General features: G+C 67.0%; 54 protein-coding genes, 3 tRNA genes and 1 pseudogene (1 of these 58 running past the window's edge). 18 read left to right on the plus strand and 40 right to left on the minus strand.

The window, feature by feature from the left end:
• The 4 genes and pseudogenes from AC3WRI_RS18845 to AC3WRI_RS18860 all read left to right on the plus strand — a co-directional run.
• Positions 1 to 183 (plus strand): annotated as a pseudogene (locus AC3WRI_RS18845) (allantoinase); the annotation flags it as partial.
• Entirely contained in the window at positions 180 to 698 is a 519-nt protein-coding gene (gene uraD, locus AC3WRI_RS18850; RefSeq protein ID WP_010809176.1) for a 2-oxo-4-hydroxy-4-carboxy-5-ureidoimidazoline decarboxylase, read from the plus strand. The pseudogene AC3WRI_RS18845 and the gene uraD, both read left to right, overlap by 4 nt.
• Positions 699 to 878: 180 nt before the next feature.
• A complete protein-coding gene (locus AC3WRI_RS18855) occupies positions 879 to 1,946 on the plus strand; it encodes a porin (protein ID WP_492293777.1) in 1,068 nt (355 codons plus the stop codon).
• A gap of 240 nt (positions 1,947 to 2,186) precedes the next feature.
• Complete coding sequence (locus tag AC3WRI_RS18860) at positions 2,187 to 2,432, plus strand: hypothetical protein (protein WP_010809178.1); 246 nt, start codon at positions 2,187 to 2,189, stop codon at positions 2,430 to 2,432.
• Positions 2,433 to 2,538: 106 nt separating this feature from the next.
• On the opposite strand, the gene AC3WRI_RS18865 is transcribed toward AC3WRI_RS18860, so the two are convergent.
• Positions 2,539 to 4,860, minus strand: a complete 2,322-nt coding sequence (locus AC3WRI_RS18865; RefSeq protein ID WP_010809179.1) for an NADP-dependent malic enzyme — start codon at positions 4,858 to 4,860, stop codon at positions 2,539 to 2,541.
• Between the two features lie 342 nt (positions 4,861 to 5,202).
• Complete coding sequence (locus AC3WRI_RS18870) at positions 5,203 to 5,826, minus strand: DUF4136 domain-containing protein (protein WP_010809180.1); 624 nt, start codon at positions 5,824 to 5,826, stop codon at positions 5,203 to 5,205.
• Positions 5,827 to 6,108: 282 nt separating this feature from the next.
• On the opposite strand from AC3WRI_RS18870, the gene pepN reads away from it, so the two are divergent.
• The 3 genes from pepN (at position 6,109) to AC3WRI_RS18885 (ending at position 10,144) form a co-directional block, all read left to right on the plus strand.
• Positions 6,109 to 8,805, plus strand: coding sequence for an aminopeptidase N (gene pepN / locus AC3WRI_RS18875; RefSeq protein ID WP_492293778.1), 2,697 nt, complete (start codon positions 6,109 to 6,111; stop codon positions 8,803 to 8,805).
• A gap of 97 nt (positions 8,806 to 8,902) precedes the next feature.
• A complete protein-coding gene (locus tag AC3WRI_RS18880) occupies positions 8,903 to 9,919 on the plus strand; it encodes a class 1 fructose-bisphosphatase (RefSeq protein ID WP_011614834.1) in 1,017 nt (338 codons plus the stop codon).
• Positions 9,920 to 10,068: 149 nt separating this feature from the next.
• Positions 10,069 to 10,144, plus strand: a tRNA-Thr gene (locus tag AC3WRI_RS18885).
• Between the two features lie 341 nt (positions 10,145 to 10,485).
• On the opposite strand, the gene ppk2 is transcribed toward AC3WRI_RS18885, so the two are convergent.
• Positions 10,486 to 11,403 carry a polyphosphate kinase 2 gene (gene ppk2 / locus AC3WRI_RS18890; RefSeq protein ID WP_492293779.1) on the minus strand — a complete coding sequence of 306 codons (918 nt, stop codon included), beginning with the start codon at positions 11,401 to 11,403 and terminating at the stop codon, positions 10,486 to 10,488.
• 130 nt (positions 11,404 to 11,533) lie between these two features.
• Positions 11,534 to 12,922: an FAD-binding oxidoreductase gene (locus tag AC3WRI_RS18895; protein ID WP_492293781.1), complete on the minus strand. Its 1,389-nt coding sequence runs from the start codon at positions 12,920 to 12,922 to the stop codon at positions 11,534 to 11,536.
• 245 nt (positions 12,923 to 13,167) lie between these two features.
• On the opposite strand from AC3WRI_RS18895, the gene AC3WRI_RS18900 reads away from it, so the two are divergent.
• Positions 13,168 to 14,280 (plus strand): CapA family protein, encoded by a 1,113-nt coding sequence (locus AC3WRI_RS18900; RefSeq protein ID WP_167686574.1) that lies wholly within the window; start codon positions 13,168 to 13,170, stop codon positions 14,278 to 14,280.
• Positions 14,281 to 14,341: 61 nt separating this feature from the next.
• Here the strand turns inward: AC3WRI_RS18900 and AC3WRI_RS18905 are convergent, their stop codons facing one another.
• From AC3WRI_RS18905 to AC3WRI_RS18995, 19 genes are all read right to left on the minus strand, one after another.
• Positions 14,342 to 14,497: a hypothetical protein gene (locus tag AC3WRI_RS18905; RefSeq protein WP_010809186.1), complete on the minus strand. Its 156-nt coding sequence runs from the start codon at positions 14,495 to 14,497 to the stop codon at positions 14,342 to 14,344.
• Positions 14,498 to 14,752: 255 nt separating this feature from the next.
• Complete coding sequence (locus tag AC3WRI_RS18910) at positions 14,753 to 16,366, minus strand: flagellar assembly protein A (protein WP_010809187.1); 1,614 nt, start codon at positions 16,364 to 16,366, stop codon at positions 14,753 to 14,755.
• Between the two features lie 174 nt (positions 16,367 to 16,540).
• Positions 16,541 to 17,347, minus strand: coding sequence for a hypothetical protein (locus AC3WRI_RS18915; RefSeq protein ID WP_010809188.1), 807 nt, complete (start codon positions 17,345 to 17,347; stop codon positions 16,541 to 16,543).
• A 41-nt stretch (positions 17,348 to 17,388) separates the two neighbouring features.
• Entirely contained in the window at positions 17,389 to 17,730 is a 342-nt protein-coding gene (locus tag AC3WRI_RS18920; protein WP_010809189.1) for a hypothetical protein, read from the minus strand.
• A gap of 16 nt (positions 17,731 to 17,746) precedes the next feature.
• A complete protein-coding gene (locus AC3WRI_RS18925) occupies positions 17,747 to 18,490 on the minus strand; it encodes a lytic transglycosylase domain-containing protein (RefSeq protein WP_010809190.1) in 744 nt (247 codons plus the stop codon).
• The gene (locus tag AC3WRI_RS18930) at positions 18,490 to 19,860 is read right to left on the minus strand and encodes an OmpA family protein (protein ID WP_010809191.1); all 1,371 of its coding nucleotides are present in this window, start codon (positions 19,858 to 19,860) and stop codon (positions 18,490 to 18,492) included. The genes AC3WRI_RS18925 and AC3WRI_RS18930 overlap by 1 nt, the downstream gene beginning before the upstream one ends.
• Positions 19,861 to 19,918: 58 nt before the next feature.
• Positions 19,919 to 20,311: a hypothetical protein gene (locus tag AC3WRI_RS18935; protein WP_010809192.1), complete on the minus strand. Its 393-nt coding sequence runs from the start codon at positions 20,309 to 20,311 to the stop codon at positions 19,919 to 19,921.
• 168 nt (positions 20,312 to 20,479) lie between these two features.
• Positions 20,480 to 21,190: a TadE family protein gene (locus tag AC3WRI_RS18940; protein ID WP_010809193.1), complete on the minus strand. Its 711-nt coding sequence runs from the start codon at positions 21,188 to 21,190 to the stop codon at positions 20,480 to 20,482.
• Positions 21,187 to 21,552: a DUF192 domain-containing protein gene (locus AC3WRI_RS18945; protein WP_010809194.1), complete on the minus strand. Its 366-nt coding sequence runs from the start codon at positions 21,550 to 21,552 to the stop codon at positions 21,187 to 21,189. Before AC3WRI_RS18945 ends, AC3WRI_RS18940 begins: the two co-directional genes overlap by 4 nt.
• Positions 21,549 to 22,430: a type II secretion system F family protein gene (locus AC3WRI_RS18950; RefSeq protein WP_010809195.1), complete on the minus strand. Its 882-nt coding sequence runs from the start codon at positions 22,428 to 22,430 to the stop codon at positions 21,549 to 21,551. The genes AC3WRI_RS18945 and AC3WRI_RS18950 overlap by 4 nt, the downstream gene beginning before the upstream one ends.
• A 12-nt stretch (positions 22,431 to 22,442) precedes the next feature.
• Positions 22,443 to 23,291, minus strand: a complete 849-nt coding sequence (locus tag AC3WRI_RS18955; RefSeq protein ID WP_492293783.1) for a type II secretion system F family protein — start codon at positions 23,289 to 23,291, stop codon at positions 22,443 to 22,445.
• Positions 23,292 to 23,300: 9 nt separating this feature from the next.
• A complete protein-coding gene (locus AC3WRI_RS18960) occupies positions 23,301 to 25,160 on the minus strand; it encodes a TadA family conjugal transfer-associated ATPase (RefSeq protein WP_010809197.1) in 1,860 nt (619 codons plus the stop codon).
• 7 nt (positions 25,161 to 25,167) lie between these two features.
• Positions 25,168 to 26,709 carry a type II and III secretion system protein family protein gene (locus AC3WRI_RS18965; protein WP_231881392.1) on the minus strand — a complete coding sequence of 514 codons (1,542 nt, stop codon included), beginning with the start codon at positions 26,707 to 26,709 and terminating at the stop codon, positions 25,168 to 25,170.
• 54 nt (positions 26,710 to 26,763) lie between these two features.
• Positions 26,764 to 27,795 carry a Flp pilus assembly protein CpaB gene (gene cpaB / locus AC3WRI_RS18970; protein ID WP_011614823.1) on the minus strand — a complete coding sequence of 344 codons (1,032 nt, stop codon included), beginning with the start codon at positions 27,793 to 27,795 and terminating at the stop codon, positions 26,764 to 26,766.
• Positions 27,796 to 27,837: 42 nt separating this feature from the next.
• Positions 27,838 to 28,011: a hypothetical protein gene (locus AC3WRI_RS18975; protein ID WP_492293784.1), complete on the minus strand. Its 174-nt coding sequence runs from the start codon at positions 28,009 to 28,011 to the stop codon at positions 27,838 to 27,840.
• 4 nt (positions 28,012 to 28,015) lie between these two features.
• Positions 28,016 to 28,741 (minus strand): hypothetical protein, encoded by a 726-nt coding sequence (locus tag AC3WRI_RS18980; protein WP_011614822.1) that lies wholly within the window; start codon positions 28,739 to 28,741, stop codon positions 28,016 to 28,018.
• A gap of 1 nt (position 28,742) precedes the next feature.
• A complete protein-coding gene (locus tag AC3WRI_RS18985) occupies positions 28,743 to 29,504 on the minus strand; it encodes a hypothetical protein (RefSeq protein WP_010809202.1) in 762 nt (253 codons plus the stop codon).
• Between the two features lie 58 nt (positions 29,505 to 29,562).
• Positions 29,563 to 31,092, minus strand: coding sequence for a pilus assembly protein TadG-related protein (locus tag AC3WRI_RS18990; protein WP_011614820.1), 1,530 nt, complete (start codon positions 31,090 to 31,092; stop codon positions 29,563 to 29,565).
• A gap of 52 nt (positions 31,093 to 31,144) precedes the next feature.
• Positions 31,145 to 31,438 carry a Flp family type IVb pilin gene (locus AC3WRI_RS18995; protein WP_010809204.1) on the minus strand — a complete coding sequence of 98 codons (294 nt, stop codon included), beginning with the start codon at positions 31,436 to 31,438 and terminating at the stop codon, positions 31,145 to 31,147.
• Positions 31,439 to 31,869: 431 nt separating this feature from the next.
• Between AC3WRI_RS18995 and AC3WRI_RS19000 the strand changes: the two genes are divergently transcribed.
• Both AC3WRI_RS19000 and AC3WRI_RS19005 read left to right on the plus strand, forming a co-directional pair.
• Positions 31,870 to 32,166: an ArsR/SmtB family transcription factor gene (locus AC3WRI_RS19000; RefSeq protein ID WP_010809205.1), complete on the plus strand. Its 297-nt coding sequence runs from the start codon at positions 31,870 to 31,872 to the stop codon at positions 32,164 to 32,166.
• A 514-nt stretch (positions 32,167 to 32,680) separates the two neighbouring features.
• Positions 32,681 to 33,523, plus strand: a complete 843-nt coding sequence (locus AC3WRI_RS19005; RefSeq protein ID WP_011614818.1) for a class I SAM-dependent methyltransferase — start codon at positions 32,681 to 32,683, stop codon at positions 33,521 to 33,523.
• Here AC3WRI_RS19005 and AC3WRI_RS19010 read toward each other — a convergent pair whose 3' ends face one another.
• Positions 33,524 to 34,099, minus strand: coding sequence for a DUF1415 domain-containing protein (locus AC3WRI_RS19010; RefSeq protein WP_011614817.1), 576 nt, complete (start codon positions 34,097 to 34,099; stop codon positions 33,524 to 33,526).
• Between the two features lie 90 nt (positions 34,100 to 34,189).
• On the opposite strand from AC3WRI_RS19010, the gene AC3WRI_RS19015 reads away from it, so the two are divergent.
• Positions 34,190 to 35,455 carry a TIGR03862 family flavoprotein gene (locus tag AC3WRI_RS19015; protein ID WP_058696950.1) on the plus strand — a complete coding sequence of 422 codons (1,266 nt, stop codon included), beginning with the start codon at positions 34,190 to 34,192 and terminating at the stop codon, positions 35,453 to 35,455.
• Here the strand turns inward: AC3WRI_RS19015 and AC3WRI_RS19020 are convergent.
• Positions 35,452 to 37,077 (minus strand): NAD(P)/FAD-dependent oxidoreductase, encoded by a 1,626-nt coding sequence (locus AC3WRI_RS19020; protein WP_010809209.1) that lies wholly within the window; start codon positions 37,075 to 37,077, stop codon positions 35,452 to 35,454. The two genes, AC3WRI_RS19015 and AC3WRI_RS19020, sit on opposite strands and share 4 nt — an antisense overlap.
• A 67-nt stretch (positions 37,078 to 37,144) precedes the next feature.
• Positions 37,145 to 37,516: a hypothetical protein gene (locus tag AC3WRI_RS19025; RefSeq protein ID WP_492293786.1), complete on the minus strand. Its 372-nt coding sequence runs from the start codon at positions 37,514 to 37,516 to the stop codon at positions 37,145 to 37,147.
• A gap of 176 nt (positions 37,517 to 37,692) precedes the next feature.
• Here AC3WRI_RS19025 and AC3WRI_RS19030 point away from each other — a divergent pair, with 176 nt between their 5' ends.
• Positions 37,693 to 39,129, plus strand: a complete 1,437-nt coding sequence (locus tag AC3WRI_RS19030; protein WP_010809211.1) for an aminotransferase-like domain-containing protein — start codon at positions 37,693 to 37,695, stop codon at positions 39,127 to 39,129.
• A 152-nt stretch (positions 39,130 to 39,281) separates the two neighbouring features.
• Positions 39,282 to 40,787 (plus strand): sensor domain-containing diguanylate cyclase, encoded by a 1,506-nt coding sequence (locus AC3WRI_RS19035; RefSeq protein ID WP_492293788.1) that lies wholly within the window; start codon positions 39,282 to 39,284, stop codon positions 40,785 to 40,787.
• 11 nt (positions 40,788 to 40,798) lie between these two features.
• Here AC3WRI_RS19035 and AC3WRI_RS19040 read toward each other — a convergent pair whose 3' ends face one another.
• The 5 genes from AC3WRI_RS19040 to AC3WRI_RS19060 all read right to left on the minus strand — a co-directional run bounded on the left by AC3WRI_RS19040 (position 40,799) and on the right by AC3WRI_RS19060 (position 44,570).
• On the minus strand, positions 40,799 to 41,053 hold the full coding sequence (locus tag AC3WRI_RS19040) for a putative hemolysin (RefSeq protein WP_041687227.1): 255 nt from the start codon (positions 41,051 to 41,053) through the stop codon (positions 40,799 to 40,801).
• A gap of 90 nt (positions 41,054 to 41,143) precedes the next feature.
• On the minus strand, positions 41,144 to 42,046 hold the full coding sequence (lpxO, locus tag AC3WRI_RS19045) for a lipid A hydroxylase LpxO (protein ID WP_010809214.1): 903 nt from the start codon (positions 42,044 to 42,046) through the stop codon (positions 41,144 to 41,146).
• A gap of 157 nt (positions 42,047 to 42,203) precedes the next feature.
• A complete protein-coding gene (locus AC3WRI_RS19050) occupies positions 42,204 to 42,515 on the minus strand; it encodes a hypothetical protein (RefSeq protein ID WP_010809215.1) in 312 nt (103 codons plus the stop codon).
• Between the two features lie 32 nt (positions 42,516 to 42,547).
• On the minus strand, positions 42,548 to 43,990 hold the full coding sequence (locus AC3WRI_RS19055; RefSeq protein WP_052181627.1) for a DUF2252 domain-containing protein: 1,443 nt from the start codon (positions 43,988 to 43,990) through the stop codon (positions 42,548 to 42,550).
• 136 nt (positions 43,991 to 44,126) lie between these two features.
• Positions 44,127 to 44,570 (minus strand): carboxymuconolactone decarboxylase family protein, encoded by a 444-nt coding sequence (locus tag AC3WRI_RS19060; protein WP_492293789.1) that lies wholly within the window; start codon positions 44,568 to 44,570, stop codon positions 44,127 to 44,129.
• 142 nt (positions 44,571 to 44,712) lie between these two features.
• Between AC3WRI_RS19060 and pdxR the strand changes: the two genes are divergently transcribed.
• Both pdxR and AC3WRI_RS19070 read left to right on the plus strand, forming a co-directional pair.
• Complete coding sequence (pdxR, locus tag AC3WRI_RS19065; protein WP_010809218.1) at positions 44,713 to 46,161, plus strand: MocR-like pyridoxine biosynthesis transcription factor PdxR; 1,449 nt, start codon at positions 44,713 to 44,715, stop codon at positions 46,159 to 46,161.
• Positions 46,162 to 46,319: 158 nt separating this feature from the next.
• Positions 46,320 to 46,628 (plus strand): hypothetical protein, encoded by a 309-nt coding sequence (locus tag AC3WRI_RS19070; protein ID WP_492293791.1) that lies wholly within the window; start codon positions 46,320 to 46,322, stop codon positions 46,626 to 46,628.
• 43 nt (positions 46,629 to 46,671) lie between these two features.
• On the opposite strand, the gene AC3WRI_RS19075 is transcribed toward AC3WRI_RS19070, so the two are convergent.
• Positions 46,672 to 47,355, minus strand: a complete 684-nt coding sequence (locus tag AC3WRI_RS19075; protein WP_492293793.1) for a Fe2+-dependent dioxygenase — start codon at positions 47,353 to 47,355, stop codon at positions 46,672 to 46,674.
• Positions 47,356 to 47,504: 149 nt separating this feature from the next.
• Here AC3WRI_RS19075 and AC3WRI_RS19080 point away from each other — a divergent pair, with 149 nt between their 5' ends.
• Positions 47,505 to 47,786, plus strand: coding sequence for a hypothetical protein (locus AC3WRI_RS19080; RefSeq protein WP_010809220.1), 282 nt, complete (start codon positions 47,505 to 47,507; stop codon positions 47,784 to 47,786).
• Between the two features lie 144 nt (positions 47,787 to 47,930).
• On the opposite strand, the gene AC3WRI_RS19085 is transcribed toward AC3WRI_RS19080, so the two are convergent.
• From AC3WRI_RS19085 to AC3WRI_RS19100, 4 genes are all read right to left on the minus strand, one after another.
• A tRNA-Met gene (locus AC3WRI_RS19085) sits at positions 47,931 to 48,006 on the minus strand.
• 91 nt (positions 48,007 to 48,097) lie between these two features.
• Positions 48,098 to 48,337, minus strand: coding sequence for a hypothetical protein (locus tag AC3WRI_RS19090; protein ID WP_492293794.1), 240 nt, complete (start codon positions 48,335 to 48,337; stop codon positions 48,098 to 48,100).
• A 157-nt stretch (positions 48,338 to 48,494) separates the two neighbouring features.
• The gene (locus AC3WRI_RS19095; protein ID WP_010809222.1) at positions 48,495 to 48,755 is read right to left on the minus strand and encodes a hypothetical protein; all 261 of its coding nucleotides are present in this window, start codon (positions 48,753 to 48,755) and stop codon (positions 48,495 to 48,497) included.
• A 213-nt stretch (positions 48,756 to 48,968) separates the two neighbouring features.
• Positions 48,969 to 49,045, minus strand: a tRNA-Arg gene (locus tag AC3WRI_RS19100).
• Positions 49,046 to 49,201: 156 nt separating this feature from the next.
• Between AC3WRI_RS19100 and greB the strand changes: the two genes are divergently transcribed.
• A complete protein-coding gene (gene greB, locus AC3WRI_RS19105) occupies positions 49,202 to 49,765 on the plus strand; it encodes a transcription elongation factor GreB (protein ID WP_010809223.1) in 564 nt (187 codons plus the stop codon).
• A gap of 111 nt (positions 49,766 to 49,876) precedes the next feature.
• Here greB and AC3WRI_RS19110 read toward each other — a convergent pair whose 3' ends face one another.
• From AC3WRI_RS19110 to AC3WRI_RS19125, 4 genes are all read right to left on the minus strand, one after another.
• On the minus strand, positions 49,877 to 52,288 hold the full coding sequence (locus tag AC3WRI_RS19110; RefSeq protein ID WP_037024397.1) for a RelA/SpoT family protein: 2,412 nt from the start codon (positions 52,286 to 52,288) through the stop codon (positions 49,877 to 49,879).
• A 196-nt stretch (positions 52,289 to 52,484) separates the two neighbouring features.
• Positions 52,485 to 52,688 carry a DNA-directed RNA polymerase subunit omega gene (rpoZ, locus tag AC3WRI_RS19115; RefSeq protein ID WP_006578656.1) on the minus strand — a complete coding sequence of 68 codons (204 nt, stop codon included), beginning with the start codon at positions 52,686 to 52,688 and terminating at the stop codon, positions 52,485 to 52,487.
• Positions 52,689 to 52,793: 105 nt separating this feature from the next.
• Entirely contained in the window at positions 52,794 to 53,456 is a 663-nt protein-coding gene (gene gmk / locus AC3WRI_RS19120) for a guanylate kinase (RefSeq protein ID WP_010809225.1), read from the minus strand.
• Between the two features lie 31 nt (positions 53,457 to 53,487).
• The gene (locus AC3WRI_RS19125; RefSeq protein WP_010809226.1) at positions 53,488 to 54,423 is read right to left on the minus strand and encodes a YicC/YloC family endoribonuclease; all 936 of its coding nucleotides are present in this window, start codon (positions 54,421 to 54,423) and stop codon (positions 53,488 to 53,490) included.
• Positions 54,424 to 54,611: 188 nt separating this feature from the next.
• Here AC3WRI_RS19125 and AC3WRI_RS19130 point away from each other — a divergent pair, with 188 nt between their 5' ends.
• Positions 54,612 to 54,899, plus strand: the 5' end (the start) of a protein-coding gene (locus AC3WRI_RS19130; RefSeq protein ID WP_010809227.1) for a serine/threonine protein kinase. The gene runs 759 nt beyond the window's last position; 288 of the gene's 1,047 nt are visible here — the first part of the coding sequence; it begins with the start codon at positions 54,612 to 54,614; the stop codon falls past the right edge of the window.

Consider the following 54,899-nt stretch of genomic DNA (forward strand, 5'->3'; position numbering starts at 1 on the left):
AGCCCCAAGATGCTGTCGATCGGCATGCACTGCCGCCTGCTCGGCCGCCCGGGCCGCTTCCGCGCGCTGCAGCGCTTCCTCGACTATGTGCAGGGACACGACAAGGTGTGGATCTGCCGCCGTGTCGACATCGCCCGCCACTGGGCCGATACCCACCCCTACACCCCCCGGAACCAAGCATGAGCCAGACCTGCACCATCGCCCAACTCAACACCATGCCTGTCGCGGAGTTCGTGCAGGTGCTGGGCGGCATCTACGAACACTCGCCGTGGTTTGCCGAGACCGCAGCCGCGCAGCGGCCCTTCGCCGACGGCGCAGCGCTGGCGCAGGCACTGCGCAAGGCGGTCGATGAAGCGGGCGAGGCGGCCCAGCTCAAGCTGGTGCGCGCCCACCCGGAGCTGGCCGGCAAGGCCGCCGTGCGCGGCGAGCTGACCGCCGAATCCACGCGCGAACAAAGCGGCGCCGGCCTGAACCTGTGCACGCCCGAGGAGTTCGACCGCCTGCAGTCGCTCAACGCGGCCTACAACCAGAAGTTCGGCTTCCCGTTCATCCTGGCCGTGCGCGGCTACGACCGCCACGGGATCATCGCGGAGTTCGCGCGCCGACTGGAAAACACGCCGCAGCAAGAGTTGCAAACTTGCATCAACCAGATCCATCGCATTGCGCAGTTCCGGCTTGACGACTTAGTATCCGCCTGAGCAAAAAAGCGTCACCTGTATAACAAAAAACGCTGTACCCGATGCCGCCGGCACCCATGCACCACCCCTCACCGAGCCAAGCCAGGCGGCACGAATAAAAGCACCAAGACATTAGAAGAACCCGACAGGGACCCAGTACACAACGTTCCAAGCAGGATCAAAAACCACGGAGGTCTAACAATGCAGAAGCAGTACAAGCCGGCACTAAAGCTGGCGGCAGTAGCGGCTACCCTTTTTTCCGGTGCGGCCATGGCCCAGTCCAGCGTCACGCTGTACGGCCAGGCTGACATGTTCATCGGCGGCGTCAAGAGCCCGGGTTCGGGCGAGCGCGCATGGGTGGCCAACTCGGGCGGTATGCAGACGTCCTACTGGGGCATCAAGGGCACCGAAGACCTGGGCGGCGGCACCAAGGCCATCTTCGACCTGAACGGGTTCTTCCGCACGGACAGCGGCAACAGCGGCCGCTTCACCGGCGACTCGATGTTCAGCCGCAACGCGTACGTCGGCCTGCAGAATGACAAGCTGGGTACGTTGAAGCTGGGCCGCAACACCACCCCGTACTTCATCTCGACCATCCTGTTCAACCCGCTGGTCGACTCGTACGTGTTCTCGCCGACCATCTTCCACACCTACTTCGGTGCGGCCAGCAACGGCGTGGTGGATCCGGGCATCATCGGCGACTCGGGCTGGAGCAACTCGGTGCTGTACTCCACCCCGAACTTCGGCGGCCTGAGCGCGAACCTGATCTACTCGGCAGGCGAGAAGGCAGGTGCCGCGGGCCAGAACAAATGGGGCGGCAACCTGATGTACTTCAACGGGCCGTTCGCCGCGACCGTCGCGTTCCAGCAGGTCCGCTTCAACGCGGTTCCGGACGACCTGTCGGTAGCAGGCCTGAGCCGCCAGGACGCTGTGCTGGGCGGCATCACATACGACTTGAAGGTGGTCAAGCTGTTCGCCCAGGGCCAGTACATCAAGACCAAGGCCAGCACGGCCGCCAGCGGCGACATCAAGCACACCAACGGTCAGGTCGGGGCCTCGGTGCCGGTCGGTGCCGGCAGCGTACTGGCGTCCTACGCCTATGGCAAGACCGAGAACGCGATCGGTGACTTCAAGCGCAACACGTTTGCCGTCGCCTACGACTACAACCTGTCCAAGCGCACCGACGTCTACGCCGCCTACTACTACGACAAGATCACCGGCATCGAGCACGGCGATACCTTCGGCGTGGGCATGCGTCACAAGTTCTGATGACGTAACCGTCTCATCGGCAGTCCTGGAGCCCGCCCTTCCGGCGGGCTTTTTCATTGCCGCGTTGACATCACACTGCGCCGAAATTAGGCGCCAGAATGCTGCGCCGCGCCATCCCATGCCGTCGGGCAGTATGGATCGGAAGCCGGTATTTCATAGGTGGATTCAATTGGAAGCGCTCTTTGACGCTTCCTAGATTGGTGATCCGGACCTCAAAAACGACATTGAGAGAGGTGATTCATGCGGCGATACCCGAAGACCCGTTCCGAACTGATGGCCATCCTGAACCAGTGCCTCGACAACAACCCCGAGTGCGGCGAATGCGAACTGCACGCGGTGCGAATGCACCAGCCTGACCATACCGGATGCAACTGGAGCGCCGAGGTCGATTTCCCGCAAGAATCCGTCGACAACCTGGGCACGCAGCTCGCCGCGGCCAAGTCGATCATTGTCGTGATGCGCGAGCAGTACAACGTGCTGCAATAGCCACCGATCCCGCAACGCGCCGTGCGCGCTTGCCGCGGGGCAGCATCAAAGAAAAAGCCGGGTCACCAGACCCGGCTTTTTGCATTGGCTCACGCCCGTCAGGACATCAGCGCACCGCGTTGCTCTCCGCCACGGCCACGGCCGTCATGTTGACGATGCGGCGCGTAGTGGCTTGCGGGTTCAGGATGTGCACCGGCTTGGCCGCGCCCAGCAGGATCGGGCCCACCGTGACGCCCTGACCGCCCGTGATCTTGAGCAGGTTGAAGGCGATATTGGCGGCGTCCAGCGTCGGCATCACCAGCAGGTTGGCGCTGCCGGCCAGCTTGGTCGACGGCAGGAAGTGGCGGCGCACGTCTTCGTCCAGGGCAGCGTCGCCCTGCATCTCGCCTTCCACTTCCAGGTGCGGAGCCACCTTGGCAAGGATCCCCGCGGCCTCGCGCATCTTGCGCGCCGACGGACGGGTAGAGGAGCCGAACATCGAGTGCGACATCAGCGCGACCTTGGGAACGAGGCCGAAACGCGCGATTTCCTCAGCGGCCAGTTGCGTGATCGCGGCCAGTTCATCGGCGGTGGGATCGTCGTTGACGAAGGTGTCGGTGATGAACAGCGTATGCTTTTCCAGCATCAGCGCGTTCATCGCGGCGAACACCTTGGCGCCCGGCGCCAGGCCGATCACGTCGCGCACGTGCTCGAGGTGTGCCTCGAAGCGGCCCACCGTGCCGCACAGCAGCGCATCGGCATCGCCCATATGCATCAGCATGGCGCCGATCAGCGTGTTGGAGCGGCGCAGTGCCACCTTGGCCATGTCCGGCGTCACGCCGTCGCGGCCGCGCAGCGCGTGGTAGGCCTCGTGGTAGGCGCGATAGCGCGGGTCTTCTTCCGGATTGACCAGATCGAAGTCCACCCCGGCCTTGAGGCGCAGGCCGGCCTTCTCGATGCGCATCTGGATCACGTGCGGGCGGCCGATCAGGGTGGGGCGGGCCAGCCCTTCGTCGACCACGGTCTGCACGGCACGCAGCACGCGCTCTTCCTCGCCCTCGGCGTAGGCAACGCGCTTGGGCGCAGCCTTGGCGGCCGAGAATACCGGCTTCATGATCAGGCCGGTGTGATAGACATAGGTGGACAGCTGCTGGCGATACGCCTCGAGATCCTTGATCGGGCGCGTGGCCACGCCGGATTCTTCCGCGGCCTTGGCCACCGCCGGCGCGATCTTCTCGATCAGGCGCTGGTCGAACGGCGTCGGGATGATGTAGTCCGGGCCGAACTTCAGCTCGCGGCCGCCGTAGGCGGCGGCAACGGCGTCGTTGAGTTCGGCCTCGGCCAGCTCGGCGATGGCCTTGACGCAGGCCAGCTTCATCGCTTCCGTGATCTTGGTCGCGCCGCAATCCAGCGCGCCGCGGAAGATGTACGGGAAGCACAGCACGTTGTTGACCTGATTCGGGTAGTCCGAACGGCCAGTGGCGATGATGCAGTCCGGGCGCGCGGCCTTGGCCACTTCCGGGCGGATTTCCGGCTCGGGGTTGGCCAGCGCCAGGATGATGGGCTTGTCGGCCATGGTCTTGACCATCTCGGCGGTCAGCACGCCGGCGGTCGAGCAACCCAGGAAGACGTCGGCGTCCTTGACGATGTCAGCCAGCGTGCGCGCCGACGTGTCCTGCGCGTAGCGCGCCTTGTTGGCTTCCATGTTGGCGTCGCGGCCAACATAGATCACGCCCTTGGAGTCCACCACCGAGATGTTCTCGCGCTTCACGCCGAGGCTGACCATGGTGTCCAGGCAGGCAATGGCAGCCGCGCCGGCGCCGGACACGGCCAGCTTCACCTTGGCCACGTCCTTGCCGACCACCTTCAGGCCATTGAGCAGCGCCGCGGTAGAAATGATGGCGGTGCCGTGCTGGTCGTCGTGGAAGACGGGGATGTTCATGCGCTCGCGCAGCTTCTGCTCGATGTAGAAGCACTCCGGCGCCTTGATGTCTTCCAGGTTCACGCCGCCCAGCGTGGGCTCGAGCGCGGCAACGATCTCGACGATCTTGTCCGGGTCGCGCGCGTCGAGCTCGATGTCGAACACATCGATGCCGGCGAACTTCTTGAACAGGCAGCCCTTGCCCTCCATCACCGGCTTGCCGGCCAGCGGGCCGATATCGCCCAGGCCCAGCACGGCGGTGCCGTTGGTGACCACGGCCACCAGGTTGGCGCGCGAGGTGTACTCGGCGGCGGTGGCGGGATCCTTGGCGATTTCCTCGCAGGCATAGGCCACGCCCGGCGAATAGGCCAGCGACAGGTCGCGCTGGTTGGACAGCGCCTTGGTCGCGGTTACCTGGATCTTTCCCTTGGTGGGGCTGCGATGGTATTCCAGCGCGGCGAGGCGCAATTGCGCTTCAGGACTGTTCGGGGCATGTTGCGGTGCATCACCGCTATTCTTGCTGCTCATTGGCTCGTCCGGAAAATGGCCCGGAGCGGAAGCGCCCCTCTCCCCGCCAAGATCCGGCTCAGCCCCGATCGAGAAATCTCAGGATACGGGCCGGCAGCGAAGGACAACGCCTGGCAGCGATACTGGCGATCCCGGCAGACAGGCCGGAAAAATCGAGCAACCATTCTAGCCCACGTGTCCGCGCAAAGTACCACCAGAGCCCGCCTGCAGGCCGCTTTTTGGGTGGATTATTCCAGTTAAACAGCTTTTACCATTGCGTATGCAATACAGGTGCAGAGGCATGCCCGTGCATGCATCCGCACGCATCGTCTGGCCGGGACCGCGCGGCCGGCCCCGGCGGCCCTACTTTGCGTTCTTCTCGACCTCGAGCGTCACCCGGCGCGGACGGCCGCTCTCGGCCGGGAAGTCGGTAAAGGCGCTGCGGATCAGGTAGGGCATGACCGCAGGCAGGCTGCCGTTCTCGGTCTGGTTCTGCGCGGTGACCTGGTAGACCCGCTTGCCGCTGGCCGCATCCCTGAAATACACCCGCAGGCTGGAGAACGTCACCGAAATGTCGCGCACCACGGTCTGCGGCGGCCAGTAGCCCGGGCCCCATGGGCCCCACGGACCCCAGGGCCCGTACGGGCGGTAGTAGCCAGGCCCCCAGTACGGGCCCCACGGGCCGTACCACGGGTCCGGGTAGACGGTCTCGGCCACGCGCACGATGCCGGGCGCGGCATCGAAATCCATGCTGACGCGATAGCGCGCCTGTTTCGCCGGCACCTGCTCGAAGCCGATCCCCGCCAGCGCCGTGGCCAGCCACTGCTCATAGGTCTGGCGGTCCAGCTGCGCCGCCTGCTCGGCGCTGCGCTCGAAGCTGTAGGTGCGCGGCGCATCGTTCTGCCAGCCGGGCTGGCGGAACGCCGTGACATCGGTCACCACGGTGCTGGCGCACCCCGACAGCAGCAGCGCCGCCAGCAACGCCATCGCCCCCCACCACCCGCGCGGCCCCGGCCACGCGCCTGCCGCTCCCGCATTGCCGACACCGCCTGCGCGCTGCCACATAGTGCTACCTCGCTTTCCTCTGAATACCCACGTGTCTCTGAGACCACGCCGCCGGCGCGGAATTCCCCGCAGCTTGCCGATGCCGTGCCGCGCCGGGCCGCGCCCCGACCCCTTGGCTACAATGAGGACTTCAGCGCCATGCTTCGCTGCCGCGCGCATGGCCCGCCCCCTTTCCTAACGGTCTTCCGAAGACAGGATCTTTCCATGCTGCGCACCGACACGCCCGTTACCGTCTATCGCAAAGACTATACCCCGCCGCCGTTCGCCATCGACCACGCCGAACTGGTGCTGGACCTCGATCCCCAGCGCACCGTGGTCACCAGCACGCTGCGCTTCGCGCGCCAGGCCGGCGCGCCCGACGCACCGCTGGTGCTGGCCGGCGAGGAACTCGAACTGATCGGCGTCAGCCTGGACGGCAAGCCGGTCGCCGACGCGACCCAGGATGCCGGCACGCTGACCATCCCCGGCCTGCCGGCGCAGGGCACGCTGGAGATCACCACCGCTTGCCAGCCCGCGGCCAATACCACGCTGTCGGGCCTGTATGTGTCCAACGGCAACTTCTTCACCCAGTGCGAAGCCGAGGGCTTCCGCCGCATCACCTACTTCCTGGACCGCCCCGACGTGATGGCGACCTACCGCGTCACGCTGCGCGCCGACCGCGCCGCCTATCCGGTGCTGCTGTCCAACGGCAACCTGGTGGGCCAGCGCGAACTGCCCGACGGCCGCCATGAAGCCGTATGGGAAGACCCGTTCCGCAAGCCGGCCTACCTGTTCGCGCTGGTCGCGGGCAAGCTCGAATGCATCGAGGAACGGATCCAGTCCGCCTCCGGCAAGGACAAGCTGCTGCAGGTCTGGGTCGAGGCGCGCGACCTCGACAAGACCCGCCACGCCATGGATTCGCTGATCCATTCGATCCGCTGGGACGAGCGCCGCTTCGGGCTGGAACTGGACCTGGACCGCTTCATGATCGTCGCCGTGGGCGACTTCAACATGGGCGCGATGGAGAACAAGGGCCTGAACATCTTCAACACCAAGTACGTGCTGGCCAACGCGCAGACCGCCACCGACACCGACTTCGCCAATATCGAGGCGGTAGTCGGCCACGAGTACTTCCACAACTGGACCGGCAACCGCGTGACCTGCCGCGACTGGTTCCAGCTTTCGCTCAAGGAAGGCCTGACGGTGTTCCGCGACCAGGAGTTCTCGGCCGACATGATGGGCTCGGAATCCGGCCGCGCGGTCAAGCGCATCGAGGACGTGCGCGTGCTGCGCCAGGTGCAGTTCCCCGAGGACGCCGGCCCGATGGCGCACCCGGTGCGCCCCGACAGCTACGAAGAGATCAACAACTTCTACACGGTCACCGTGTACGAGAAAGGCGCCGAAGTCGTGCGCATGTACCAGACCCTGCTCGGCCGCGAGGGCTTCCGCAAGGGCATGGACCTGTACTTCCAGCGCCATGACGGCCAGGCTGTCACCTGCGACGACTTTCGCGCGGCCATGGCCGATGCCAACGGCCGCGACCTGACGCAGTTCGGCCTGTGGTACAGCCAGGCCGGCACCCCGGTGGTGACGGCGCGCACGGACTGGAACGGCGACGACGGCAGCCTGACCCTGACGCTGTCGCAGCGCTGCCCCAAGGTCGGCATCGAGACCCGCGCCGGCACGCCCGAGAAGCAGCCCTTCCATATCCCGTTCGCGCTCGGACTGCTTGGCGCAGACGGCAAGGACCTGTCGCTGCAGCTCGAAGGCGAAAGCACGCCCGGCGCGACCACGCGCGTGCTCGACTTCACGCAGGCCGAGCAGAGCTTCCGCTTCATCAACCTGCCGCGCGGCGCCAGTGCCCCGCTGCCCTCGCTGCTGCGCAACTTCTCGGCGCCGGTGATCGTCGATGCCGAGTACACCGACGCGCAGCTGACCTTCCAGCTGTCGCACGACAGCGATGCCTTCAACCGCTGGGAAGCCGGCCAGCGCCTGGCCACGCGCGCGCTGCTGCAGCTGGTGGCCGAGGTCCAGGCCGGGCGCGAGCTCAAGCTCGATCCCGCGCTGGTGCAGGCCATGCGCGCCGTGCTCACCGACGACACGCTCAACCCCGCCTTCCGCGAACAGGCGCTGGTGCTGCCCGCCGAGGCCTACCTGGCCGAGCGCATGGGCGTGGCCGATCCCGCCGCCATCCACCGCGCCCGCCAGTTCATGCGCGAAGGCCTGGCGCGCGCGCTGCAGGCCGACTGGCTCGCCGCCTACGAGGGCAACGCCACGCCGGGCGCCTACTCGCCCGATGCCACCTCCGCCGCCAGGCGCGCACTGCGCAACCTGGCGCTCGGCTACCTGGCCGACGGCGGCGATGCCGCGATGCAGGCGCTGGCCGAGCAGCAGTACCAGAACGCCGACAACATGACCGACCGCTTCGCCGCGCTGTCGGCGCTGGTCAACAGCTTCGCCCCCGGCCGCGAGCACGCGCTGGCGGACTTCTACGAGCGCTTCGAGGACGACCCGCTGGTGATCGACAAATGGTTCTCGCTGCAAGGCATGCAGCGCGGTGACGTCGGCCCGCACGCCGGCAAGCGCACCATCGACACCGTGCTCGCGCTGATGGAGCACCCCGCCTTCAACCTGCGCAACCCCAACCGCGCGCGTTCGCTGATCTTCAGCTTCTGCTCCGGCAACCCGGCCCAGTTCCACGCCCAGGACGGCTCGGGCTACCGCTTCTGGGCCGACCAGGTGCTGGCGCTCGACGCCATCAACCCGCAAGTGGCGGCGCGCCTGGCGCGGGTGATGGACCGCTGGCAGAAGTACGAACTGGCGCTGCGCGACCGCATGCGCGCCGAACTGGAACGCGTCGCCGCCAGCAGCACGCTGTCGCGCGACGTGCGCGAGATCGTGGGCAAGGCGCTGGCCGCCTGAGCGGCGGGAACGACACAAGGAGGCCCGCCAACGCCCCCTTTGCCCGGCCAAGCGCGGCCGGGCATGTAGAATTGCGGCCATCCAAGGAGAACCAACCATGACTCGCATCAGCCTCACCCGCTACCTGGTCGAGGAGCAGCGCAAGCACAACACGATCCAGCCCGAACTGCGGCTGCTGATCGAAGTGGTCGCGCGCGCCTGCAAGGCCATTTCCAACGCTGTCAGCAAGGGCGCCCTCGCCGGCGTGCTGGGCTCGGCCGGCACCGGCAATGTCCAGGGCGAAACCCAGCAGAAGCTGGACGTGATCGCCAATGAAGTGCTGCTCGACGCCAACGAATGGGGCGGCCACCTCGCCGCGATGGCGTCGGAAGAAATGGAATCGTTCTACGAGATTCCCAACCGCTACCCGAAGGGCGAATACCTGCTGATGTTCGACCCGCTGGACGGCTCGTCGAACATTGACGTCAACGTCTCGATCGGCACCATCTTCTCGGTGCTGCACATGCCCAAGCCGGGCCAGACCGTGACCGAGGCCGACTTCATGCAGCCCGGCACCCACCAGGTCGCCGCCGGCTACGCTGTCTACGGCCCGCAGACCACCCTGGTGCTGACCGTCGGCAACGGCGTGCACATGTTCACGCTCGACCGCGAGGCAGGCAGCTTCGTGCTGACGCACTCCAATGTGACGATCCCGGACGACACCAAGGAATTCGCCATCAACATGTCGAACATGCGCCACTGGGCCCCGCCCGTGCGCCGCTATATCGACGAATGCCTGGCCGGCGAAGAAGGCCCGCGCGGCAAGAACTTCAACATGCGCTGGGTCGCCTCGATGGTCGCCGACGTGCACCGCATCCTGACCCGCGGCGGCGTCTTCATGTACCCGTGGGACAAGCGCGAGCCGGAAAAACCCGGCAAGCTGCGCCTGATGTACGAAGCCAACCCGATGGCCATGCTGGTTGAACAGGCCGGCGGCGCCGCCACCAACGGCCACCAGCGCATCATGGACGTGCAGCCCGAAAAACTGCACCAGCGCGTCTCCGTGATCCTGGGCTCCAAGAACGAAGTGGAACGCGTCACCCGCTACCACCTGGAAGCCGAAGACAAGGCCTGATTCCGGCCGAGCGGCAACAGGACGGGGCGCCCAGGTGGCGCCCCGTTTTCTTTCGGCCCCGGCCGGATGGCACGGGCGACACAAAGGGGTTCACAAGGCGGAAAAACGCTGCTACTATTGCGGGCTGTTCCAGTTCACCGGAACATGTTGCCGAAGTAGCTCAGTCGGTAGAGCAGCTCATTCGTAATGAGAAGGTCGGGGGTTCGATTCCTCTCTTCGGCACCACAGAATTCCAGGGCATCGCCCACACAAGCAGACCCGGACAGCATCACGCTCTCCGGGTTTTTTGTTGCCTGTGATCGGGCAAAGTCGGCGGTGGCAGCGGGCACCCCAGCCGATGCGCCCACCAGTAACGGAAAGGATGGTCGAAATCGGGATAAAGCACCGGCTGGCTGAAGCAGCCGGCACGCTTCATCAGGAGGTAGGCAGCAACCATGGCCGCCCAAAAAACTAGCAGTTCCACGATAACGGCCACCCTTGGATTTACAGGTGGCTGTTTTCATTATAGGTAGCCGCCTACCCCAGGGGGACGATGGCGCACCCGTGCAAACCCTAGGGCTGTTCCCTCAATACACATCCGGAACGATCATCTCCTTCGGCACCGGTTGCCGCACATAGTCCTCATGCCGTTCGCGCCCCGGCAGCACCACGCTGGGCGCCTCCACTTCCGCATAGGGCACCTGGCTCAGCAGGTGATGGATGCAGTTCAGCCGTGCGCGCTTCTTGTCGTCGGCCTGCACCACCCACCACGGCGCCTCGGCAATATGCGTGCGCTCGAGCATGATTTCCTTGGCCTTGGTGTAGTCCTCCCAGCGGCGCTGCGATTCCAGGTCCATCGGGCTCAGCTTCCACTGCTTGAGCGGATCGTGGATGCGGCTGAGGAAGCGCAGGCGCTGTTCGTCGTGCGTGATCGAGAACCAGTACTTGATCACCTGGATGCCGGAGCGCACCAGCATCCTTTCGAACTCGGGCACTGAGCGGAAGAACTCCTCGTACTGGTCGTCGGAGCAGAAGCCCATCACGCGCTCGACGCCGGCGCGGTTGTACCAGCTGCGGTCGAACAGCACGATCTCGCCGGCGGCGGGCAAGTGTGCCACGTAGCGCTGGAAGTACCACTGGGTGCGTTCGCGGTTGTTGGGCGCTGGCAGCGCCGCCACGCGGCAGACGCGCGGGTTCAGGCGCTGCGTGATGCGCTTGATCACGCCGCCCTTGCCGGCGGCGTCGCGTCCTTCGAAGATGATGACGATCTTGTGTCCGGTGGCTGCCACCCAGCTCTGCAGCCGCACCAGTTCGCCCTGCAGGCGGAACAGCTCGCGGAAATAGTGGCGGCGGCTGTCCTGCTCGGCCTCGTCGTCCAGGTGCACCGGATCGCCGAAGGCCTCGCTGGCTTCGCGGTCGTCCAGTTCCAGTTCGATCTCTTCGTCGTAGTAGTCGGCCACCTCGTTGTGGATGCGCCGCACCAACTCTGCTTCGCCCGGTCTCATCTGATCTGCTCTCCCTGTGGATACAACGCGGTCGCGCCGATACTCGCATGCCGGTATTGCAGCCGCGTGAAAGCGGGGCAGGCCACCCGCCCTGCCCCGCCTTCCTGCCTGTCCCTGCAGATTACGCCAGTTACGCCGCCGGATTGATGTTGTGGTTGTGGCGGAACAGGTTGCCCGGGTCATAGCGCCGCTTCACCTCGACCAGCCGGTCGTAGTTGGGCCCGTAGGCCGCGCCGATGCGGTCGGTTTCTTCCTGCGTCAGGAAGTTCACATAGACGCTGCCCAGCGCGAAGGGCGCTGCCGCGCGGAACACTTCACGGGCCCAGCTGATGCACTTGTCGTCGTCAGCGGGCGCGTCCCAGCGCCCGTGCAGGTTCATGATGAAGTTGGCATCGCGGCTGGCATAGGCGGTCGCATCGGGCGCGACGCGGTTGGTCTGCCCGCCCATGGCGCCGATAAAGACCTCGCATTGCGGCGAGGGCAGCTTGCCGATCTGTTCGATCAGCATCGTGATCAGGCCGTCGTCCAACCCGGCGAAGTTGTGCGATTTCCAGTAGTTGCGAGCGCCCGGTGTCAGCAACGGATCGAAGGCCTGCTGCCATGCCGTGAGCGGCATCGGGCCGAGATGCTCGCCATAGGGCGTGCCGAGCTTGCGCAACGGCTCGACCAGTTCGGGGCCTTTGTCAGGCGGGCCGATATAGCAGATCGCCAGTGCCGCGACCGGCTTGCCGTGCGTCTCGGGCGGCAGGAACGGCAGCGGCGGCGCCTGGCGCAGCACTACCCAGACGGTCAGCTCGTCAGGCATCGACTTGAACAGTTCACGGTAGGCCGGCAACACCGCGGCGGCCTGTTCCAGCGGATAGACGATCAGCCCGCCATAGATCTCGGGGCCGACCAGGTGCAGCCGGAACTCGAACATCGTCACCACGCCGAAGTTGCCGCCGCCGCCGCGCAGCGCCCAGAACAGGTCGGCGTTCTCGTCGGCGCTGGCGCGCACCAGCTTGCCGTCGGCGGTCACGACCTGTGCCGATACCAGGTTGTCGACGGTGGTACCGAACTTGCGGCTGAGCCAGCCGAAGCCGCCGCCGAGCGTCAGCCCGGCCACGCCGGTGGTGGAGTTGATGCCCAGTGGCGTGGCGAGGCCAAAGGCCTGCGCCTCATGGTCGAAATCGCGCAGCGTGGCGCCGGGCTCCACATAGCCGCGTTGCGCGTGGGGATCGATGCGCACGGATTTCATCTGCGACAGATCCAGCACCATGCCGTCCTCGCAGATCGCCAGCCCGCCGATATTGTGGCCGCCGCCGCGTATCGACAGCAGCACGCCATGGTCGCGCGCGAAGTTGACCGCGGCGATCACGTCGGCAGCACCCGCGGCCTGCACGATCAGTGGCGGACGGCGGTCGATCATCGCGTTCCAGATGCGGCGCGCTTCGTCGTAGCCGCTGTCGTCCGGCTGCAGCAGGCGCCCGCGCAACTGCGCCTTGAGTGCCTCAATGTGTTCCTGCGATGGCTGGGCCATAGTGTGCCTCCCGATGCTGGTTGGAAACATCGGACGGCGCGCGGCGTCTGGGTGCAGGGAAATGGCCACGAGGACCGATGACTAGATCATTTAAGGCAGTCACCGCTTGAATGTAAATGGGGCTCTGGCCCCACGCGCACAATCCCCATGGCAAGTGCCGCAACGCGTTCATGCCGCCCCGCCACCCTGCCGGCCTATCATGAATGAACAGCCGGGACGGCGCCCTCGCGCCGTCCGTCCGCACCATGAACACAGCCAGCCACCCTCCCCTGTTCCTGTGCGGCGACGTGATGACCGGGCGCGGCATCGACCAGATCCTCGCGCATCCGAGCCAGCCGCTGCTGCATGAATCGTATGTACATTCAGCGCTCGACTACGTGCGCCTGGCCGAGCATAAGGCCGGCCCGATCGCACGCCCCGCCGCGCCGGAATACCCCTGGGGCGATGCCCTGGCGGAGCTGGAAAGCCGCGCTGCGCGGCCGCGCATCGTCAACCTGGAAACCGCCATCACCACCAGCGACGATGTCTGGCCCGGCAAGGCGGTGCACTATCGCATGCATCCGGGCAATGTCGCCTGCCTGCAGGCCGCCGGCATCGACTGCGCGGTGCTGGCCAACAACCATGTGATGGACTGGGGACGCGCGGGCCTGACGGATACGCTGGCAGCGCTGGACGGCGCGCATATCGCGCATGCCGGCGCCGGCCCCGACGAGGCAAGCGCGGCGCACGCCGCACTGCTGCCGCGGCCCGGCGGCGGCCGCGTGCTGGTGCTGGCCCTTGCCATGGAAAATGCCGGCACCCCCGCGGCCTGGCGCGCCAGCGCCGGACATTCCGGCGTGAACCTGCTGGAAGACTGGTCGGTGGCATCGCGCGAACGCATTGCCGCGCAGGTGCGCAAGTTCAGGCGTGCCGGCGACATCGTGGTGGTATCGATCCACTGGGGCCCGAACTGGGGCTACCACATCGACCCCGCGCAACGCTCCTTCGCCCGCGCGCTGGTAGAGGGCGGCGAAATCGACATCGTGCACGGGCATTCCTCGCATCATCCGCTCGGGATTGAGCTGCATGCCGGCAAGCCGATCCTGTACGGCTGCGGCGATTTCATCAACGACTACGAAGGCATCGGTGGCTACGACGAATATCGGCCGGACCTGGCGCTGATGGCCTTTGTCAGCTTCGATGCCGGCGGCAGCGCCGACCTGCGGCTGGTGCCGTTGCGGCGCAGCCATTTCCGTCTGGCCTACGCGCGCGAAGTGGATATGGCGTGGCTGCAGGCCATGTTTGAAGACGAGGGACGGGCACTCGGCACCCGGGTGGAGCGCAGCGGCTTGCATGAACTGCGTTTGCGGGCGGCATAAACCCCAGCCCATGAAAAAGCCCGCCGTTGCGGCGGGCTGCACGAAAGCCAATCGCCAGGCGTCAGTGGCGATGGATCATGTGATCAAACCATGTGCGCACTGACTGCTCCTGCTGCTGCAGCAGCGTCGGGTTCTTTTCCCGCAACATCCAGATGGCAAATGCGGCGCACGCAACGAGGGCGATCAGGACCAGCGCGGTAATCAAGGTCGCGGCCATAGCAACCTCCTTTGGGTAATGGTTGCACCTTCAGTGTAGTTCGCCTGGCAGCCGTCACGGAAAGCAGAAAGGCCAGCCTTGCTGGCTGGCCTTCCGGTTATTCCAGTGCCACGTGAGTTGGTTCCGTGTAACGCTTCCGCAGAGTGCTGATCCGCTTCTTCATTCACTGCCCGACTCTAGCTCTCTCGCCCATCCTGCGGCACCCCAGGACATAACTGCAGCATAGTACAAATCCCCGCGGATAACAGCGCGCGTTCAGTTGACGGCGATGCGGTCGTCGACCAGGCGGATCTGGCCGCCAGGCTTGTCTTCCATCACTTTGAGCACGCGGCTGCCTACCTGCAGCGTGACGCCGCCATGGATGCGGCGCGCGGCGTCGATCACGGCCTCGGCGGCCGGCTGCATCTGCTGCCCCAGTTCGGTCAAGCGTGCCTCCAGCTCGAACAGGTCACGCGACAGCTTGAACAGTGTCGCGCGCGCCTTCTCGCGCAGGTCGCCAACGGCCTTCTCGGGATGCTTGGCAAAGAAATCCACCAGCTGTTTGACCTTGTTCTGCTCTGCCAGCATGCCGCGGCGCTCGGCTTCCAGCGCGGCGCGCTGTGCGTCGGCAAATGGATTCAGGCCGACCTGGATGCTGGTGGCGGTGCCGGCCGGTGCGCCCAGCACCGCGGCGCGCACCGCCAGCAAGGCACGGCTGCGGCCGCCGCTGATGCTGCCCTGCGCGCCGGTGCCGCCCACCACGATGCGCTCGCCGGCAGCAACATCGCTCTGCCGGATGCCGCTTTCGACGTTGACCTCGGTGCCGGCCTCGACCACGGCGTTTTCGATAAAGCGCGCCTTCACCGCGCCCTTGCAGCGCACGCTGGCGCGGCTGATGCCGCCTTCGGTGCGGCCGGTGTCGGCCTTGCCGATGATGCCGCCCTTGACGATGACATTGCCGCCGGCCTCGACATTGGCGGCTTCGATGGTGCCCTCGACCACCACGTCGCCGCTGACGTTGACCGACATGCCGGTGCGGATGTCGCCCGACACGCGCAGCGTGCCGTCGAACGCCACGTTGCCTGAGTGCAGGTCGACCGATTCCACCTGCACCACGGGGCTGACCGAGATGCCGTGCACGCCCACCACCGGCGATCCTGCGATCACCGCGCGCAGCAGCTCCGCATCGTCGGCATCGGCGGCAGCGCCGGTCAGGCCTTCGGCAAAGGGCGGGTCATCGACCGGATCGGCGGCGACGGGCTTGCCAAATACGTCGACGCCGTCATTGCCGCGCACCGCCGGAACGCGCCGCATCAGCGGCGTGCCGGGGCTGACCAGCAGCAGGTTGCCCAGGTCGCGCAGGTCGACCTTGCCGGCCTCGTCGTCAGGCTGCGCCGGCTTGCGCGGTTCGAGCAGGTTGATGAAGCGCGCCGGCTCACCCTGGCGCGGCGCGACGCCGGCGGCAATGGTGCGCAGCTCGCAACGGCCTTCGGCCAGCGCGGCGTCCAGTGCCAGGGTCTGGATCGGCGCCACCACGCCGCGCGCCGCCGCGGCGCAGCGGATGTCCTCCGCGCCGACCGGACGGCCGCCTTCGGCTGGCAGCAGCGTCAGCCGCACGGCCAGGCCGTCGGCGGTGATGTCGAGCTCGAACGCGCCGTCGATCAGCGCACCGATGGTGGCATCGATCTCATGCTCGGCGCGCTGGCATTGCGCCAGGAACTGCGCCACCGCGCGCGCATCCAGCCGCGCCCCGGCCCAGCCCAGGCTGTCCAGGCATTGGCGCAGGCTGGCCTGGTCCGGCGGCAGCCTGCCTGGCTGCGGCGTGTAGCGCGCATGCACCTGCTCGCCTGGCTCGGCAAGCTCCAGGCGCAAACCCGACTCATGCGTCATGCGTCCCCTGAATCGTCTTGTGCAGCCGCGCGGCGGGTGCCGGCGCTCCGCTTGTTATCGATCCATAAACCAACGGCAGCAGCGCGGAGAACTTTAGCGCACACCTTGCCGCGTCGGCCGGGCTGCCATCGCCTTCGTGGAGAAGCCTGGGGGACGATCCGGACGATGTCCGGGCTATTTGACCGAGACCACCTCGATGGTGCCGGTCTGGCCGTTCTGCACGACCTCCTGCTTCATGACCAGGCCCATGTCGGGGCAGTACCAGTCCGTAACGCTGGCGCTCGCCGGCGGCACCGACACGGTGTGGCCCGCCACCGTGACCGGCGCCATGGTCGTGCTGCGCTCGTAGCGGACCGGCCAGCAGGATTTCTGGCCGAGGCGGGTGGGGATGGTCGCGCGCTTGCCGACGACCTTGCCGCCGATGGTGACCTTGGCGGACGGGATCCTGGCCTGGCCGGCGCTCTGGCCGGCGGCGGTCATCTGCAGGTCCATGCGCACCGTCTGCGATTCGCCCGGCAGCCGCTGTCCTTCCGCTTCAATGACGCCGCCATAGGCCAGGGTCCCGACCGCGCTGCTGTCGAGCATGCCCGATGCCGTGCCGGCGGCGCTCTTGCCCTCGACCTTGCCCGGCGCGCCGCCGCGCGAGATGGTCAGGCGGTCTTCGATCACCGCCATGGTGTAGTCCAGCCGCGTCTCGTTGCCCGAGCCGGCCGCGGCCACATTCGACACGACGCTGATATTGGCATTGCACTGGCCCTTGCCCGACTTGCGCACGCCGGACACGGACATGGTCGCCGTGCCCGGCGCACCGCCCTGCATGGTCATGCGGATCTCGCCGCCGTCATGCATCCACGGCGCATCGCAAACGCCGGCCGCTGCGGCTGCCGGCAGCAGCAGCGCAGCGAAGGCCACGCTTGCGCCAAGCGCCGTGCGGCGGTCCAGGGATTGCCGCGCGCTAGCGCGGTCGGAATTCTTCGGCATCTGTCGCCTCTCCATTGGTCAGTTCAGCAAAGCACCGGCAGTCAGTCCTTGCATTGCGGCATGTCGCGGAAGCTGTCGCGCACCGTCGCACAGGACTGCGCCAGGCCATCCTTGTCGGAGACGCCGGCCCAGCGCGTGCGGATCGATTCCAGCTCGCCGGGCAGCCCGTCGCGCAGGGTCTGGGCGGCCGCGGCCTGCCCCGATTTGTCGAGCTTGGCCGCCATGTTCTCGGTGCAGGCGCGCTGCGCGGCCTCGGCTTCCTGGCAGGCCTTCGGCAAGGCATCGCTGGCCGCTACGGAACGCCCTTCTTCCTTGCCACAGCCGGCAACGGCCAGCGCCAGCATGACCGGCAGGCAGGCACGCGGAATCCAGTACGACATCATGACTTCTCCTTTTTCTTCACCGCGGAGGCGGGGGGTTCTGATACGAGACAATGGCAAGGCCGCCGTGCTGCGCCGGCGACGCCGGCTGGCGCAAGGGCGCCGCGGCGCTGCCGTCCTGGCCGCCGCGCAAGCGCGCATAGCGGCCCAGCACCTGCGGCACGTAGGCCTGGGTCTCGGCAAACGGAGGGATGCGCGACCCGTGGCGCAGCACCGCGCCTTCGCCCGCGTTGTAGGCGGCCAGGGCCAGGCTGGTGTCGCCGTTGAAGCGCGACAGCAGGCCGCCCAGGTAGGACGCACCGGCCTGCAGGTTCTGGGCCGGATCATAGGCATCTGTCACGCCCAGCATGCGAGCCGTGGCCGGCATCAGCTGCGTCAGGCCGATGGCGCCCTTGTCGGAGGTGGCTTGCGGGTTCCAGCCCGACTCCACCTCCACCATGGCCATCAGCAGATGCGGGTCCACCGCCGCGGCCTGCGCCGCGCGGTGCGCGAGGGCAACCAGCTCAGAGGGTGGGGACTTGGCGCTGACGACCGCGGCCTTTGCCGCCGCCAGCGTTGGCAGCCCGATAAACGCCCGCGCTGGCAATGCCGCGGGCGCCGCGGTGGACGCCAGCCGTGCCGGCGCGGCGCTGCGCGACGTGAGGAAGGTCACGCCGCTGCCGCGGTCGGCATGCATCACGATCTCGGCGCCGGCCGGCACCGCGCCCGCCACCAGCATTGCCGCCACCACACCGCGCGCCGGCGCGGCCACGAGCGCAGGCATCACTGCTTGGCCAGCTCCACGCGGCGGTTCTGCGCGCGGCCGAACGGCGTGTCGTTGGGCATCAGCGGATGGGTGGCGCCATAGCCCTTGGCATCGAGCCGGTCGGCGGGCACGCCGGCGCTTTCCAGATAGCGCCTGACGGCGGCGGCGCGGCGCTCGGACAGCGGCTGGTTGCGCGCGTCGCCGCCGGTGCTGTCGGTATGCCCCTCGACGCGCAGGCGCCAGTCGGGGTGCGCCAGCACCGCCTTGGCGGCACGGTCCAGCAGCGGCCGGGCCGCCGCGCTCAGCACGTCGGAATCGGTTTCGAAGTTGACGCCGTAGAGCTGCACGCGGCCCGCGCCTTCCAGCGCCTGGCCGATGGGATCGGGGGCGGCCTCGGCCTTCGGGAAGCACGGCGGCGCCTTGTCCGCCAGGCGCCAGCCGCCGGCCTCGCGCACGCTGTCGAAGGTGCGGGCATCGCCCTTCACCAGCGCCGCGTAGGCATGGCTGCCGTCGGGGCTGAAGGCCATGGCGCCCTTCTCAGGCGCGCCCTCGGTGGTGCGCCGGAAGGCCAGCAGGGCGCCGTTTTCCAGCCCGCCGGAAATCGTTCCCAGCACCTGCGTGATCTTCATCTGCTTGTTGCTGTAGTCGCCTTCCACGTAACAGCCTTCCACCGCGGCGCCGTCCTGGTGCAGCAGCACGTAGCCGGACGAACCGAATTCCACCGGAAACTGGTAGATGCCGCCCACCTGGCGCACCTTGTCGGCCGCGGCCTCGGGCTTGCCGTAGGCCATGAACTGCTGCAGGCCGATCTGGCCCTCGTCCTGGTCGCCCGGCCAGCGGTTGCCGGTAAGCGTCAGGCGCAGGGCCCCGGCCTTGACGGGCTGGGCCAGCGGCACGCGGGTATCGTAGCCGTCCTGCCCCGGCAGGTCCGCATCGTAGATCACGGTCCAGGGGCCTTGCGTGCCGCCGGCCGAGGCTTCGACGCGGGCATGGCGCGCATTGCTGCGCGCCCCGGCATCGGACAGGCCGCGGAAGCGCAGCACGTCGACGGACGAGGCCTGCGCCAGCGCAATCACCAGCTCCTGCCGGCTGCCGTTGCGCATAAAGCCGGCATGGTCCGGAATCTCATTGAGCAGCGGATACCACGAGCGGTCTTCCTTGTCGCGGTTGACCACGAACGCGCCCGACCACAGCCCGGCAACGTTGGTTTGCGCGGGCATTGCCGGCGCCGATGCCACGGGCTGCGCCGATACCGCTGCAGGCGCGGGCTGCGCATCGCCTTGCGCAGCGGCGCTGTCAGCAGGCTTCTTCTTGCAGCCCGCCAAGGCCAGCAGGGCCACGACGCCCAGGCCAATGGCGGCCTTGCGGGTCGTCAGTCCAAACGTCATTCCCTTCAAGGTACTTCCCCTTCTTCTTTTTGTGATGCCGGCCTGTCCGGTACGCGCCTCAATGCGGGGCGCGCATCAGCATGTCGATCTTCTGCAGCCGCACGCGGACTTCGCGCTCCAGCGGCGCCAGTGTTTCCGGGCTGGCTCCGGCCTTGCTGGCGCGCGCGTAGTTCGCGATCGCCTCGTTCATGCCGCGCTGCTCTTCGGCCAGCGCACGCTTGACCAGCTCGCGCTCATCGCTGGCCGCCACGCTCGGAATCGCCGCCTGCGCGGCCCCCGCGACGGCGGCCTGCGCCAGGTCGGGCGCGTTGCCGCGTGCGGACGGTGCCGCTGCCTGGGGCGCGGAAGCCGCCGGAGCCCGCGCTGCCGACGCCGGCACGGCGCCGCTCACCGCCGGCGGCGCACGCCGCGTGGTGATGATCTGCACGCCTTCGGAGCGAGAAACCTCCATCGCCGCCAGCGCCGGTTGCGGCACGAACCCGAGGTTACACAACAACAGCAACGCCAAACAACCCCGCTTCGGCAATTTTGTCGACCTTGTCGATTCTGGCATCGGTGTCTTCGGGCTTATCCCGGCAAATTTTCACAAATACTTACAAAAACGGCGACTGCGGATGCGTCAGTTGCCGCGATACGGCGATTGCATCCGCACGATCGCCTCGGACTCGAGCGGGATGCGCCATTCCGACGCCAGCGTGGCCCGTCCGGTGCAGAAATTGGGCGTGGTCGGGACCTCCATGCCGCGGTACGAACCGGTCGCAACAAAATTCCGGATGCCGTTGACCAGCGAGTAGATGGTGCGGTCGGCAAACGGCACGAACATTTCGTAGCAGTACGTGACCCGGATCTTCAGCAGGTTGGCGTCCTGGATATTGACGCCAGAGGACGGCCCCGCGCTGGTGGCGCGGTACATCAGGCTGTCGTTGGGGATCTCCCGCGTGGTCTTGCCGGCGTAGTAGCCGCTTCGCCCGAAATCCTGCAGCGCCGCCGGCGTCGGGTTCAGCACGTCGATCCTGGCCTGGGTGCGGGCCTCGAACTGGGCCTTGGCATAGCCGGTGGCATGCGCGGTACGGTCGGCGGAGCGCACGAACAGCGGCGTCAGCCCCAGCGCCAGCCCCTTGCGCATGCTGGCCAGCCGGCCGTGGTCGACGGCGCCTTCGCGCGCGGCCTGCAAGGCGGCGTGGTCTAGCGTGGCCTTGGCCTGGTACAGCAGCCCGAACTGGATCACGCCCAGGCACAGCAGCAGCAGCGCCGGCGCGATGATCAGGAATTCCACCGCGGACTGTCCCCGTGCCCCGCGCCGCGCCGCGTGCTTTTGCTGGTGCGTCATGGCCCCTCCTCCCGCAGTTCCAGGTTCTGGCCCGGCGCAATCCCCAATGCCGCCGCGCGCCCCGCGCCGAGCTCAAGCGTCTGGCGCGCGCGCCAGTGGGCACGCACGCGCAGGCGTCCCACGCACGGGTGCACCGCCAGCACGCGCTGCCGCTTGTCGAGAAACACCACGTCGATCGCCATGCGCATGCCAAAGGTGTGGACTGCGCCGCAGGGGGACAGCAGCAAGGCTTCGTCCGGTGCCATCGAATCGCGGCTGAGCAGCCCCGTCATGCGTTCGCGCGCAGTGGCCGCCACCGACACGCGCACGCCGGTGTCGAGCGTGCTGTGGCCGGCCCGCAGGTAGAGGCGCGCCTGCCTCACAGCAGCCCTTCCTGCATAAACTTCATCACGATCGGGAAGCCAAGCACGATAAAGGTGACCGGGAAGATAAACACCACCAGCGGAAAGATCAGCTTGACCGGCGCTTCCATGGCCTGCTTCTCCGCGCGCTGGAAGCGCTCGGTGCGCCGCTGCTCCGACTGGAAGCGCAGCGTGGCGGCCAGCCCCGAGCCCATGCGCTCCGCCTGGATCACGGCACCGACGAAATTGGTGACCTCCTTCACGCGCAGGCGGTCATCCATGCGGCGCAGCGCATCGGCGCGGCTCAGGCCCGACTTCAGGTCGCGCAGCACGTGCTCGAACTCGCGCCGCAGCGGGCCCTCAGGCCCCTTCTCCACCGCCTGCAGCAGGGCGCCGTTGATGTTCAGGCCGGCCTCTACGCTCAGTGTCAGGAAATCCAGAAACACCGGCAGGTGGCGCGTGACCTGCAGCAGGTTGCGCTTGCGCACGTCGCGTAGCCAGATGCGCGGATAGAAGAAGCCCAGCGCGCTGGCGGCAAGCAGCAGCAGCGGCGAGAACACGCCCAGCCCCAGCATGGCTATGCCCGCCAGCAGGCAGAACGCCAGCGCCGAAACGATCGACAGCGACAGGAACTGGCGCGCCGTCATCAGGAACGACATGCCCGTCAGGCGCAGTTGCTCGTCCACCGCGGCGCGCAGCGACTTCGGCGTGATCCAGACGAGATGGTGGTCGAAGAAGCGCACCACCGGCCAGACCGCGCGCAGCGACGGCGGCAACGGGTCGAGGTAGTCGCGCGCCTCGTCGGGAACGGCCACGGTGAGGCGGCGCATGGCCATGGTGGTGGCGGCGAGCACGCCGACCAGGCCGGCGGCAAGGGCGAAGGCAACAACAAGCATCATGGTCGGCCCCGGTCAGACATCGATATGGGTGATCTTGCTGATCGCCTTGTAGCCAAGCAGCTCCATCACCGCGATCACGGACAGCGTGCCCCAGCCGATCGGCGAACTGAACAGCGGTGCCATCGCCACCGGCTCCATGTGGTTCAGCACCACGATCAGGAACAGCGGCAAGCCCGTCATCACCAGGCCCTGCATCTTGCCCTGCGCGGTCAGCGCGCGGATCTTGCCTTCCATCTGATGCTTCTCGCGCAGCGTGCGCGCCACCGACTCCAGCGTCTCGGCCAGGTTGCCGCCCACCTCGCGCGAGATCGTGATGGCCGCGGTCACCATCAGGAAGTCGGGCACTGGAATGCGTTTTTCCATATTGCGCAGCGCGTCCATCAGGTCCACGCCAAGCCGGACTTCGCGCATCAGCAGGTCGAACTCCTGCGAGATCGGCGGGCGCGACTCCGCCACCACGCTTTCCAGCGCCATCGGGAAGCTGGCGCCGGCGCGCAGCGCGCTCGACATCATCAGCAGCGCGTCGGGCATCTGGTCTTCGATGGCCATCAGGCGCTTGCGCTGCATCTTCTTCACCAGCGCGCGCGACAGCAGCAGGCTCACCGGAATGCTGAGCATCGCGAAGAACACGTTCTGCGATACCAGCCAGGTCAGCAGCGGCAGCGCGAACACCGCCACCACCGAGATGCCGGCCACCTGCCGCATATTGATGAAGATAAAGAGATCGGCCAGCGAGGCCTCGACCTCGGTCGCCAGCGTCTGCGTATGCCGCACGAACCAGCGCTTGCCCTGCGACAGCACGGCCCACGCAATCAGCACGGTCATCAGGAAGGCGCCGCACAGCACCAGGGCAAGGTTCATATTGCCTCCTTACTCGTCGCGGGCGGTGAAGATGCCCGTATTGACCTGGATGCCGCGCCGGATCAGGTCCTGGTAGAAATCCGGGATATACGAGGTCGCGACATAGCGCCCCTTGACCTTGCCGTCGGCACCGTAGCCTTCCTCGCGGAACATGAACACGTCCTGCAGCTGCACCACGCCCGTTTCCATGCCGCTGACCTCGGTGATATGCGTCACGCGCCGCGAACCGCAGGAGAAGCGCGTCTGCTGCACGATCACGTCGACCGCCGAGCAGACCTGTTCGCGAATGGCCTGCACCGGCAGGTCCAGCCCCGCCATCAGCGTCATCACCTCAAGACGCGACAGGCAGTCCCGCGGCGAGTTGGCGTGGGCCGTGGTCAGCGAGCCGTCATGGCCGGTATTCATGGCCTGCAGCATGTCCAGCGCTTCCCCGCCCCGGCATTCGCCGACGACGATGCGGTCCGGGCGCATGCGCAGGCAGTTCTTGACCAGGTCGCGGATCGTCACCGCGCCCTTGCCTTCCATATTGGGCGGCCGCGCCTCCAGCGACACCAGGTTGGGCTGCGACAGCTGCAGCTCGGCCGCATCCTCGACCGTGACGATGCGTTCGTCATCCGGGATGAAGCTGGACAGCACGTTCAGCAGCGTGGTCTTGCCTGAGCCCGTGCCGCCGGAGATCACGATATTGGCGCGCCGCTCCACGGCGGTGCGCAGGAACTCCAGCATCTCGGGCGACAGCGAGCCGAAGCCGACCAGGTCTTCGCCCCTGAGCTTCTTGCGCGAGAACTTCCGGATGGTGATGTTCGGCCCCTTGAGGGCGAGCGGCGGGATCACCGCGTTCACGCGCGAGCCATCGGGCAGGCGCGCATCGACCATCGGCGAGCTTTCATCGATGCGCCGTCCCAGCGGCGCGACGATGCGCTCGATGGCGCCCAACACGGCGCGGTCGTCGGTAAAGATCACCGGCGAACGCGTCAGCCTGCCGGCGCGCTCGACAAAGATCTCGTCATGGCAGTTGACCATGATTTCCGAGACCGCGTCATCGTCCAGCAGCTCTTCGAGCGGACCCAGCCCGATCACTTCGTCAAAGACGCTCTGCTTGAGCGCGTCCAGCGGGATCTCCTGGCTGCGGAACACGCTCTCCTTGAGGATGTCGTCGAGCAGCGAGCCGACCAGTTCGCATAGCTCGTCCTCGGCCATGCGCGCGACGTTGACGCGGCGCAGGTCGAGCGCAGCGATCAGGCGCTGGTGCGCCTGCTTGCGCAGTTCCACGCCGCGCGGCGAGTTGATGGGTGCGCGCAAGGCCTCGTCGAGCGGCGCCACCGGCGCAGGTTTGGCGGCCACCGGCGCTGGCTTCGGCGCAGGTGCCGGCGGCCTGGGTGCGGGCACCGCTTCGCGCGGCACCGGCACGCTTGCCTGGGGCGATGGCGACAGGGTCACCGCCTCCCGCGGCGGCGACGGAGGCGGCACAGGCATGGGCACCGGCACCACCGGTTGAGGCGCCGCGGCATCCTGTGGTGGTTGGGCGTGGTGCTGCTGCGGCGATGGCTGCGCCGCCACGCCCGCTCCCGCTCGCCCCGGCTCGGCCACGACGGACAGCACGAAGCCGCCGATCTCGATCTGGTCGGCCGCCGCCAGCGGGCCATAGCGCGTGACCGGGTCGCCATTGATCAGCGTCGAGGCAATGCCGCCCTGATCCTCGATATACCAGCCGCCGTTGTGTCCTTCGATGCGGGCGTGGACCTTGCCGATCAGCAGGCCCTTGAGGACGATGTCGCAGCCGGGATCCTTGCCGATGGTACAGCCCGGCCCCTTCACATGGATCACCTCGGCGCTGCCATTGCGCTGCTGCAGGCGGATATTGAGCATGGCCGGATCAGCCTCCGTTCATCGGATCGACGCCGGGCGGGGGCAGCGGCGGCCGCTTCTGCTCCATCACTTCCTGCTCACGCACGGCATTCGCAGCGGGCAGCGGGCTTGGCTCGCCGAAGCGGTGGCGGTAGTTGGCATCGACATCCGCGCCACGCTGCAGCAGCGCGGCGTTCTCCGGGCTGGCCGGGTCATAGACGACCGGGGTGACAAAGATCACCAGGTCGCTCTTGTTGTTGCGGAATTCGTCGGAACGGAACAATCGCCCGAGGATAGGGATGCTGCCCAGCAGCGGCACCTTGTCGACGGCCTTGGATGCGTCGGCATTGACCAGCCCCGAGATCGCCAGCGTTTCGCCCGCGCGGATCGAGGTCTCGGAGGTGGTGCGGCGCGTCAGGAAGGCCGGGAAGCCGCCGAACGATACCGACGGGTCGATCTGGCTGATCTCGGTTTCCAGCGTGGTCGAGATGACATTGTCGACGTTCACCGCCGGGCGGATGTTGAGCTTGATGCCGTACGGCTTGTAGTCGACGTCGGTGGTGCCGAACGCGCCGGCCTTGGGAATCGGCACTTCGCCGCCGGCCAGGAAGGTGGCCAGCCCGCCGCTCTTGCTGTTGAGCTCCGGCGCGGCGAGCACGTAGGCATCGCCATCGGAAATGGCCAGGTTGATGCGCGAGAAGATGGTCGTGGCAATGCCGAGATAGAAGCCGCTGGCGGCGCCGGCCACCTGGCTCGGGGTATCGGTGAAGGTGGCCGCATCGGTGGACGGCAGCGTGCGATAGCGCCCGGTGTGCACCGGATTGCCCGCGAACGCGATCTGCGGGCCGTTGAAGCTCTGCTGCCAGGCAATGCCAAGCTTCTCCATGCCGCGCCGGGTGATCTCCATGATGTGCACCTTGAAGTGCACGGTCTTCTTCAGCGCATCGCCCTCGTCGGCGCGCACCAGGTTGACCACGCTGTCCAGGCCCGAGGTGGCGGTCTTGATCAGCGGCACCATCTGCGGATCGACGATGCCCGACAGCACCACGCTGGGACCGACCACCTCGATCTTCAGGCCGCGCACGCTGCCCAGCGACGCCCGCAGGCGCTGGGCCACGTCGGCGGTATCGGCCGGCGCCACGCGCAGCTTGCCCTGCAGCGCCACGCCGCGCTCGTTCCAGACGATCAGGCTGGTGGTGCCGATCTCCTCTGCCAGCAGCAGCAGGCGGCCGTCGACCACGGTGCTGCTGACCAGCGCGCCATTGCCGATGGCCACGCGCCTGATGGTGCCCGGCACCTCGAGCGCGCGCACCTCGCCCTTGAACAGCTCGATCGCACCAAAGCGCGCCGGCAGCTCGTACGACGGCGGCTGCGCGCCTGTGCGGGCCGCGGTGGTCACGGGCTCGGCGGCCCAGGCTCCCGAGGCCAACGCTGCTGCCGCCAGTGCTGCCATACCCCCGCGCACCGCATGGCGCGCCCCCTTACCCGTTTTCCCGTCCGGTGCTCCGTGTACCGTGACCGCCTGCAGGCGCCCGGCGATGCCGCCGCGCTGCGCGAAAGACCCATCCATTGCGTGTTCCGTCAGTTGGTGTTCTGGATAATCCGATGTCGTGCACCGCCGCGCTCAACGCGAGGCCGGCCGGCCCGCCATGGCGTTGGCGGCGTTGGCAACGGCGCCCTGCTGGGCCTGGGCGATGCCGCCCGCGGAACCGCCCATGGACCCGCCATTGGCCAGCGCCGAAGAAATGGCGTTGCCGATGTCCTGCGCGGTAGGCAGCTTGGAGATCATGTTGGCGCCCGCGGAACGGCCACCGACGATGTATTCGATGGCCGCTTCGTCGCCACCGGCGAAGAGCGCGTGCTCGCTGACCGCGATCTGCGGGGTCGCGGTCTTGTCGGCCGCATTGCGCAGCACCGCGCGCAGGCTGCCGACCTTCTGCGCCAGCGCCAGCCGCGCCGCCTGTTCGGGCGACACCATCAGCGTGAGGCTGTCGTAATCCGGGTTGGTGTCCACGCCCTCCGCGCCTTCCGCGGCCTGCGCCGCCATGGCTTCGCCATAGTCGCGCGGGCGCACGTCCTGGCCGGTGGCCAGCACCAGCATGTCCGACATCAGCAGCCGCGCGGTCTGCTTGTCGGTGCCTGCCGCAGTGGGCGAGGTGGAGCTGATCAGGAACAGGTCGACATGGTTGCCAGGCTTGAGCATCTTGGCCGTCGAGTTGACCATGTCGACCTCGATGGTGAAGGCGCGCTTGCCGGGCTTGAGCAGGTCGGAGAAATCGCGCGACTGCAGCGCTTCAACGTCGGCACGCCGCACCGGCTGGCCCTGCCGCACCTGGCGCACCAGGCGCAGGTTCGCCACCTTGTCGAAGCTGCTCGCCAGGATCATGTCTTCGTAGACCAGGTCGGCCGGAATCTCCCGTGCCGCGAAGCCATTGCCGTCGATCACCGTGCCCGGCGCGGCGTTGCGCACCGGCACCATGACAGCCACGCGGCGGCCCTCGTTCAGCTGCGCGGCCAGCTGCTCTTTCAGTGCCGCTTCGCGCCCGCTCAGGAAGTGGTAGATCCACAGTGTCAGCAGGCCGGCGACCAGCACGGCGATGACGAGGACGACCCAGGGATTCCCGATGATTGAATGAATCTTGATTTTCTTCAGCATGAATGTGCTTGCAGTAGCCAGACGCCGCCCGCTGGCGGTGCGTCAGGGAAGTGACAGGGAAAAGCTGTATGCCTGAAAGAAGGACCTGAACGCCGCGGCCAGCATGCTGATGATCGAGTTGTCGCCGCCGGCGACCAGCACGGCAACGACCAGCAGCGTGATGACGATGTATTCGAACGCGGCCTGCCCGCGCTGGCGCCTGCTACGGATTGCCATCGCGCTACTCCGGCCGCGCCACGGTGATCACCGCGTCGGTCTGGCCGGCGCGGTCGACAAAGGTGGCATCCATGCGTTCCTGCTGCCGCTGCATGGCCAGCGTGAGGCCCTCGATGCGGCCCGAACCGTCGGCCACGGGCGCGGGCATCTGCACCACCGAACTCCAGCCCTGCGCCGCCAGCCGCTCGGCGGCGCGCTGCCGCGCCGCCTGCGCGTTGCCGGGCAGCCGGACCACCAGGGTGCGCCCGCGCTGGCCGCGGTCCGTGCTCTGGACATCCGACAGGACCTTGGCGCCGGGCGGCAGGCCCAGGTCGCCCAGCCCGGTGCCGGACGCCACCGGCGCCAGCTTGCTGACCGAGAAGATGCCCGCCACATGCCCGCCCGGCGCGGGCCTGGGCTCCAGCGACAGCACATAGTGGCAAAGCCCGTCGATCGCGCTCAGCACGTACTGGCCGCCGGCCCGCTGCCCGCGCGCCGGCACGCCTTCGCGCGTCCAGTACTGGCGCCACGCGTCCGAGACCGCTTCGGCGGTGCCGGCGAACTCCATCGTCAGCACCCGCGTGGGCAGGCCGTTGACCACCATGTCGGTGCCGACCGCATGCGCCCTGGCAGGCGCAACCGGCTGCCGCGTGCAGTCCGTCGCGGTCGCTGCCGCCGCGGACCAGGCGAGCGCGGCCGGCAGCAGCGCGGCCAGGCAGCGCATCAGCACGCCATGCATGCAGGCTTTCATCTCAGCGGCTCCCCAGGCGGTCGGCGGGGACCACGTCGGGCTGGATGCGGCCCAGGTCCAGTTTCAGGATTTCCGGCCCGAAGGCGGCCAGCCCGACGGTCAGCGCGGTGTCGATCACGCCGCCCTTGCTGGTGGGCACCGCTTCCTTGATCACGGCGAGCGTGCCGTTGCGCCCCTCGGGCGTCCAGGCGTTGGTCAGCAGCACGGTGTGGTCCTGCATGCCGAAGCCGGTCCAGCCCGGCCACAGCGCGCGCAGGGCCGCGTTGTCGCCGGCGACGGACAACCCCACCTCGGCCCGGTAGAGGTTGCGCGTGGCCAGGTCGAAGCCGGCACTGACCGCGTTGGCCGCACCCATGGCAGCCGTGATCGGCTTGAGCGTGGCTGCCGGGGTTTCGTCGACGCCGCTGCCCAGGGTCACGTCGGCATAGTTGCGCAGCATGTCGACGCCGGCATGGTCCTTCCACATCGGCGCCATGCCGCCGGGCAGGCGGCGCGCGGTGCGGTCGCTCGACGCCAGCGCGGCCTGGTCGTGCCCCAGCACGCGCTGCACGAATTCGCTGCGGATCTCTTCGTCGCCCTTGCTGGCGAAGCTGCCGTGCGACGCGCGCCAGCCCGGGTCGACGGTCCAGACCGTGCGCTCCCAGCCGGCATAGCGCGAGGCCATCAGCGCCTTGTTGCGCACGTCGCTGAACTTGCCCAGCATCGCCATGCCGAGAAACAGCACGCCGAGCACCGTCATCGCGGCGATCACGAATTCGATCATTGCCTGTCCGGCTGCCCGGTTCGGCCTGGCTGGCCTGCGCATGCGCATGTCCGCTCCCTCAGTTGCCCTGTGCCGCGATCGCGGCAACGCGTTCGAGATCGCTGGTCTGCGTCAGCGATGCCTGCCAGTACGGATTGAAGAGGCTCGGGTATTCGATGCGCGAATCGGCGCGCCGCCACCCCGCCGCGCTGCGCAGCGCACCCGCCATGCCGCCGCTGTCGGTCGGGCGGATAAAGTACGCGCTGCCGCTGGCCAGCGCGCGCATCATGCCGCCGGCCATGCGCCCGTCCAGCGTCAGGCGATCTCCGCCCGGCAGCACGCGCGAACTGGTGACGACTGAAGTGTCCTGGCGCTGCGCCTCGATCGTGATCGAGGGCGCGCGGTTGAAATCGTCCACGGGCCCGGTGCCAGGCTTGGGCTGGTTGCTCAGGTCGGCGTACTCCTGCAGCCCCGCGGGCTTGTTGTGCAGGGTCTTGCCCGGGCCCGACGAGTACTGCATCTGCGCGGCGATCAGCGTCAGCGGGTTCAGCAGCGAACCGCCGAAGTTGCTGTAGCCGCCATAGCCGGAGCGGCCCGAATAGCGCCCGCCCGGGCCATTGGCCGCGCCGCCGCGCCCGACACTGGACACCGTGGGAATCGCAAACCCGACCGGGCCGGCCGGCGTGGCCCAGACACAGGCAAGCGTGCCGTTGGCCTGCGAGGCATCGAGTGCTTCCCAGCCCTTCTTGTCGCGGCGCAGATGCGTGCCGCCATCATGCGTGACGACGGTCACCATGATGGCCACCACCGCGCCCTTGCAGCCCTTGTAGGCAGTGGGGACCGCCGTCGGCGAGCGCGGCGAGCCGCGGTCCTTCAAAAAGCCGTCGAGCGTGGTGCCGTCGGTGGTGACGTCGGCAAAGCGGTCCTTGCCGGTGGCCGAACCCTGCTTGGGATTCTGCGGATCAGTCACGGTGGTGAACTTGGTCCAGCGGGCCAGCTGAACGCCATAGCGCGGGCCAAAGAAGTAGCCGGAACTGACCGTCGAATCCGGCTGGTTGCGCTTGGCGACTTCGTCGGTCACCAGCGGTACCGCGGCGATGGTGCCCGCGTGGTAGGCGCGCTGCGCCATGCTGAGCGCGGCGATGATGTCATCAAGCCCGGTCACCAGCGGCGGCAGCAGCGTGTTCAGGGCGGATCGCACCGGCGTGATCGCGGCCTTGCCCAGTTGCTTGGGCGTGGTCCACAGCAACTGCCCGTCGGAGAAGATCTTGACCAGCGTGTCGATCCAGGTGTTTTCCGTGTAGGTGCCCTTCAGCTCGTCGATCCACGACTTAAGGCTCACGGCCTGGGCCACGGCCACCTGGTTGGCCACCATCGCGCGGTTCGCGTAGGCGGCAAAGTTGTAGTCGCGCGCCTGCAGCACCGCGGCGCTATAGGCCGCTGCGTCCGCCGTGTTCTGCAGCTTGGTCTTGGCGCTGGTCAGCTGGCTCGCGTTGAAGGCGAGATACAGGGCCAGCCCGCCGATGGCGAGGAACACCAGCGCGAAGGCGAGTGCCTGACCGCGCTGGCCGGGACGGCTGCGTCGATGCGCAAGACCTGTTTTGCCCATGTTCCGGGATCGCGAGTGCTGGAGCGCAGCGAGCAACTGGCGGCGATGCCGCTTAGTTGTTCTTGCCCGTGTCGTTGCCGACGTTGTAGTTGTTCAGCCCCTTGCCCTGGTTGGCCTTGGAGCTGGCATCGTCCGCGGCGCTGCCGGCTTGCTTGATGGCCTGCTTGGATGCCGAGTTCTTGCCGGCCATTTCCTGGGCGAGGCCCGCGGTCTGGTTGCGGATGGTCTGGCCGAACATGGCATAGACGCCGATCGCGGACACGGCGATCAGTGCCACGATGATGATGTATTCGGTCATGCCCTGACCTTGCTGACGCGCCTTGCGGCGCAGATTTGCGAATGTCATAACGACTCCTTCCATGGGAATGCACAGAAACGGTTGCGCCATATGAAAGGCGCCTTATATGGAAGCCATATGTAAAGGAAAACACTGATGCGAACGGTTATCCGGCAGCAGCGGCGTGCATGCTATCAAAAGGTTCCTTAGGGCCGAAGAGGAATAATTTCAATATTTTTAATAGCGTTGAAATAACCCTACCAGGGACTCCCCCGAATGTAACAAAAAGTAATCCTGCACAATGGGCGGAGGTTATACGAACTATTCTCGGAACCGGCACATTGCCAGCAATGGGGTGCTGTTGAGCGTTGATTTACGGATGACAAGCCGCGCCACGGGCGGCAGGCCGCATGCGGCCTGCCTGCTGGACTTCAAGGCGAACCGGGGCAGTCATACCGCCCCTGCCAGCTGCCCGCGGCATAAAATAAAGAAGCAAAAAAATGGCAGAACTGGATATAAAGAATGCAGTGGAAATACTGGGGGCGTTAGCACAGGAAAATCGACTCAGGATATTTTTACTGCTCGCCGATTCCGGACCGGAAGGAATACCGGCAGGTATTATCTCCGCATCTTCCGATTTAACTCCCTCTTCCGTAACATTCCATTTGAAGGAATTGGTCAGGACGGGGTTGGTTAAAAGCCGCCAGCAAGGGCGGTTCATGATTTACTCCGCCACCACCGACGGCATTTCCTCAGTCCTCGCATTTCTTGGCGGGAAATGCGCTTCCCTGCAGTAGAGGGCACTGTTCCGGCGGCGCGCCGCGCCGCCGGACGTCCCGCCGCGCGGGCCTGCGCCGCCAGCCCGGCACCTCATCCCGACAATCCCGTCTGCCAAATTTGCGTATTTCGAATTCATGACACAAATCGTGTCAATTATGTTGTTTCAGGATCATTGCCGATTTCGGAATTCAGCCTTGATCCAGATGCGACACGCCGCCGCTGGTGGCCAAGGCAGGCGGTTTCTGACCATTTGCCGCGCTTTCGCCGGAGCCGAGCGGCAGACGCCCGGAGAAACGCAGGCATCCCGTGACGGTAACAATGCAGCATTTTTAATACTTTTACCATTTATCCGACAGCAGCTCGCAAGCTCGATCGAGCCCGCCGAGAGTCCGTGCCGGCGATGCGAAAGCGCCAACCACACCGCGCCCCGCACCGGTGAGGCCAGCGTCACTCGGGGACCAAGCGGGACTTTTCGGTAAACTGTCGGCATTCCGGGACGCGCCGCGTCCCGCAGCCTGCGCAGTCCCCCTCATGTCAAATACCCACGAAATCCGCCCCGGCCAGTCCATCGAACTGCTCAAGGAACTCCATATCCTGACGCGCGACGGCAAGATGAATCAGGACAGCCGGCGCAAGCTCAAGCAGGTCTACCACCTGTTCCAGTTCATCGAACCGCTGCTGCAGGAGGTCAAGGCCGAGCGCGGCCGCGTCACGCTGGTGGACCACGGCGCCGGCAAGTCGTACCTGGGCTTTATCCTCTACGACCTGTTCTTCAAGGCGCTGCAGGACGACTCACACATCTTCGGCATCGAAACCCGTGAAGAACTGGTGAAGACCTCGCAGGCGCTGGCTGCGCGGCTGGGCTTTGCTGGGATGTCGTTCCTGAACCTGTCGGTGGCGGATTCGATCACCTCGCCGCAGCTGCCGCCCACCGTCGACGTCGTCACCGCGCTGCATGCGTGCAATACCGCGACCGACGACGCGATCCGCTTTGCGCTGGCCAAGCAGGCCCGCCATATCGTGCTGGTGCCGTGCTGCCAGGCCGAGGTGGCCAGCGTGCTGCGCAAGCACAAGGGCAAGCTGCTGGCGGGTAATCCGCTGACGGAAATCTGGCGCCACCCGCTGCACACGCGCGAGTTCGGCAGCCAGGTGACCAATGTGCTGCGCTGCCTGCAGCTGGAGGCGCATGGCTACCAGGTCAGCGTGACCGAGCTGGTGGGCTGGGAACACTCGATGAAGAACGAGCTGATCATCGCGCAGTACAAGGACCTGCCGCGCCGCCGCCCGGCCGAGCGGCTGGAAGAGGTGCTGGAAAGACTGGGGCTGGAAGAGATGCGCGAGCGCTTCTTCACCGCGCCGGTGTCGGCTGCGTAATCAGCCTTTGCCGGGCTCGTCCTCGCCCGCCATCCAGCGCTGCCAGCCCTCGTGGCCCAGGCGGCGCATGGTGGCCTGGTTGCGCTCGTAGATATCCGCCGCATCCGGGAACGCCGCCGCCGCGCGGGCGATGGAGTCCTCGCGCAGCAGGTGCAGGATCGGATACGGGGCGCGGTTGGTGTAGTTCTCGATATCGTCCGGCTCGGTCCCGGCAAACTGGTACTGCGGATGGAAGCTGGCGATCTGCAGCGTGCCTTCCAGCCCGAGGCTGCCGAGCAGGCGCTCGGCAAAATACAGCAGGTCGTTGAAGTCGAGAAAATCGGCCACGGCATCCGGCAGGATCAGCAGCGTGGTGTCGATCTGGTCGGGGTCGGCGTCTGCCAGCAGGCGCAGTTCGCGCTCCAGGTCGTCCATCACGTCCGGCGCTTCGGTGACGGTGCTGACCGCGTAGCGCACCTGCTCCTTCACATACACGCTCTTGGCGAACGGGCACAGGTTGAGCCCGATCACGGCGCGCTCCAGCCAGTGGCGGGTGGCGGCGATGACGGTGTCTGCGGAGTGAGTGGCGGAGGTCATGATGGCGATGCGCGGCAAAGCGTCATTCTAGCGCTGCCGCAGGCTCTATAATCCGCGGCGGAAACACCCCGCCCCCTGCCGAGCCTCCTGATGCCCTCTTCCGCCACTTCCTCCCCTTCCCAAGCCAGCGTCGACGTTGCCGTCATCGGCGGCGGTCCGGCCGGCCTGATGGCGGCCGAAGTGCTGGCGGCGCAAGGTGCCAGCGTGGCCGTCTACGACGCGATGCCGTCGGTCGGGCGCAAGTTTTTGATGGCCGGCAAGGGCGGCATGAACCTGACCCACGCGGAGCCGGAGCCGGCCTTCCTCGGCCGCTATGGCGCCCGCACCGCACAGATCGCGCCGATGCTGGCGGGCTTCGGCCCGCAGGCCCTGCGCGACTGGGTGCACGGGCTTGGCATCGAGACCTTCGTCGGCAGTTCCGGCCGCGTCTTTCCGACCGACATGAAGGCCGCGCCGATGCTGCGCGCGTGGCTGCACCGCCTGCGCGAGTCCGGCGTGCAGTTCCATATGCGTCACCGCTGGCTGGGCTGGGACGAGGGCGCGCAGCATGCGCTGCGCTTTGCCACGCCGCACGGTGAAACGGTCGTGCAGGCACGCGCGGTGGTGCTGGCGCTGGGCGGTGCCAGCTGGGCAAGGCTGGGATCGGATGGTGCGTGGGTGCCGCGGCTGGCCGAGCGCGGCGTCGAGATTGCGCCGCTGCGGCCTGCCAACTGCGGCTTCGATGTGGCGTGGAGCGAAGCGTTTGCGGCGCGCTTTGCCGGCGAGCCGGTCAAGCCAGTAGCCATCGCCCTGACCGACCGCGACGGGCAAGCGCACTACCGGCAGGGCGAGTTCGTCATCAGCGCGACCGGCATCGAAGGCAGCCTGGTCTACGCGCTGTCCGCGCCGATCCGCGACCGCATCGAGGCCGATGGCGGCGCCACCATCCACCTGGACCTGCTGCCGGCGCATAGCGCCGAACATGTCAGCGCGCAGGTAACGCATCCGCGCGGCGCGCGCTCGCTGTCGAGCCACCTGCAAAGCCGGCTCGGCCTCACCGGCGTCAAGGCCGGACTGCTGCGCGAATGCCTGTCGAAGGAAGCGATGCACGATGCCGGCACGCTGGCCGCATCGATCAAGGCGCTGCCGCTGCGGCTGCTGCGCCCGCGGCCCATCGACGAAGTGATCAGCAGCGCCGGTGGCGTGCGCTTCGAGGCGATGGATGAAGGGTTGATGCTGCGCGCGCTGCCGGGCGTGTTCTGCGCCGGCGAGATGCTGGACTGGGAGGCACCCACCGGCGGCTACCTGCTGACGGCGTGCTTTGCCAGCGGGCGCACCGCAGCGCTCGGCGCCGCGGCTTACCTGCAGCAGGCTTAGGCGGCCTTGCCGCCGACGATGCTGAGCGCCACCGCCTCGGCCACTTCGATGCCGTCGATCGCCGCGGAGTAGATGCCGCCGGCATAACCCGCGCCTTCGCCCGCCGGGTACAGGCCCTTCACATTGATGCTCTGGTAGTCATCGTTGTTGCGGCGGATGCGCAGCGGCGACGAGGTGCGCGTCTCCACCCCGGTCAGCACGGCATCATGCAGGGCAAAGCCAGGCAGCTTCTTGTCGATCTCGGGAATGCCCTCGCGGATCGCCGCGATCACGTAGTCAGGCAGCGACGTGCTCAGGTCGGTCGGCGTCACGCCGGGCTTGTACGAGGGCTCGACCGAACCCAGCGACGTCGACGGCCGTCCCGCGATGAAATCGCCCACCAGCTGGCCCGGCGCGCAGTAGTTGCTGCCGCCCAGCTCGAACGCGCGCTCTTCCCACTTGCGCTGGAATTCGATGCCGGCGAGCGGGCCGCCGGGATAGTCCTCGGGCGTGATGCCGACCACGATGCCGGCATTGGCGTTGCGCTCGGCGCGCTTGTACTGGCTCATGCCGTTGGTCACCACTCGGCCCGGCTCTGACGCAGCCGCCACCACCGTGCCGCCCGGGCACATGCAGAAGCTGTACACCGACCGCCCGTTGCTGCAGTGATGCACGACCTTGTAATCGGCCGCGCCCAGCAGCTTGTTGCCGGCGAACTTGCCGAAGCGGCTGCGGTTGATCAGCCCCTGCGGATGCTCGATGCGGAAACCCAGCGAGAACGGCTTGGCCTCCATGAACACGCCGCGCCTGTGCAGCATCTCGAAGGTGTCGCGCGCGCTGTGGCCGACCGCCATGATGACGTGGTCGGCTTCCAGGTATTCGCCGCTGGACAGCTTCAGGCCGCGCACCTGGCCGTTGTCGATGTCGATATCGTCGACGCGCGTCTCGAAGCGGATCTCGCCGCCCAGTTCGATGATCTCGGCGCGCATCTTCTCGACCATGCTGACCAGCCGGAAGGTACCGATGTGCGGGCGCGCCTTGTACAGGATGTCCTCCGGCGCGCCGGCGCGCACGAACTCGTTGAGCACCTTGCGGCCATAGTGCTTGGGGTCCTTGATCTGGCTGTACAGCTTGCCGTCCGAGAACGTGCCCGCGCCGCCTTCCCCGAACTGCACGTTCGATTCCGGATTGAGCACGCTTTTGCGCCACAGGCCGAAGGTGTCCCTGGTGCGCTCGCGCACTTCCTTGCCGCGCTCCAGGATGATCGGGCGGAAGCCCGACTGCGCCAGGATCAGGCCGGCCAGCAGGCCGCACGGGCCCATGCCGATCACCACCGGGCGCGGATGCGAGCTGCCCGCCTGCGCGCGCGCGACGAAGTGGTACGCCATGTCGGGCGTCACGCTCCAGTTCGGCTTGCCGGCCATGCGTTTGATTGCCGCGGCCTCGTCGCCGACCTCGATATCGATGATGTAGGTGAGCTTGATATCCGAGCGCTTGCGCGCATCGTGGGCACGGCGGAACACGGTATAGCCGATCAGGGCGTCTCCCTTGACGCCGATCTGCGCGGCGCTGGTGCGCACGGCGGCGTCCAGGTCGCTTTCGGTATGGTCGAGCGGGAGTTTGACTTCACTTAGACGTAGCATGGGGAACCCGAGAACTGCGGCCGGGGGGTTGGGCACACCAATGTGCCAGGCCGGCCGGAGCGCAATTTTATAGGCTTTCGGGCGCGGAGTCGGGAATCTGGCGGGATTCGGGCTGGCGGGCCGGGCCGGTGCGGCGCCAGGACAACGCCAGCCAGGCTTGCAGCCGGGGCAGCCAGCCCGGCGGGTCAGTGATCGACAATGCGCCGGCGCGGCTTGCCGACAGCGTCAGCCAGCCGCGCGCGGGCACGGTCCACGTATCGCCCGCGCGCAGGTGCCGCCGCGGTACGTAGCAGGTCTCGGCCAGCCATCGGGGCGGCCCGGCCAGCTCCAGTTCACCCGCGCCGGCATGCAGCACGGTGCCCGCCGCCACGCGCAGGCGCAGGCACTGGCCGGCCAGAAGCGGCACCACGGTTGATGTGTCGTTGAGATCGCTTTGCATGGCAGGACTCCGGTAACAGGCACAGGACTCCAGCCTATCGACCTGATCTCAGCCGCGGCAGGCACACCGCGGAACCGCCTGGACCGGAACAGCCATGCGAATTCAGCCCTGTTACGATACAGTTGCCCCGCTTCTGTATCTGTACTGATGCGGCCAACCGCGCCACGATGGCCCCAATGGAATCCGCCCCGCTCTACCGCCAGGTTGCCGGCCACTACCGCCGCGCCATCGAATCCGGAACGCTCGCCGCCGGTGACCGCATGCCGTCGGTGCGCGCGCTGATGGCGCTGCACAGTGTGAGCCTGTCCACCGCGCTGCAGGCATGCAGGCAGCTCGAGAGCGACGGCTTGCTGGAAGCGCGGCCGCGCTCGGGTTATTTCGTCGCGGCACCGCTGCGTTCGCCGCTGGCGGCGCTGGCCGAGCCGGCCGCGGCCTTGCCTGATCCGGCGCAGTATGTCGGCATCCACCAGCGCATTTCCGGCTTGCTGGCGCGGGGCCAGCACCAGCATGTGCATACCAACCTGGGCGGCGCCTATTGCGCGCCGTCACTGTATCCGACCGAGGCGCTGCGCAGCGCCGCGACCCGTGCGCTGCGCCGGCATCCGATGCTGTTCGGCGAAGCGGTCGAGCCCGAGGGCTACCAGCCGCTGCGCTCCGCGCTGGCGCGCCAGGCGTTGCGGGCGCGCGTGCAGCTCGCGCCGGAAGAAATCGTCATCACCAACGGCTGCACCGAGGCGCTCAACCTCGCGCTGCGCGCGGTGGCGGGGCCGGGCGACGTGATCGCGGTGGAATCGCCGACCTACTACGGCCTGCTGCAGATCCTGGAAAGCCTGGGCATGCGCGCGCTGGAGATCCCGTGCAGCCCCCAGACCGGCATCTCGCTGGAGGCGCTGGAGCTGGCCGCGCAGCACTACGACAACATCCGTGCGGTGGCGGTGGTGCCCAACCTGCAGAACCCGCTCGGCTGCATCATGCCGGACGCGCACAAGGCGCGGCTGGTGCAGTGGTGCGAAGCGCGCGGCATCGCGCTGATCGAGGACGACTGCTTCTCGGCCACCGCCGACAGCGATGCGCCGCCGGCCGCGGCCAAGGCCTGGGATGGCAGCGGCAACGTGATCCACTGCGCTTCGCTGCACAAGGTGCTGGCGCCCGGCATGCGCCTGGGCTGGATCGCCGCCGGCAAATGGCAGGCGCGCGTGGAAATGCTCAAGTTCGGCCTGTCGCGGCCCAACGAGATGCTGTCGCAGATGGCGGCCGCCGACTTCCTGGCTTCCGGCGCGCACGACCGCCACCTGCGCCGGCTGCGCACCCGGCTGTGCGCGCAGCGCGAATGGTTCGCGCAGGCCATCGCCGCAAGCTTTCCCGCCGGCACGCGGCTGGGGTCCCCGCGCGGCGGCATGCACCTGTGGGTGGAACTGCCCGCCCAGATATCGTCCGAGGCGGTGTTCGACCAGGCGCTGCAGGCCGGCATCCGCGTGATGCCGGGCGTGATGTTCTCCAACGCCGGCCGCTTCGACCACTGCCTGCGCGTCAACTGCGGCACGCCGCGCTCGGCGCAGATCGAGCGGGCGCTGGGCACGCTGGCCGCCATCGTGCAGCGGCTGGCGGGCTAGCCCTGGCGCCTGCCTGCAATATCCCTCCCCTTTTGCCTGCGCCTCGCCTATGCTAATGCGCTGGTGCGCAGGGGCGGCCCGGCTGGTCTCCGGGGGCGAAGACCGACCACGGGGCGCCGTGCACCACGGGAAAAAGAAAAAGGAGAAAAGCCTTGAGCAGTGCATCCGCGGCAACGTCCGTCGGCAGGAGTGCCGGCAACCCTGCCGGCAACAACCTGGACGACTATCAAACCCTGTTCCAACTGGCACCTGTCTCGCTGTGGCTGGAAGACTTCAGCGCCGTGCGCGAGTATTTTGCGCAACTGCGCAAGGAAGGTGTCACCGACCTGCGCGCCCACCTGCGCGCGGACCCGCGGCAAGCGGCGCAGTGCTCGGCGCTGATCCGCGTGATCGACGTGAACCGGCGCACGCTGGAGCTGTTCCGAGCAGCCGATCTCGACGACCTGGTGGCCAACCTCGACACAGTCTTCCGCGACGACATGCTCGACCAGCATGTCGAGGAGCTCGGCCAGTTGTGGGACGGCGGCAATCGCTTCGCCAGCCAGACCGTCAACTACGCGCTGGATGGCGAGCGGCTCGATATCCAGCTGGAGGCCACGGTGTTGCCGGGCCACGAAGATACCTGGGAGCGCGTGCTGTTGTCGATCAGGGACATCACCCCGCGCATGCGCACCGAGCGTGAACTGCGCCGCAGCGAGCAGTATGCGCTGGGACTGTTCGAGCATTCGCCGGTGTCGCTGTGGGTAGAGGACTTCAGCGCGGTCAAGGTGCTGCTCGATGAAGTGCGCGGCGCCGGCATCACCGACTTCCGCACCTTCCTCAACGTGCATCCGGACTTTGTCTCACGCTGCATGCAGGAGATCCGAGTGCTCGACGTCAACCAGCAGACGCTGCAGATGTTCGGCGCGGACAGCAAGCTGGCCCTGCTGTCGCGGCTGGGCGATGTGTTCCGCGACGACATGCGCATCCATTTTGCCGAGCAGCTGATCGACCTCTGGCACGAGAAGCTGTGGCAGCAGCGCGAAGTCATCAACTACGCGCTCGATGGCCGCGCCGTGGACGTCTTCATGCAGTGGTCGGTATTCCCCGGGCGGGAAGCGGACTGGGACCAGGTGCTGGTGTCGCTGACCGATATCACGGCGCGCAAGAAGGCAGAAGCCTATGTCGAGTTCCTGGGCAAGCACGACGTGCTGACCAAGCTCTACAACCGCGCCTACTATGAGGACGAGCTGGCGCGGCTGGGCCGCAAGGGCCCGTGGCCGGTCAGCGTGGTGGCGGTGGACCTGAACGGCCTCAAGGTGGTCAACGACCAGTTCGGCCATGCCGACGGTGACGGGCTGCTGCGCCGCACCGGCGAGGTGTTGAAGAAGGCGGTGGGCGAGCAGGCCTGCGTGGCGCGTATCGGCGGCGACGAGTTCATGATCCTGCTGCCCGGGCGCGACGAGCGCGGCGCCGCCACGGTGGTCGAGCAGATCGGCAAGGTGGTGGAGCTGAACAACCAGTTCTACCCGGGCACACGCCTGAGCCTTTCCATCGGCCACGCCACCTGTCTGCAGGGCGACCGGCTGAATGAGGTCGTCAAGCTGGCCGACAGCCGCATGTATCAAGCCAAGCGCGACTACTACACCACGCTGGCCAACGAACGCCGCCGCGATTGAAGCCTGGCGGCTCAGCCCGGCGTGCATTCGCCGCGCATCAGCGCCCACTCCTCGCATTGCTTGCCTGACGGGAAGATGCAGATGCCGGACTGGCCGGCCGGGGTCGACACGATCTGCAGCTTGCCGCCGCGCTGCGTGCAGTTGACGGAGGCGGGGTTGGGCTTGCCGATTGTCTGGGCGCTCCCCGGGCGCTCTGCCGGGGTGTTGCTGCAAGCGGCCGCGCCAACGACAGCGAAGGCCAGCAACACTGCAATACGGGTGCGCATCGGGGTCTCCGCGAGGAAAAGAAACGGGCCCATTGTTTGCTCCCCTCTCCCGCAGGCGGGAGAGGGGAGCAAACCGCCGGATTTTGCTTCTTACAGGAAGACGATCAGCCCCACGCCCAGCACGATCAGGCCGAACTTGGTGACGTAGTAAAGCTGGCGGTTCCAGGCCTTGAAGCGGCGGCGATACTGGCCGCCCAGCCAGACAAAGCGGAACAGCCGGTTGATCATGCCGGTCTGGTCGTGCTCGTCATTGGGCGAGCTGGCCGCGGTCATGACCTTGCGGCCCATCCAGTGGTTGAACTTCGCAGCCCAGCCGTAGCGCATCGGGCGCTCGATATCGCAGAACAGGATCAGCCGGTTGGCATCGCTGCGGTTCTCGGCCCAGTGCAGGTAGGTTTCGTCGAAGACCACGCCCTCACCGTCGCGCCAGCTGTGGCGCTCGCCGTCGACCTCGATAAAGCAGCGGTCGTCGTTCGGCGTGGCCAGGCCCAGGTGGTAGCGCAGCGAGCCGGCGAACGGGTCGCGGTGCGGGTTGAGCTTGCCGCCCGGCGGCAGCTCGGCAAACATCGCCGCCTTCACCGTGGGCAGCTCGCGCAGCAGCGCCACGGTCTTGGGGCAGAGCTGCTCGGCCGACGGGTGCTGGGCCTCGTACCACTTCAGATAGAAGCGCTTCCAGCCGTACTTGAAGAAGGAATTGAAGCCGGCGTCGTCGTTCTTGTCCGCTGCCTTGATCTTGCGCATCGCGGTCAGCGCCAGCCCTTCGTCGCGGATCTCGGGCCAGGCGGCGCGCAGCTTTTCCAGGTCGGGGAAATTGTCGACCGGGATGTACGGCGTGCGGGGCACGCCCGAGAACGCATACATGAAGCAGTTGATCGGGGCCACCAGGGCCGAATGGTCCAGCAGCTGGCGCCAGATGCGCAGGCGCACCTTGCCGCGGAAGTGCACATACAGCACGGCACCGAGGTAGCCCGCGACGATAATCCACTTGATCACCGAAATCCTCCTGGTCAGCCGCCTCCGCCGCGTGTCAGTCACAGCGCGGACCGGCTGGGTGAAAACGCGTATTTTAGCGAAACGGCAGAGCCGCCGCAGCTTGAGACGATTGCGGCACATGGCCCGCGGTGCGGGCCGGGAAGTCAGGCTGGCGCGTTCAGGCCCCGCCGCGCGACTGCCGCGCGATGCGCTCGATCAGCGCCTGGGCGTCGTCGGGCAGGCCCTGCAGCCTCAGCAAGCGCGCGTTCAGCACCAGGTTTTCCAGCACCAGCTTGGCTGTCGAGGCCCACATCGTGGCCAGCAGCGCTTCCACCGGCAGGCCGGACGCCTCCATCTCGCTGGAGCGCTCGGCGATCAGCCGGCACGCCAGCCGGCGCAGCGCGGCGTCGTCGAACGGCAGGTCGGCGTAGTCGATGGGGTCTTCCTTCTCGACTTCCGTCATCAGTTGCAGCAGGGTGTCTTCTGTCATGGGCAGACTCCTGGCCAGGCAAGGCGCGTGGGCTACACGCGGAAATCAGCAGCCATGTCGGCATCGGTGCGCGCCTCGAGGCGCCCCGAACGGCACGCGGCGACAAACTGATCGTAGTCGCGCTCGACCTGGTCAGCATAGCCATTGGCATAGCCTACCATCGCCTCGGCCATGCGGTCGCTGCGGCCCAGGTAGCCGCTGACCTCGGCGGCCAGTCCGCTGGCCTTGGCGTGCGCCCGCGCCAGCACCCAGCCACACAGCGAGGCATAGCGGCCGAGCAGCTCGCCGTCCATCAGCTCGATCTGTGCCGACAGCTTCATGTCGCGCAGCTGCCGCAGATAGAAGTGCCGCCCGAACGGCCCCTTGGTCCAGCCGAGGAACAGGTCGCTCGCGGCCTGCATCAGCCGCTGGCCCTCGACCACGCGGCGGCCCTCGTGCGCGGTCGGCGCGCTCTTGAAGTAACGCGCCACCACCGACCTGGTGGCCTCCTTGACCTGCAGGAACAGCGGCTTGTCATGCTGGTCCACCAGCAGCTGCACCAGGCAGCGCTTGCCCACGCTGCCCACCCCGACCACCTTGAAGGCCAGGTCATGGCGCGTGAAATGGCCGAGCAGCCGGCGCCGGTCGGCAGCCAGCGTGGACAGGTAGTCCTGGTAGGCCTGGTCCAGCGCCAGGTCCGCGTCGCTGGCGGCCAGCCAGTCGTCGCCCGGCCCGAACAGCGTCTGCTCGCCGCGCACGTGGAAGATCGCCGGCGGCGCATCGAGTATCGACCAGCGGTCGCCGATGCGCTCGGCCAGCTTGGGCAGCAGCGACTCGTGGGTGCGGTCGGCGGCGCGCTCCATGCCGCGCCGGATGCGCTTCTGGACTTCGGGCAAGGTGTCTTCTTCAAGCAGCCGCTCGAAGGTAATGCGGTCGTACCAGGTGTCGAGCATGCCCATTTCGCCATAGGCGAGCATGCGGCGCTGGTAGCTGCCCACCGCCTCGCGCACCATGTCTTCGGCCACAGCGGACTTGTGCCGCAGGTGGCGTGCCGCCACCACGAAGCTTGCGCACAGGCGCTTGAGGTCCCATTCCCACGGACCGGGACTGGTTTCGTCGAAATCGTTGAGGTCGAACAGCAGCGCGCGCTCGGGCGTGGCAAAGCCGCCGAAGTTGGCCAGGTGGCAGTCGCCGCAGATCTGCATATGCAGGCCGGAATCCGCGGTGCCGGCCAGGTCGTGGGCCTGGAGGATGGCGCTGCCGCGGTAGAACGCGAACGGCGACTGGATCATGCGGCCGTAGCGCAGCGGCACCAGCCGCTCAACCCGGCCCTGGCTGCTGATTTCCAGCAGTTCGACGGGGTCGCGGTCGACGTTGCCGATGGCCTCGTGCGCACCGCGCGGCACCTGCTGGCGGGCGGCCCTGCCGCGCTCGCGCCGGGCCTCGACAGTACCCTTGGCCACGGCTTGCCCGCCCTCCTGACGTGTCGCCACCATGCCCCCAATGCCGGCGCCGCCGGCGGTTGCCATTTGTGCAGCATCTGCAACAGAAGCTAATGCACTGCGCCGCGGCTTGTCAATCGGCAGGCCACGGCGCGGGTCAGGCTGGGGTCGGGCGGATGTGCGCCGTGGCTCAGAGCGCAGGCGGCTGGCGACGGAAACCGACGCCGAAGCGGTTCCATGCATTGATGGCCGAGATCAGCAGCGTCAGGTCGGCCATTTCCTTTTCCGAGAATTGCTCTCGCAAGCCCTGGTAGTCCGCATCCGGCGCCTGGCTTTGCGGCAGCAGCGTCAGCGCCTCGGTCCACGCCAGCGCGGCGCGCTCGCGCGGGGTGAACCAGCTCACTTCACGCCAGGCCGGCAGCAGGTTCAGGCGGCGCTCGCTTTCGCCATGCTTGCGCGCATCGGTGATGTGCATGTCCAGGCAGAACGCGCAACCGTTGATCTGCGAGGCGCGGATCTTCACCAGTTCCTTGAGCGTGGTCTCCAGCGAGCAGCGTGCCAGATAGACCTCCAGGCCAATCATTGCCTTGTAGGCGTCAGGGGCCACGTCTTGCCAGTTCATCCGTTCTTCCATGATCGATCTCCGCTTTGACAGGTTGGATTCGGCGGGCACTGGTGTCGCGCCCGTTGGGATGAAAGATAGACCCATCGATTGGCCCCGCATACTGCCAATCTCCGGCAGAATCAGTAGACCAATCCTGACCGACGCGTACCTTATGGAGCTGCATCTCGCCCTGGACCAAGCCAGCGACCTGACCGCGCAGATCGTCCACCAGATCCGCGACGCGATCCAGGGCGGCCGGCTCGAGGCCGGCGCACGCATGCCGCCTACGCGCCTGCTTGGCACCCAGCTGGGCGTGGCGCGCAAGACGGTGACCACGGCGTATGAACGGCTGGTGGCCGAAGGCTGGCTGCACGCGCGCGTCGGCGACGGCACCTATGTGGCCGAGGGGCTGGCCCGCCCGGCCATGCGCATGGCGGCGGCGCCGGTGCTGCCGCCTGCCGTGCAGCGCTGGATGGCGGTGCCGACGCCGTTCCTGGACTCAGGCGGCGGCGCGCGCTATGGGTTCCAGCCGGGGCAGGCCGATACCACGCGCTTTCCGCATGAAGCCTGGTCGCGCTGCGTGCGCGCGGCGCTGGCCGCCGAGCGCCAGCGCCCGCCCGGCGTCGCCGATCCGGCCGGTGAGATGGTGCTGCGCCAGGCCATTGCCCGCCATATCGCCTTCACGCGTGGCGTGCAGAGCATGCCGACCGACATCCTGGTCACGGGCGGCGCGCAACAGGGCATCGACCTGCTGGCCCGGCTGCTGCTCGGGCCCGGCGCCGTGGTGGCGATGGAGGATCCCGGCTATCCGATGGCGCGTTCGTTGTTCCAGGGGCTGGGCGCACGGGCGGTGCCAGTGCCGGTCGATGGTGAAGGGCTGGTGGTGGAGGCGCTGCCGAACGATGCCACGCTGGTCTATGTCACGCCATCGCACCAGTCGCCGCTGGGCGTGCCGATGAGCCTGGCGCGGCGCCAGGCGCTGCTGGACTGGGCGGCACGCCGCCACGCGGTGATCCTGGAAGACGACTACGACAGCGAATTCCGCTACGGCGGCCAGGCGCTGGACGCACTGCAGACGCTGGACCGGCATGGCCGCGTGGTCTACCTCGGCACGTTCTCGAAGACGCTGGTGGCCAACCTGCGCTGCGGCTACCTGGTGGTGCCGCCCTGGCTGATGCCGGCCGCGCGCAAGGTCAAGCACCTGATGGACTGGTACACGCCGACGCTGATCCAGCAGGCGCTGGCGCGCTTCCTGTCCGAGGGTCACCTGCTGCGCCATATCCGGCGTTCGCACGCGCGCCACGCCCAGCGCCGCGCCCGCCTGCTGGCGCGGCTGCACGGCGACCTGTCGCCGTGGCTGGAGCCGCTGCCGGCAATGGCGGGCTTCCACCTGGCGGCGCGGCTGCGCGTGCCGGTGGCGTCCGAGGCACTGGTCTCGACTGCGCGCCTGGCCGGCCTGGCACTTGCCACGCTCGATCCCTGCTATGCCACGCCCCCTGCTACCTGCGCGGGGCTGCTGCTGGGCTTCGGCGCCATCGACCTGCTGGATATCGATCCTGCCCTGGACCGGCTGGCAATGGTACTCTCTGCACTGGTACCTGAGCCGGCGCACGCCACGTGATGCGGGCCGCACAGGAGCGATACCAGGTGACGCATGCCACGCGCATGCCATCACAGCGACATGGCGCCGCTGTCATGCTGGTATTTCGCAAACCGACGTGAACAAACCGGAAGCGTGCGGGTCTCATTCGCACTTTCCACACAACCAGAGTCGCGTTCATGACCAAGCGTTTGTTGTCCGCCATGCGTCAGTACGCATGGTTTGCCGGGGTGAAGCACCATGTCGTGCAGGGCGTCGAAGCCCTGGCGGAACTGCTCAAGTCCCCTTCCGCCGCGGCGCGCGCCGTCGCGGCCATCGTTGCCGAAACCGAGCACGGCGTACAGGTCTGGGTCTCGTACTTCGGCAAGCCGCTGGATCCGCACACCAACTACGTGCTGTGGCCCAACCGCGCGCTGCGCCCGGCGCGGCGGCGCATCCAGCCCTCTCCGATCGAACTGTTGCAGATGCAGCAACGGCGCGACGGATAGCCGCGCCTGCTTGCTGGCTGACGGGATGCAGCGCCGCCGGAGTTCAGGAGTCCGCCCAGCGGCGCAGCAGGTTGTGATAGACCCCGGTCAGGCCGATCACCGATTCATGCGCCTGGCCGAGTTCCTGCGCCACCTGGCGGATACGCGCGTCCAGCTCGAACAGCAGCGCGCGCTGGCCATCGTCGCGCACCATGCTCTGGATCCAGACGAACGATGACACCCGCGCCCCGCGCGTGACCGGCGTCACGTGGTGGATGCTGGTGGCCGGGTACAGCACCATATGCCCGGCCGGCAGCTTCACGCGCTGCTGGCCGTAGGTGTCCTCGATCACCAGTTCGCCGCCGTCGTATTCGTCTGGCTCGGTCAGGAACAGCGTCGCCGACAGGTCGCAGCGGATACGGAAGCTGGTGCCGCGCAGGTAGCGGATCGCGTTGTCGACATGGTTGGCAAAGGTATGCCCGCCCTCATAGCGGTTGAACAGCGGCGGATAGACCTTCAGCGGCAGCGCCGCCGAGAAGAACAGCGCGTTGTTGCCGAGCGCGTCCTGGATCAGGTCGCCCACCTGGCGCGCCGCCGGCGAGCCCTCCGGCAACTGCAGGTTGCGCTTGGCCAGCGCCGACTGGTAGCCCGAGGTCTCATTGCCGTCGGCCCACGCCGCCGCGTCGATGACCTGCCGGACTTGCGCCACCTGGGCCTTGGACAGTACGTCGGGAATCTGCAGCATCATGATGGCAAATGTCGGAATGAATCGGGCAGGTGCACTTTGTATGGGAAGCGCGGCAGGGACCCGAACAAGAATCATTACCGTTTGATCCTGTGCAGGCGGCGGCTTCACTACAATGGGTTCTGTATCCCCGTCACCGACAAGGAGCCGACATGTCCGAACCGCTACACGATGAAGCGCTGGTCAATCTCTACCTGGAACGCATCTCGGCTCTCTCGGTGAGCGCCTTCGATGGTGCCGATGTCAGCGGCGAGCTCGATGCGGTGATGCGCGAAGCGGTAACCAAGTGCCAGGCCGCGGGCGGGCCGCAGGCGCACGGAACACTGACGGTGCTGGCCACGCGGCTGCGTGAGCATGCCGACGCCGCGGAGCGTGAAGACCAGCCGCTGGTGCGCGATACCTTCAGGCGTGCGGCGGAACTGGTGCGCACCTAGTGGTGCCAGCGCACGAACGCTGCAAGGCATGCCTTTGGGTTGCGCGGAATGACATCGGAGCAGTGAGTGAGTCAGGCCGGACGGCCTTGAGAACAACGCCTTGAAGGACTGCGGCGAATGCCGCTGGATACTGATATAAGGCGTTGGTTGCGGGGGCAGGACTTGAACCTGCGACCTTCGGGTTATGAGCCCGACGAGCTGCCAACTGCTCCACCCCGCGTCTGAAGGAGACGGATTATGGGCGATTCATCCGCGCATGGCAAGCGCTATTTTGCCGTGCGCATGAAATCGTTCGCTCGTGCCTCGCGCCATCATGCAATGCGCCTGACTTTGCCGTCCGGTTCGTGCGTTGCAAGCACGGCTTCGACATAGCGATTGACGTGTTCGAGCGCCTCGAGCTTGGTGTCGAACGGCTGGTTGGGAAACGGGTTGTGCCGCCCCGCGAGAATCTGGCCGTCGGTGCGGCGCATGATCTCGATCAGGATGGCCCACTTGGACCTGGGCACCGCAATCACTTCATAGACGATCTTGTAGCCTGCATATTCCGGCATGGCGGGGGCACTCCTTTCTGCTGCAATGGCGAGCGAGACTTCGCTCGCTTCATTTCCAGCGTAGGAGTGCCGCGCAGGATCAAGAATGATCCGCGTCAATAGCAATAGATCACGGCATGATATAAGCCGTTGCGCCAACCACAATGACGCGCAACCCTTATTCGGCGGGCCCGAGCAGTCGGTCCACCAGGGCATAGCCCGCGCCGAAGGCAGCCACCTCCGCCGCATGGCGCGTGGCGAACTGCTGCGGGCCGCTGGCAAGCAACTCGGTATCGCCCGCGTCGGCCGGGTCGGCGCCTTCCTGCGACACGCGGACTTCATAGCCCCAACGGCCGATGCTGTCCTGCCCGTGCGGCGATACCAGGACATAGACATCCATGCCGCGGTACTCTTCAACGCGCCACTCTGCGTTTTCCATGCGCTCAGCTCCCAGGGTCGAGGTTGTGCCTGATTCGAGCCTAGGAGGCCGCACGCGCGACCGCAAGGCGTGACGCAGCAATCGCAGGTTTGCGTGGGCGCAGACGGAAAGCGGGAACGGTAGCCGCGGCGCGCAAGTCGAACGGCACGACGGCGAAAGGACGGAAACGAAAAAGGGCTTCCGTTTCCGGAAGCCCTTTTCTTTCTGCATAGGTGGCGCGGCTGGCAGGATTCGAACCCACGACCCCTTGGTTCGTAGCCAAGTACTCTATCCAACTGAGCTACAGCCGCACGCGAGAAAAAGATTATAACCCAGTTTTTATTTTTGGGAAGCCCCTTCGCAACCTTTTTGTGATCTTTCTTTGGAAGGGGTGCAGCAGATGCCCGCCGGCGAGGTTCGCCTGTAGCGTTTTCCTATAATGACAGACCCAAGAAGTGATCCGGAACATGAACAAGGCATTTGTCAAAGAGTCGTCCGGCGACGAGGACGACGACCTCCCCGAAGGCGCAACGCCGCTGCCTCCCGGCACCAAGAACTACATCACCGCCGAAGGCTACAACCGCCTGCGCAATGAGCTGATGCAGCTGATCGACGTCGACCGGCCCGATGTAGTGCAGATCGTGTCGTGGGCGGCCTCCAATGGCGACCGCTCGGAGAATGGCGACTATCTCTACGGCAAGAAGCGCCTGCGCGAGATCGACCGCCGCATCCGCTTCCTGACGCGCCGCCTCGACAAGGCGGAAGTGGTCGACCCGTCGCTGCAGGGCGACAACGACCAGATCTTCTTCGGCGCCACCGTCACCTACGCCAATCGTGCCGGCGAAGAAACCACCATCACCATCGTCGGCATGGATGAAGTCGACCTGGACAGCAACCACGTGAGCTGGATCTCGCCGATCGCCAAGGCGCTGATCAAGGCGCGCGAGGGCGACACCGTGGCGCTGCGCACGCCGGCCGGGGTCGAGCAGATCGATATCCTGGAAGTCCGCTACCCGTCGCGGAAACAATAGCCTGGAGTGGAGGCCGTTTTAGGGCGGCCCTGGCTAGGCGTGCGGCCGCAGACAGTACAAGTAGCACGGCAAGGCCGCACAACGACGCCAGGGCCGTCCTAGAACGGCCTCCTAGCCGTCGTTGCGGTCGCGGAATATCCGGATGACGTCCGGGTTGCGGCGCAGCCCGCGCATCACGTTGGCCAGGTGCAGGCGGTTCTGCACCTGGATGATGAACTGCATATAGGTGGCTTCCTGGTGGCCGGCGTCCTGCTGCTCCATGGCCACGTGCGCGACGTTGGCGTCGGCGGCGGTCAGGTCGGCAGCCACGCGCGCAACGATGCCCTTGACGTTGCGCACCATCACCTTGATCGACACGTCGAAGGCGCGCGTGGTCTTCTTGGCCCACATCACGTCGATCCAGTGCTCCGGATCCTTGCTGTGCAGGCGCTTGGCGATCTTGCAGTCCTGCACGTGGATCTGCAGCCCTTCGCCCTTGCCCAGGTAGCCAACGATGGAGTCGCCCGGGATCGGGCGGCAGCACGCCGAGAAGATCATCGACATGCCTTCGTCGCCGGTGATCGGCACCGCGGGCGCTTCTTCGCCGGCGAAGGTCTGCACCGCCGCCAGCAGCGCGCTGTCGACATCGCCGGACAGCTCCTGGAGCAGGATCTCCATGCGCTTGGCCACCACCGCCGGCACGCGCCGGCCCAGTGCCAGGTCGGCAAAGATGTCTTCGCGCTGCTTGTTGCCGGTCCACTGCACCATGCGGTCCCACACCGACTGCGGCACCGCCTTGAGCTCGAAGCCGAGCTGGCGCGCCGACTGTTCCAGCAGGCGCTCGCCAAGCTGGATGGCTTCGTCGAGCTTGGTGGTCTTCAGGTAGTGGCGGATCGCCGCGCGCGCCTTGCCGGTGCGCACGAACGACAGCCACGCCGGATTGGGCTTGGAGTACGGCGCCGTCACCACCTCGACGATATCGCCGCTCTTGAGCTCGGTGCGCAGCGGCAACATCTCGTTGTTGATCTTGACCGCGACGCACTGGTTGCCCAGGTCGCTGTGCACCGCGTAGGCAAAGTCCAGCGCGGTGGCGCCGCGCGGCAGCGCGCGGATATGGCCCTTGGGCGTGAACACGTAGACCGCATCCGGGAACAGGTCGATCTTGACGTGCTCGAGGAATTCCTGCGAATCGCCGGTCTGGCTCTGGATATCGAGCAGCGACTGCAGCCACTGGTGCGCCTGCTGCTGGATATCGTTGGCGTGATCGGCCTGATGCTTGTACATCCAGTGCGCGGCCACGCCGGCCTCGGCGATCTGGTGCATGTCGCGCGTGCGGATCTGGAACTCCACCGGCGTGCCGAACGGACCCACCAGCGTGGTGTGCAGCGACTGGTAGCCGTTGATCTTGGGGATGGCGATGTAGTCCTTGAACTTGCCGGGCATGGGCTTGTACAGCCCATGCAGCGCGCCCATCGCCATGTAGCAGTGCATCTGCGTTTCCACCACCACGCGGAAACCATATACGTCCAGCACCTGCGAGAACGACAGCTGCTTGTCGTGCATCTTGCGGTAGATGCTGTAGAGCGTTTTCTCGCGCCCGGACAGTTCGGCCACGATGCCGGCGTCGGCCAGCCCCTTCTGCGCGGCTTCCAGGATACGCTTGACCACCTCGCGGCGGTTGCCGCGCGCGGCCTTGACGGCTTTTTCCAGCGTGGCGTAGCGGAACGGCGAGCCGACCTTGAAGGACAGCTCCTGCAGCTCGCGGTAGATCGTGTTGAGACCGAGACGGTGCGCGATCGGCGCATAGATCTCCATGGTCTCCAGCGCGATGCGGCGGCGCTTCTCCGGCGGGACGAAGTCGAGCGTGCGCATGTTGTGCGTACGGTCGGCCAGCTTCACCAGGATCACGCGCACGTCGCGCGCCATCGCCAGCAGCATCTTGCGGAAGCTCTCCGCCTGCGCCTGCTCGCGGCTCTGGAATTCGAGCTTGTCCAATTTGGTCAGGCCGTCGACCAGTTCGGCGACCTTGGGGCCGAATTTCTCGACCAGCTCGCTCTTGGTGATGCCCTGGTCTTCCATCACGTCGTGCAGCAGCGCCGCCATGATGGACTGCACATCCAGCTTCCAGTCCGCGCACAGCTCGGCCACCGCCACCGGATGGGTGATGTAGGGCTCACCGCTCTGGCGGTACTGGCCCAGGTGGGCTTCGTCGGAAAACTGGAAGGCCTCGCGCACGCGCGCCAGGTCGGGCGCCTTCAGGTACGCGAGTTTCTCCATCAGCCGGGTGATGGAGATGACCTGCTGGCGCGGCGGCACCGCCGGCTGCGAGGTCGGGCCGAAGAAGTGCCGGTATGACTGCGCCAGCACTGCGTCGATAAACAGGCTGTCAGCCGCCGGCGCCACATCCTGCATCGCGGCCAGCTCGTCCTGCAGCGCCGCGCCCCTGGACTTGCCCGGCGCCAGCGCGGGCGCGACGGCACGCTCGCCGACGACATCGTCGCCGAGCGGATCGGGAAGATTGGGAGCGCCGGTGCGCGCGTTCACGGAGGGCTGGCCCGGAATGGTGCGCTTAGGCGCCGTAGGCGGGGCCGCATCGCCAAGCGCCGGCGCCACGGCAGTCGGCGACGGCTGGGAGGGAGGCTTGGAGGGCGAATGCGGCGAAGGCATGGCGGCGGCCCCTGGAATCCGGCTGGATACGTGCTGGCACGATGCGAGGATAAGCCATGGGCCGCCTGACCAATCAGGTCGGGACCTTCTTCAGCATCTCGATGCCGACCTGGCCCGACGCGATCTCGCGCAGTGCCACCACGGTCGGCTTGTCCTTTGCTTCGACTTTGGGCGTGTGGCCCTGCACCAGCTGACGGGCACGATACGTGGCCGCCAGCGCGAGCTCGAAGCGATTCGGAATGTGTTTCAGACAATCTTCGACGGTAATACGCGCCATATCAAATCCACCTTGGGACAAAACCTTACGTTGGGTTGCTATTTTACAGCACGCGGCGGAAAACGCCGGCGGCGCCCCGCGCGGCTGTCATCGGCAGGCATCGGCTCAGTGGATGCCCAGCTCGATAAACAGCTCCGTATGCCGTGCTTTCTGCGAGGAAAACCGCAGCCGCGTGGCGCTGATCACGTTGCGCAACTGCTCCAGAGCATCGTCGAAGACCTCATTGATGATGACGTAGTCCGACTCCGAGGCGTGGGCCATTTCACTGCCCGCCGCCAGCAGCCGGCGCACGATCACATTGGGCTCGTCCTGGCCGCGTTTTTTCAGGCGCTCTTCCAGAGCCGTCAGCGACGGCGGCAGGATGAAGATCTCGACCGCGTTGGAAAAGCGCTGGTGCACCTGCTGCGCGCCCTGCCAGTCGATTTCCAGCAGCACGTCGTTGCCCTGCGCCATCTGCTGCTCGATCCACACGCGCGAGGTCGCGTAGTAGTTGCCGTGGACCTCGGCCCATTCCAGGAAGTCGCCGCGGTCGCGCGCGGCGCGGAACGCGTCGACCGTGACGAAGTGGTACTCGCGCCCGTCCTGCTCGCCCGGGCGCGGGGCGCGTGTGGTGTGCGAGATCGACAGGCGGATGGCCGGGTCCTGCGACAGCAACTTGTTGACCAGCGTCGACTTGCCGGCTCCTGACGGCGCCACCACCATGAAGAGGTTGCCGGGGTAGACGGTATCGATGGCAGTGTGTGGCGCGGATTGAGGCGTTGGGCTCATGATGATTCTTTGGTGATTCCTGGGGCTGTCTTTATTCGAGATTCTGGACCTGTTCGCGCATCTGCTCGATCAGCAGCTTGAGCTCCATCGAGGCATCGGCCAGTTCCTTGGCGGCGGCCTTGGAGCCAAGCGTGTTGGCCTCGCGGTTGAGCTCCTGCATCATGAAGTCCAGGCGCTTGCCGGCCTGGCCGCCCTTCTTCAGGATATGCCGGGTCTCGTTCAGGTGCGCCTGCAGCCGCGACAGCTCTTCGGCGATGTCGATGCGGATGCCGTAGACGGTGGCTTCCTGGCGGATGCGCTCGGCGATCTCGTCGCGGCTCATCGACGGCATGCCGGTGGGCGCGGCCAGGTTGAAGGCTTCCTGCAGGCGCTCGGTCAGCTTTTCCTGGTGGTGCGCGATCAGCTGCGGGATGGTCGGCGTCAGGCGCTCGACGATCGCCAGCATGGCGTCGATGCGCTCCATCAGCGTCGCCTTGAGCGCGTCGCCTTCGCGGCGGCGGGCTTCCAGCAGCTGGTCCAGCGCCTCGCGCGCGGCGCCCAGCACCGCCTCGCGCAGTGCCTCCTGCGACAGTTCCGGCTCGACCAGCACGCCCGGCCAGCGCAGGATCTCGCCCATGCGCAGGGTGCCGGCGCTGGCGAAGGTGGCGGCGACGGTGGTTTCCAGCGCGCGGATCTGCGCCAGCAGCCCCTCATTGAGGGCCAGGGTGGCGCCGCCGGTGTCGGTGCGCTGCAGGTTGATGCGGCACTCCAGCTTGCCGCGCGACAGCTCCGCCATCAGCATCTCACGCAGGGCCGGCTCGAACGCGCGGCACTCTTCCGGGGCCCGGAACAACAGGTCGAGGAAACGCGAATTGACAGTGCGGAATTCCACCGAAACGGACGCGGAGCGCCCGCTGGGCTCGCCTTGCGCGTTGGTCAATGGCGCCTGGCGCGTCGCCAGGCCATAGCCTGTCATGCTGTGGATCATTGGATGTTCTCGTGAATGGCGGCGGCCCCGGGCTGCTGGCGACCGGCGGGTCCCGCCTCGAGCGCCCCGTACGGGATTCCGGGGAGCTCTCAATACGTTGAAAGGAGGGCAACAATGCCCTTATTTGTGTTCTTTACAAGTGACCGATTAGCCCGGACAATCCGGAGGCAAATCAGGTCCCTATTCCCATGACAGAGCCAAAGGGCACGACACAACCGAAGAGTGCACCGCTGCCCGTCGGCACGCTGTTGTCCAACTATCGTATTGTAAAGAAGTTGGCCAGCGGGGGGTTCAGTTTCGTCTACCTGGCCACCGACGATACCGGCGCACCGGTTGCCATCAAGGAATACCTGCCGTCGTCGCTGGCGCGGCGCAACCCGGGCGAACTGATCCCCGTGGTGCCCGAGGAAAACGCCGCCGCGTTCCGGCTGGGCCTGAAGTACTTCTTTGAAGAGGGCCGCTCGCTGGCCCGCATC

This window comes from Cupriavidus sp. FW305-27, from assembly GCF_058787995.1.

Bases quoted from the DNA above. Each gene is read 5' to 3' on its own strand.
- uraD (WP_010809176.1), top strand. From the start codon at position 180: ATGAGCCAGACCTGCACCATCGCCCAACTCAACACCATGCCTGTCGCG.
- AC3WRI_RS18855 (WP_492293777.1), top strand. From the start codon at position 879: ATGCAGAAGCAGTACAAGCCGGCACTAAAGCTGGCGGCAGTAGCGGCT.
- AC3WRI_RS18860 (WP_010809178.1), top strand. From the start codon at position 2,187: ATGCGGCGATACCCGAAGACCCGTTCCGAACTGATGGCCATCCTGAAC.
- AC3WRI_RS18865 (WP_010809179.1), bottom strand. From the start codon at position 4,860: ATGAGCAGCAAGAATAGCGGTGATGCACCGCAACATGCCCCGAACAGT.
- AC3WRI_RS18870 (WP_010809180.1), bottom strand. From the start codon at position 5,826: ATGGCGTTGCTGGCGGCGCTGCTGCTGTCGGGGTGCGCCAGCACCGTG.
- pepN (WP_492293778.1), top strand. From the start codon at position 6,109: ATGCTGCGCACCGACACGCCCGTTACCGTCTATCGCAAAGACTATACC.
- AC3WRI_RS18880 (WP_011614834.1), top strand. From the start codon at position 8,903: ATGACTCGCATCAGCCTCACCCGCTACCTGGTCGAGGAGCAGCGCAAG.
- ppk2 (WP_492293779.1), bottom strand. From the start codon at position 11,403: ATGAGACCGGGCGAAGCAGAGTTGGTGCGGCGCATCCACAACGAGGTG.
- AC3WRI_RS18895 (WP_492293781.1), bottom strand. From the start codon at position 12,922: ATGGCCCAGCCATCGCAGGAACACATTGAGGCACTCAAGGCGCAGTTG.
- AC3WRI_RS18900 (WP_167686574.1), top strand. From the start codon at position 13,168: ATGAACACAGCCAGCCACCCTCCCCTGTTCCTGTGCGGCGACGTGATG.
- AC3WRI_RS18905 (WP_010809186.1), bottom strand. From the start codon at position 14,497: ATGGCCGCGACCTTGATTACCGCGCTGGTCCTGATCGCCCTCGTTGCG.
- AC3WRI_RS18910 (WP_010809187.1), bottom strand. From the start codon at position 16,366: ATGACGCATGAGTCGGGTTTGCGCCTGGAGCTTGCCGAGCCAGGCGAG.
- AC3WRI_RS18915 (WP_010809188.1), bottom strand. From the start codon at position 17,347: ATGCCGAAGAATTCCGACCGCGCTAGCGCGCGGCAATCCCTGGACCGC.
- AC3WRI_RS18920 (WP_010809189.1), bottom strand. From the start codon at position 17,730: ATGATGTCGTACTGGATTCCGCGTGCCTGCCTGCCGGTCATGCTGGCG.
- AC3WRI_RS18925 (WP_010809190.1), bottom strand. From the start codon at position 18,490: ATGCCTGCGCTCGTGGCCGCGCCGGCGCGCGGTGTGGTGGCGGCAATG.
- AC3WRI_RS18930 (WP_010809191.1), bottom strand. From the start codon at position 19,860: ATGACGTTTGGACTGACGACCCGCAAGGCCGCCATTGGCCTGGGCGTC.
- AC3WRI_RS18935 (WP_010809192.1), bottom strand. From the start codon at position 20,311: ATGGAGGTTTCTCGCTCCGAAGGCGTGCAGATCATCACCACGCGGCGT.
- AC3WRI_RS18940 (WP_010809193.1), bottom strand. From the start codon at position 21,190: ATGACGCACCAGCAAAAGCACGCGGCGCGGCGCGGGGCACGGGGACAG.
- AC3WRI_RS18950 (WP_010809195.1), bottom strand. From the start codon at position 22,430: ATGATGCTTGTTGTTGCCTTCGCCCTTGCCGCCGGCCTGGTCGGCGTG.
- AC3WRI_RS18955 (WP_492293783.1), bottom strand. From the start codon at position 23,291: ATGAACCTTGCCCTGGTGCTGTGCGGCGCCTTCCTGATGACCGTGCTG.
- AC3WRI_RS18960 (WP_010809197.1), bottom strand. From the start codon at position 25,160: ATGCTCAATATCCGCCTGCAGCAGCGCAATGGCAGCGCCGAGGTGATC.
- AC3WRI_RS18965 (WP_231881392.1), bottom strand. From the start codon at position 26,709: ATGGATGGGTCTTTCGCGCAGCGCGGCGGCATCGCCGGGCGCCTGCAG.
- cpaB (WP_011614823.1), bottom strand. From the start codon at position 27,795: ATGCTGAAGAAAATCAAGATTCATTCAATCATCGGGAATCCCTGGGTC.
- AC3WRI_RS18975 (WP_492293784.1), bottom strand. From the start codon at position 28,011: ATGGCAATCCGTAGCAGGCGCCAGCGCGGGCAGGCCGCGTTCGAATAC.
- AC3WRI_RS18980 (WP_011614822.1), bottom strand. From the start codon at position 28,741: ATGAAAGCCTGCATGCATGGCGTGCTGATGCGCTGCCTGGCCGCGCTG.
- AC3WRI_RS18985 (WP_010809202.1), bottom strand. From the start codon at position 29,504: ATGATCGAATTCGTGATCGCCGCGATGACGGTGCTCGGCGTGCTGTTT.
- AC3WRI_RS18990 (WP_011614820.1), bottom strand. From the start codon at position 31,092: ATGGGCAAAACAGGTCTTGCGCATCGACGCAGCCGTCCCGGCCAGCGC.
- AC3WRI_RS18995 (WP_010809204.1), bottom strand. From the start codon at position 31,438: ATGACATTCGCAAATCTGCGCCGCAAGGCGCGTCAGCAAGGTCAGGGC.
- AC3WRI_RS19000 (WP_010809205.1), top strand. From the start codon at position 31,870: ATGGCAGAACTGGATATAAAGAATGCAGTGGAAATACTGGGGGCGTTA.
- AC3WRI_RS19005 (WP_011614818.1), top strand. From the start codon at position 32,681: ATGTCAAATACCCACGAAATCCGCCCCGGCCAGTCCATCGAACTGCTC.
- AC3WRI_RS19010 (WP_011614817.1), bottom strand. From the start codon at position 34,099: ATGACCTCCGCCACTCACTCCGCAGACACCGTCATCGCCGCCACCCGC.
- AC3WRI_RS19015 (WP_058696950.1), top strand. From the start codon at position 34,190: ATGCCCTCTTCCGCCACTTCCTCCCCTTCCCAAGCCAGCGTCGACGTT.
- AC3WRI_RS19020 (WP_010809209.1), bottom strand. From the start codon at position 37,077: ATGCTACGTCTAAGTGAAGTCAAACTCCCGCTCGACCATACCGAAAGC.
- AC3WRI_RS19025 (WP_492293786.1), bottom strand. From the start codon at position 37,516: ATGCAAAGCGATCTCAACGACACATCAACCGTGGTGCCGCTTCTGGCC.
- AC3WRI_RS19030 (WP_010809211.1), top strand. From the start codon at position 37,693: ATGGAATCCGCCCCGCTCTACCGCCAGGTTGCCGGCCACTACCGCCGC.
- AC3WRI_RS19040 (WP_041687227.1), bottom strand. From the start codon at position 41,053: ATGCGCACCCGTATTGCAGTGTTGCTGGCCTTCGCTGTCGTTGGCGCG.
- AC3WRI_RS19050 (WP_010809215.1), bottom strand. From the start codon at position 42,515: ATGACAGAAGACACCCTGCTGCAACTGATGACGGAAGTCGAGAAGGAA.
- AC3WRI_RS19055 (WP_052181627.1), bottom strand. From the start codon at position 43,990: ATGGTGGCGACACGTCAGGAGGGCGGGCAAGCCGTGGCCAAGGGTACT.
- AC3WRI_RS19060 (WP_492293789.1), bottom strand. From the start codon at position 44,570: ATGGAAGAACGGATGAACTGGCAAGACGTGGCCCCTGACGCCTACAAG.
- pdxR (WP_010809218.1), top strand. From the start codon at position 44,713: ATGGAGCTGCATCTCGCCCTGGACCAAGCCAGCGACCTGACCGCGCAG.
- AC3WRI_RS19070 (WP_492293791.1), top strand. From the start codon at position 46,320: ATGACCAAGCGTTTGTTGTCCGCCATGCGTCAGTACGCATGGTTTGCC.
- AC3WRI_RS19075 (WP_492293793.1), bottom strand. From the start codon at position 47,355: ATGATGCTGCAGATTCCCGACGTACTGTCCAAGGCCCAGGTGGCGCAA.
- AC3WRI_RS19080 (WP_010809220.1), top strand. From the start codon at position 47,505: ATGTCCGAACCGCTACACGATGAAGCGCTGGTCAATCTCTACCTGGAA.
- AC3WRI_RS19090 (WP_492293794.1), bottom strand. From the start codon at position 48,337: ATGCCGGAATATGCAGGCTACAAGATCGTCTATGAAGTGATTGCGGTG.
- AC3WRI_RS19095 (WP_010809222.1), bottom strand. From the start codon at position 48,755: ATGGAAAACGCAGAGTGGCGCGTTGAAGAGTACCGCGGCATGGATGTC.
- greB (WP_010809223.1), top strand. From the start codon at position 49,202: ATGAACAAGGCATTTGTCAAAGAGTCGTCCGGCGACGAGGACGACGAC.
- rpoZ (WP_006578656.1), bottom strand. From the start codon at position 52,688: ATGGCGCGTATTACCGTCGAAGATTGTCTGAAACACATTCCGAATCGC.
- gmk (WP_010809225.1), bottom strand. From the start codon at position 53,456: ATGAGCCCAACGCCTCAATCCGCGCCACACACTGCCATCGATACCGTC.
- AC3WRI_RS19125 (WP_010809226.1), bottom strand. From the start codon at position 54,423: ATGATCCACAGCATGACAGGCTATGGCCTGGCGACGCGCCAGGCGCCA.